Consider the following 55,975-nt stretch of genomic DNA (forward strand, 5'->3'; position numbering starts at 1 on the left):
GGGGTCGAACTTGGCAAGTTCGTAAGGCCCCGTCCCGACGGCGTCGGTGGCGAAGCGTTCCCCGAGTTCCAGCGCGGCTTTCTTGGAGACGATCGATGTGTTGTTGCTGAAGGCGATCGAGCCGAGAAACAGGGCGTCGGGACCCTTGAGCCTGATGACCACGCCATGGCGGCCGTCCGGCTGGACGTCTGCGATGTTCGACATCACGGTGGTGTTCGTGCCGCTGCTGATGGCGCGTTCATACGAGAACACCACGTCCTCGGAGGTCATCTCTCCGTAGCCCTTGTGGAACTGCACGCCCTCCCGAAGCTTGAACCGCCAGGTCAGCGCGTCGTCCGACTGTGTCCAGCTGACCGCCAGGGTCGGGATATTGTCTTCGGGCTTGACCGCGAAGCGGCCGTCGTCGGGCCGGACGAGCTGTTCGTACATCTGCTCGGTCGCCCAGTTGTCCGAGCCCTGCGTGGTCAGGTTGGGATCGGTATGCCGCGGACGTGCGGCCGCGATGCCGATGCGCAGCACGTCGGCTTCCTGAGCGTGGGACGAGGCGAGCCCGGCGATGCTTGCCGCGAAGGCGGCCGTCCCGAGCTTGAGCACTTCACGACGATCCATGGACTTTCCTCCGGTTGAGTGGCGGTTTGTCAGACGGTTTTGCGTCTGAGTTCGCCATCGTTGATGGAAATACCCAGCCCGGGCCCGTCCGGGATGGTGAAACGTCCGTTCTGAGGCTTCGGTAGATCGGGAAAGGCTGCATCCATACGGCCCGAACCGTCGGCGTACTCCGCGGGCTTGGTGAGATGCATGATCGCGCCCAGGACGTGCAGGTTGGCGACATGGCCGATCGTAGGCTGGGTCTGGTGCGGCACCAGTTCCACGCCATGGGCAAAACAGATCGCCGCGCACTGCATCAGGCCGGTGATGCCGCCCATCTTGACGATGTCGGGCTGAACCATCCGGACGCCCGCATTGATGATGTCGACAAGGGCCTGGAGCGTGTAGGTCTGCTCCGCGGCCGAGACGGTAATGTCGAGCCGCTGAGCGACCTCGCCCATATTGCGCACGTCATAGTGCTGGACGGGCTCCTCGAACCAGACATAGTCGAGGTCTTCGAGCGCCCGGCCAACCCGGATAGCGCCGCCGACCGAGTAGCCATTGTTGGCGTCGAACGCGAGGGGGAAGTCCTCGCCGACGAGATGGCGCACCGCCCTGGCCTTCGCGATGTCGCCGGGAATGTCCAGGTCCAGGCTGGAGCGGTCGCCGTCGCGGCGGACCTTGATGGCGGAGGGCTTCTCGCGCTGGAACCGGCCTTCGACGACTTTCAGCACCTCGTCGATCGGGCGCTTGGCATTGCCACCGATCGATGAATAGAAGGCGACATCCTTGCGCCATGCTCCGCCCAGCATCTTCGCGATGGGCAGGCCCAGCACCTTGCCCTTGATGTCCCACAGCGCGATATCGACGGCCGCCAGCGCGCCGGTCAGCGCGCCTTCGGGCCCGAGCTTGATGTTCTTGTGAAAGAAGCGGTCGTGCAGGACTGCCTGGTCGAAGGCGTCGGCTCCGATGAGACCCGGCGCGATATCGCGGCCGATGATGCCGAGCGAATGCAGCCCGCCCTGCATGGGGGACGCTTCGCCATACCCAACTACGCCGTCGCTGGTGGTGATCCGAACGAAGGCGCTGCGGCTGCCCGGAGGATCCTCCGGCGACCATGCCACCTGAAACGGCTCGACGCTTTTGATCGTCGCTGGCGCGTGCACGATATCGACCTCCCATTGCGGGAGGAGCCTTGAAGAACCGGCGAATGCTGTCTGTGCTGCTGCCCGGCGCGCGTCATGCCGCCAAAACAGGCCCAGCCCTAGGCATCATACCGCCATCGTTCCTCGCTCCTCACGTTTCCACCTGATTGCCTGCTTCTTTTTGGCGTTCCGTGCGTCACCCGCCGGCCCGCTGAAGATCGATCTGACCACATGTTCGTTCGAACGGGCAAAGCACGCATCACCCGGCTCTTTGCGAATAGAGCTGCGTGCGCCGGAACAGCGCGGCCGGCCGCCCGTCGGCCAGCATGAGTTCTTCTGTGACGACGTAATTCTTGCCGCGCCGCTCGAAGGTCTCGCTGATCACACTCGACGTCTCGAGACGCATGCCGGCGGCCACGGACGCGAAGTGCCGCGCCTCGCAGCCGGTGAGCACCACCGGCCCCGGCCAGCGAAAGCTCCCGTTCACCTCGAACATGGCGCGACGCATCAGGAGACCGGGATGGGCGAGGCCCTCCCTCTCGTAGACCGGGTGCCGTTCGTCGAACGCCGTCCGCGATATGGCGATGTCGGCCTGCGTCAGCACGGCTCCTGCCGTGGCGCCACGCAGGCCGACCATCTGCTGGTCGGCTGCGATCGGTGGACGGTTCTCGCTCACCGCGAGCACGGGCCATGCGGCGAGTGCAGGCGCGGGCGTTGCAGCGGGAGGAGCGATCCAGCCCTCGGCAACCAGTTGTCCGTCCAGACCGTGCATGGCGAGCGTAAGCCTTCCGCCGTCGCCGTCTGGAGCCGCGTCGATGCTGACGTCGTCGCCATTGTAGACAGGCCGGCGGAAGGTCGCTGCCATCGCCCCGGTCTCGATCCAGGATCGGCCCCACAGATCGACCGCGAGCCGGCTGAAATGGCCATAAAGGAAAGCGCCGGGCACGAGCGCGGCCCGATAGCCCATGCGCTTTGCCACCTCGTCATCGTGGACGCTGCCCCGGTAGCGCGGACTGTCGTCCAACCGGATGGTGAGCGTGACGGGTGCGGGACGGGTTATCGTCATGGCGCGCACCTCAGAAGCCGGCCAACGGCCGGGTCGCGGTCGCATTCGCGGCCCGGGCGCGGGCGATTTCATGAGGCGCCAGGCCGGCGATGCGAGCCAGCACGTCTTCCGTGTGCTCTCCGAAAGCGGGTGCTGCCCGGTGTTGGCTGCCGGGCGTGCCGCTGAGATGGAAGGGCAGTCCCGGATGGGGGTGTTCCCCCGCGTCGGGATGACGGAGCCGATGGAAGAAGCCGCGTTGGGACAGGTGTGCGTCTTCGGCCAAATCGCGCGGGGTCTGCACCGGCGCGGCGGGCACGCCCGCCTGCTGGAGGCGCTCCGCCAGCACGTGCCGGTCCTGCGCCGCAGTCCAGCCTGCGACCAGCGCCGTGAGGTCGTCCTCATGGCGTTTACGGTCCGCCATCGTCGCGAAGCGCGGGTCGCAGATGAACTCGGGACGGTCGACCACGCGGCACAGCGAGGCCCACTCCGTATCGTCGCGGACGGCGATCGCGATCCATGAGTCCGGCCCCTCGCAGGGGAAGGCATCGTGGGGTGCAACATGATCAACCCTGTTGCCGTTCCTGACCGGGTCGCGTCCGGTTTCGGTCGCGGCCAGGATCTCGCCGCCGATGAAGTGCATCGCGGCCTCGACCTGGGGCACCTCGACCTGCTGGCCTTCGCCCGTGCGCTGACGGTGCATGAGCGCGGTGAGAACAGCGGCTGCGGTATTGAACCCGCCGATCGGGTCCAGATAGGACGGTCCCGTCGTTTCCGGCTGCGCGTCGCGATAGCCTACGAGGCTCGACATTCCCGCGGCCATCTCCATGGTCGGGCCGAGCGCCGCATGGTTTGCCAGCGGTCCGCGAACGCCGAAGGCAGGCAGTTCCGCCACGATGATGTCCGGGCGCGCTTCCCGAAGGCTGTCATAGTCGAGCCCCAGCTTTGCCAGCGTGCCGGGGCGGAAATTACAGATCACCACATCGCAGGCCACGGCCAGCCGCTTGGCGATCTCGCGGCCTTCGCCGGTCTTGAGGTCGAGGATGCAGGACAGCTTGTTGACGTTCTGCGAGTTGAACAGAAAGGAGCGATCATAGGGACGCTCGCCCGGCTCACCTGCCGGGAAGTTGTCCGGGTTTGGCTTCTCCTTGTTGAGCCGCCAGGAGTTCACCCGATTGGGCGACTCGATGTGGATGCACTCGGCGCCGAGGAAGCCAAGCACGCGGCCCGCCATCGGCCCCGCCCAGGCCGTCGTCAACTCCAGCACGCGCAGGCCGGCAAGAGGCCCCGAACCGGTCACGGCCGCGTCCGTTTTCGAGGGCTGGGCGAGGGCCGGAGCCGGGCTCCGCGCCTGCTGGACCCGGCTTTGACCCAACGCCGGCGCCCCTCCCGTCACCTTGCGGGGCGTACGCGAGAGCCTGAAAGGCGGCCCCAGGATCGGCTGGCCATCGGGCAGTCGTTCCCAATAGCCGCGTTCCAGCAGGTGCTTCTGGCGCGGAAGTTCGGTCAGGCGATACGATTTGGCCGCGATGACGTCGGCGCGTTGGAGCTTGTCCACCAGCGCTTCGGCGTCTTCATCGGCAAGATGGATCTGGATGATCTCGAACAGCTGGATCCAGTTCTGACGCCGGATCGCGGGATCGGCGAAGCGCGCGTCCTCTATCAGATGATCGAGGCCGACCGTCTCGCAAAAGCGGGTCCAGCGATGGTTGTAGATCCAGATGCAGACCCAGCCGTCACGACACCGGACCTGACCGCAGGGGTTGGTGATATCTCCGCGACGGCGGAGCGCTCTGCTGTAGATGTGCTGGAAAGCGTAGGGAAAGCACATGGCGGCGGCTGTCTCGGCGGCCGAGATCTCGACATGCTGCCCGCGCCCGGACGTGCCGCGCGCCAGCAGGGCCGCGGCAGCGCCGATATGCGCCGCAAGGCCCGCCGCGTAGGAGGAGCGCTCGCCGCAACCATAAAGCGGCTCGCGCTCTTCCGCGCCATTATTGAACATCATGCCCGATAACGCCTGGATGACGATTTCGGGGCCCTGCCAGCCCGCGCGGGGGCCGTCATGCCCGAATGGCGTAATTTCGACCGTTACGGCGGATTGCGGCAAGGACAGGTCTGAACGGCTCACCGACGGGCCCAGAATGGCGACATCGGTGGAGCCGAAGAGCTCGTCCCGCTGCTCACGTGACAATGAATCGAGCACAATGGACGACTTGCCTGAATTGAGATGCAGAAATGTCAGCGACGCGTCGCCGGCCATGGACATCGGCGCCTGAGACCGGAGCACCGAACCGCCTGCGGGCTCGATCAGCGCGACATCCGCACCAAAATCCGCAAATAACCGCGAGCAATACTGTCCCGCGATCGATTCAGACATGTCCAGCACGCGGATGCCACGCAACGCAGGGTGCGGCATGTTTGCAGATCCTCCCGCTCGTGATCGGGGCATTCTGCGGCCCTCGAATTGGCAAGAGTCTAGCTCGCGTTGAATTATCATTCAAGATGCTTACGCTCGACTCTCACTCTTATCAGCGAAGATCCCGATTTGGCTTTATTTGTGATCAAAAACGACACGACAGCGCGTGGAATCGCGTCTTGATTCGGAAAAGGCCCAGAATTCTTGACGATACCGGCCAACAATCTTCTTGCATCAGTGATGCAAGCGTGTTTCAGAATGGCCATGAGCGAACGTACATTGACATCGCGTGACCTGGCGCAGCTGATCGGCGTCAGCCAGTCGGCCGTCTCGCGCGCCTTCACGCCCGGTGCGTCAATCTCGCCGCGATTGCGCGCCCGGGTGCTCTCGGCTGCTGAACGCCTCGGTTACAACCCGAGTCCCGACCGGACCCTGTCTGCCCAATCACGCGATGTCGTCGGACTGGTGATCTCCGATTTGAGGAATCCGTTCTATTCCGCGCTGCTTGAGCGAATGACCCAGGCTCTGCAGGAGGCAAAGCTCCAGACACTGCTGTTCAACATCACGCGCGGCGCCGACGTGAAGCAGCAGCTCGCGGCGCTGAAACTGCACAATGTCTCGTCGGTGATCGTGATCTCGGCAACGGTGCTGTCCGCCAGGGATCTGCTATGGGCAGCCGAGGGACGCCAGATGCTCCTGGTGAACCGGGTCGCCGCCGAGACGGATCTTCCGTCGGTCACCTGTGACAGCGTCGCAGGCGCGCGCGCCGTCGCCGACCATTTCCACGATCTCGGCGTCCGCAAGGTCGCCTATATCGGGGGGCTCGCGCATACGGTGATCGCCCGCGAAAGGCGCGATGCATTCATCACGCGGATCGCCGAGCATGGCATGACGCTGACTGACGCGCTGAGCGCCGGCGAATACAGCTACATGGCCGGATGGAAGGCGGCACATCACCTGTCATGCGCGAGCCGGCCCGAGGCCGTGTTCTTCGCCAACGACATCCTCGCGGTCGGTGGCATGGACGCCTTGCGCGACGAGCGCGGGTTGAACATTCCCCGAGACATCGCGGTGGCTGGCTTCGACGACATTGCGATGTCGTCCTGGCCCCATTACCAGCTCACGACAATCCAGCATCCGATCGACAGAATCGTGGAAGAGGCGATTGCGCGGGCGATGCCGAATTCCAAGCCGTGGGCTGGCCCTCTGGACCTGCGCTTCCCCGGCACACTGGTGAAGCGGTCGTCAACCCATTGGGGCTTTGACGAACCGCCGATGGCTCCACGAGACTGGAGCCGCAATCGCCCTGATGTTTAACAGTCGGCGTTGGTGAGCGTCGTTTCCCGATTTTCGCGGCTGAGCAGTTCGCTTCGGGAGTATCCGGCAGTGCCTGTGCAACGGCCGACATCGTCGCCGCCGCTATCGTTGGCGCCACCTAAAACGGGTGCTCGGTGCCCTTCATATTTGGAGATCTATCGCGGCTACGCCTGTCTTACGGCAGGTTGTCGCGCAAGAAAATGTCGATGCCGATGCGCTCCTGATCCGGATAGAGCGGATCGCCCGAACAATAGGCCAGCAGCACGCGCGCCGCCGAGCGCGCCTCATGGCCGGGATTCTGGCTGATGATCGCGTCGATCTCGCCGCGCAGCAGAAAGCGACGCGTATGGGCGGTGAGCTCATGGGCGATCCAGACGACATCGCCGCTGCGACCAACCTCGTTCAGCGCGGCGGCGATGCCGCGATTGCCGGCGCCGACATTGTAGAGACCGACGAGGTCGGGCTTCTCGCGCAGCAGGGACGCCGCGGCGCGATAGGTCAGCCCGTTGTCGTCCCGGCCCTCGATCGCCGGGAAGACCGTGAGCTGCGGATACTCGCTCGTCAGAACCTGATTGAAGCCGAACTGGCGCTCGGCATGGTCGCGCAAAGCCAGCGATCCGGCAATCACGCCGACGGCTCCGGAGCGGCCGTTGAGGAAGCGGCCCATCAGGGTCGCGGCCGTGCGCCCGGCTGAAGGATTATCGATGCCGACATAGTGCAGGCGCCTGGCGCTAGGTACGTCCGACACCAGCGTGACGACCGGAATGCGGCGATCTGCCAGGTCATCGATCGCGGCGCGTACGCGCGGATGGTCTAAAGCGATGGTGGCGACGCCGGCATAGCCGGGAAGGACGCTTTCCAGAGCCCGCGCCAGCGCGTCCGGCTCGAACACATCGACATGCTGCACGTCGATGACGGCGCGCTGGCTGGCAAGCCAGTCGGCCGTGCCAGCGATCTGTTCCGCCAGCAGGGTCATGAAGCTGTTGGCCCCGGTCGGCAGGATGAACAGGAAGCGAAAGCTCTGGTTGCGGGCAAGACGCGCGGCTGCGGGATCAGGCCGATAGCCGAGCCGGGAGACGGCCGCCTCGACACGCGCGATCGTCTTGCCGCGTACGCCGTCACGGCGGTTGACGACACGGTCGACGGTCGCGACGGAAACGCCGGCAGCGCGTGCGACATCCTCCAGCGTCGCCTTGCCGGGCAGCGTCTTAACGACCGGCGCGATGCCGCCATCCGCCATCAGCGCGCGGCCCAGAGCATCCCGCGCGTCAGCATCGTGCGGATTTCCGGCACGTCCAGCTCATAGGCGCGGTGGCCGAGCGAGCAGTAGAACACACGCCCCTCGCCATAGGGTTTCTTCCACGCCACGGGCATCACCGCGCCCGCGATCCAGGGCGAATGCTCGCCGCTGAAGGTCGTCGTCGCGAGCACCTCGTTGGCCGGGTCGACATGCATGTAATACTGCTCCGAACGGTGCTCGAAACTTTCGATGCCGGCCATGACCGGGTCGTCGGGCCGGGTGATGTCGACCGTGTAATCGATGATGTTGCCGGGATGGGCAACCCATTGGCCGCCGCACATGAACTGGTAGTCCACCGAGTCCCTGAAAGCATCGCACATGCCACCGTGATGGCCTGCGAGGCCGACGCCGCCGCGCACGGCAGCGCAGAGCGCCAGCGCATCCTCCTTCTCGATCTTCGACATGGTGTAGATCGGCACGATCAGGGAGAGATCGCGGATCGCCGGATCGGAAAACACCGATGTCGAGGTCTCGACGCGGACATCGAAGCCCTCCGCCCTGAGCCAGCCCCGCATCATCGAGGCGCAGAGATCGGGATCATGTCCCGCCCAGCCGCCCCATACGATCATCGCCTTGCGCATCGTCGTCATTCCCTCGCTCAATCGATCTGCCCGACATCGCGCCCGGCGGGCAGGGCCGCCGGCCGCTCGACGCGGCTGTCGATGGTGATCCTGCGGCCCTCATCGGCCGATCTCTGGAACGCCTCCATCACCTCCAGCACATGGAAGGCGAGTGCGCCGCTGGCGCGGTGGGGGCGGTCGGCGAGGATCGCGGCCGCCATGTCGGCGACGCCGATCGAGCGGAACTCGCCCTCGGCATGGCCATGGGTCAGCGCGACTGTCTCCCACGCGCCCCGCGGTTTGGCCAGCTTGACCTCGCCGCCGAACTTGTTGGGGTCCGGAACCGAGAGGCTCGCCTTGTCGCCATAGATCTCGATCGGCGCATGGGTGTGCTGGGGCACATCGAAGCTCATCGTGATCGAGACGACCGCGCCGTTCTCGAACTCGACCGTGCCGGCGACGTGGGTCGAAACCTCGACCGGGATCAGCGCGCCGTTCATCGGCTGGCTGGTGACGAGCCGCTCCAGGCGCGGTCGTGAAGTCGAGCCCATCACGCTGGCGACCGGCCCGAGCAATTGCACAAGATCGGTCAGGTAATACGGGCCCATGTCGAGCATCGGCCCACCGCCGCGCAGATAATAGAAGCCCGGCGCCGGGTGCCAGCTTTCATGGCCCGGGCAGCCGAAGAAAGCGCTGCCGCCGACCGGCCTGCCGATCGCGCCGTCGTCGATCAGCTTGCGCGCCGTCTGGTGGCCGCCCCCGAGAAAGGTGTCGGGCGCGCAGCCGACGCGCAGGTTTTTCTGCGCGGCGAGGTCCATCACCTTGCGTGCCTCGACGGTGTTGATCCCGAGCGGTTTTTCGGAATGGACATGCTTGCCGGCGTTGAGCACGGCGAGGCTGACATCAGTATGGGCCAGCGGCACGGTCAGATTGACGACGATCTCGACATCGTCGCGCTTCAGGAGCTGGTCGACGCGCAGGCCCGGCACGCCGAATTCGGCGCCGCGCTTTTCGGCTGCGGCGCTGCGCATGTCGGCGACGGCCTTCAGCTCCAGCATCGGGAAGCGACGCATCGCCTCGAGATATTTCGTGCTGATGTTGCCGCAGCCGACGACACCGATTCCGACCTTCCGCATTCCCGTTCTCCCGTTTCGATATGGCGGCGCTCGCGGCCTAGCCCTTGACCGCGCCGGCGGTCAGCCCGGCGACGATGTGCTTTTGCGCGAGGATGAAGAGCAGGAAGGTCGGCAGGATCGTCAGCGTGATGAACGCCAGGATCAGATGCCATTCCGACGAGAATTCGCCCTGATAGATCATGATGCCGAGCGGCCAGGGATACATCGCGTCCGAGTTCAGCATCACCAGTGGCAGCAGATAGCTGTTCCAGCTATGGACGAAGGTGATGGTGCCGACCGTGGCGAGGATCGGCCGCGACAGGGGCAGCGTCACATGCCGGAAGAAGTCGATATAGCTGCAACCGTCGACCAGCGCCGCCTCGAGCAGCTCATGCGGCAGATCCTTGAAGAAGCGGCGCAGCAGCAGGATGCTCATGGCGAGACTGAAGGCGACCTGCGGCAGCGCAACGCCGAGATAGCTGTCGAGCAGACCGAGATCGCGCACCTTGATGAACAGCGGCAGGATCGCCGTCGCGGCCGGAAATAGCAGCCCCATGGTCAGATAGCTCAGCAGCATCGCGCTGCCGAAAAAATGGATATGGGCGAAGACGAACGCCGCCATCGAGGCGACGATCAGCGTCAGCACCACCGTCAGGGTCGCGATCACCAGCGAGTTCCAGAGCAACTGCCAGTAGCGCTGCGAGAACAGGATCCCGGTGTAGTTCTCCCATTCCCAGGTCTGCGGCAGCCCGAACGGGTTGGTCCGTAACTCGCCGAGCGATTTGAAGCCGCCGAGCACCGTCGCCAGCAGCGGCACGATCACCACAAGCGCGACCAGACCCAGAAAGACGGCCTTGTAGAACGGCACGAGATCGAGCGGGCGGCGCGGGGTGTAGGCGTCACTCATTGCGCATGAACCAGCGCTTGTAGGTGATCGCGAAGGTGACGCAGATCACGAACAGGATGACGCCGATGGCGCTGCCATAGCCGACGCGCATGCGCGAGACACCGTGGTTGTAGAGGAAGCTGACCATGGTGTTGGAGGAATCGGCCGGGCCGCCGCGCGTCAGCGGCATTACCAGATCGAACAGTTGCAGCGAGCCGACGACGGCGAAGAACACCGAGAGCCGGATCGTCGGATAGAGCAGCGGGATCACGACATAGCGCAGCACCTGCCAGCGCGACGCGCCGTCGATCCGCGCCGCCTCGACAAGATTGCGGTCCATGCCTTGCAGCGCCGCGATGAACAGCATCATGTGGAAGCCGAAATATTTCCACACCACGACGATCAGGATCGCCAGCATCGAGGTCTGCGTCGAGGCCAGCAGATGCGGCGCTTCCGCCCCGAAGGCACGGTAGATCGAGGCCAGCAGGCCGTAATTGCCGTCATAAATGAAGCTGAAGATCAGGCCGGTCGCGATCTCGGCCAGCACATAGGGCAGGAAGAACAGCATCCGGAGCACCACCGCGCCGCGAAATTTCTCGGCGAGGATCAGTGCGAGCGCCATCGCGAGCGGCAGCTGGATCGTCAGGGAGACGACGATGATCAGCAGGTTGTTCTTGAAGGCCGTGCCGAAACCGCGCGAATCGAAAACGAAGCGGTAGTTGTCGAGGCCGATCCAGCGCGTCGGCTTGCCGAAGCCGTTCCAGTTGAAGCCGGAATACCAGGCTGCCTCGCCGATCGGCAGCACGACGAACAGCGTGAACAGCATCAGCGCTGGCGGCAGAAACAGGATCAGCGTGGCGAGACGCGAATCGATCGTCCCGCGCCTCGCCCTGGCCGCAGGCGCACGCGCCTCAGGCTGGATCGCAATCGTGCCGCCGCGCTGGGTCATATCCGATCCCGATCCCGGACCCGCGTTTGCCTCAATTGCCCTGCTTGAAGCCGTCCTGGATCGCCTTGGCGGCCTGCTTTGGCGTCATCGAACCGCCGGCGATCTCGGCGACCGCATCGTTCACCACCCGGCCGACCGAGGGGCCGAGGTCCTGATCGTAGAAGTTTTGATGGTAGTTCGAGGCGGCGATGTTCTTGGCCACGTTCTGCATGAAGGCGGCGCTGAGCGCGGCTTCCGAACCCTTGAAGGTCGGGATGATGAAGTTGCTCTTCGCGAGCTCGCGCTGGACCTCGTCGGAGACGAAGGCTTTCAGGAATTCGATCGCCTCCTTCGGCGCGCCCTTCGTGACGAGCCAGCCATTGACCCCGCCGAGCGTGTCGGTGGGCTGGCCCTTTCCGCCGGCCGGCATCGGGAAATCGATCCAGCCGAGCCTGTCTTCCGCGATGCCCTTCTTGTCGGCGGCGAGCGCGCGCTGCGTCGCGGAGTGATGCGAGATGGCGAGGTTCATCGCCGCCTTGCCGTCGCCGAAGAAGCCGAGCGCCTGCTGGTTCTTGAAGCCGAGGAAGCCGGTCTGGAACGGCTCCAGATCGACGAGCTGCTTCATCAGCTCGCCCGATTTCTGGAAGACCGCACCCTCGAAGCCGCCATCCTGACCCTTGATCGCCGCCTCGAAGGCGGGCTTGCCGCCGAGGCGGACGGCCAGATGCGTCCAGTAGAAATGCAACGGCCACTTGTCGGCGCCGCCGACCGCGATCGGCGTCACGCCGGCAGCCTTGAGCTTCTTCACCGCGTCGAGCAGATCATCCCAGCTCTTGACCTTGGTCCCGTCGACGCCGGCCTTGGCGAAGAGGTCCTTGTTGTACATGAAGCCGACCTGCGAGACGTTGTAGGGCAGGCCGTAGAGCTTGCCGTCGACGGTGAAGGCAGCCACGGCGCCTGCGGACAGGTTATCCTTGTAGGCGCCGACGCCAGAGGTCATGTCCTCGAGCACGCCGGCCTCGACCTGGGCTTTCAGGACGCCGCCGGCCCAGGAATAGAGGATGTGCGGCCGGTCGCGCGATTGCAGGATCGTCGGCAGCTTGGCCTTGTAGGCCTCGTTCTCGAGGAACTGCATCTCGACCTTGGTGCCGGGATTCTTCGCCTCGTATTTCCGCGCCATCTCCTCCCAGATCTTAACCTGGACGGGGTTCTGCTCGATATGAAGCCATTTGACCGTTGTCTGAGCCGCAGCCGAGACGGCAGCGAGCGTCAGCCCGCCGACGGCGAACGCCAGAGTCCTGAGAAATCCCATCGCAACCTCCCATTCCCGGATTTTTACCGGGTTGTCGGCAGATTATCTCAATTTCTGAGGTGCGCAACTCAAAATCTGCGCTATATGTTTGCAGGGCGGGCGCAGTGTCATGATGCGTTCGCCGATTTGGCCCTGCTGCAGGAGTTGCCGATGGCTGCCGTGTATTCCGACCTCGCCGGTAAGGTCGTTCTGGTTACAGGCGGTGCGTCGGGGATCGGGGCCGCGATCTCGCGTCATTTCGCCCGCCAGGGCTCGACTGTCGTCATGTTCGATCTGCTGCGCGAAGCGGGCGAGACGCTGGCGCGGGAGCTGACCGAGGCCGGTTCCCCGGCGCATTTCCAGCATGTCGACCTGACCGACATCCCAGCCTTGCGGGCCGGCATCGCGCAGGCGCAGGCGCGGCACGGCGCGATCGCGATCCTCGTCAACAACGCCGCCCATGACGAGCGCCACGCCACCGAAAGCGTTACGCCCGAGTATTGGGACGACCGGATCGCGGTCAATCTGAAGCACCAGTTCTTCGCGGCGCAGGCCGTCCTGCCGGGCATGAGGGCTGCCGGAGGCGGCGTCATCATCAATTTCGGCTCGACCTCGTGGATGGCGGGTCAGGGCGGCATGGTGGCCTACACCGCCAGCAAATCCGGCGTGATCGGCCTGACGCGTTCGCTGGCGCGCGACTACGGCCCCGACAACATCCGCGTCAACGCAATCGCGCCCGGCTGGATCATGACCGAGCGCCAGATCGAGAAATGGCTCACGCCAGACGGCGAAGAGGAGCTGATGCGCCGGCAATGCCTGAAGCGCCGGCTGCTACCCGACGAACTGGCGAAATTCACGGTCTTCCTCGCCTCCGATGAGGCCTCCGCCTGCACCGCGCAGCATTATGTCGTCGATGGCGGCTGGGTTTAGGTGGCCTTGAAGCTCGCCTGGATCCAGGTGCCGCGGGTTGCAGACCTGTCGGGTCCATGCCGATCCCAGCCTGACTGCGGACGGCCGCCTGTTCTCGCGCAGGACATGTCTCGCCAAGCGTTAGATCTCATGGCAGCGAAGGTAACGACAGAAGGCTGGGCGCGGCGCGTGCCAAAGACCAAAGGTGTCGATGGCTTCATCTGCCTATGCCCAAGGAAAGGCCGGTGCCGGATAGGCGGAAAGGCCCTTCACCCATCCGCAGTAATGCGCAGACCACCATCGATCACGCAGGCCTGACATTGTACGGATAGGGAGCTATCCCCTGCAGAACACCAGTGATTGATTTGCGGTACGCCGTTTTGATGAAGAAGCGCCCGACAGGGATCGTTGTGCAATCTTCCATTGCAAGCGCTCCTATCGCCTCAGCGATACGCGTGCGGTTCGCTTCATCCTTGGCATCGAGCCAATCCTGTATCATGGCCTCCGCTTTGGGGTTCTCCGGCCAGCCGAACCAACCAGATGCTCCCTGTTCGCGAACCAGCGAGGAGACCGCAGGGTTGGAGTAGTTTGGTGCGCTGCCAAAGCTGTGAAAGACGCTCCAACCTCCCTTGTCGACGCTCTCGCGGCTCGCCCTTTTCTGCACGACCGTACCCCAGTCGCTTTCGCGGAGATCGACGTTAAAACCGACGCGTTTCAGGATGTCGGCGGTGACCTGCCCGAGTGGACCGATCGCTGGAAAATCCGTCGGGTTGATGACGACAGTCTGCTCGCCCTTGTAGCCTGACTCCGCGAGAAGCTTCTTTGCAGCGTCGATATCGCCTCTCATCAAGGTCGAGCCATAATCCTTCTCGTACGACGTCCCGCACGGATAGGGGCTTCGGCAGGTCGACCAGAGCGATTTGTCATCGCCCTGCACCGCCTGCATGTAGCTTTCCTGGCTCACCGCCATCATGAAAGCCTGGCGCACCTTCCTGTTGTTGAACGGCGCCTGAAGATGATTGACGCGTGCGAAGGCGTGGCGTCCGCCGGGCTGGTCGATCTGTAGGGTAATCCCTGCTTTCGCCAGAACAGGCAGCAGATCGGGGAGTGGCTGTTCCCACCAGTCGATTTCGCCGTTCTGAATGGCGGCCGCAGCGGTTGCGGGATCTGGCATGATCGTCCATTCGATGCGCGGAAAATGCGCGATCTTGGCCCCTGAGCCCCATTCGACGGGCTCTGATCGCGGCACATATGCGCTGAATTTCTCATAGGCGCAGCGGCTACCCGAGACGTATTCGCCGGGAAGGAACCGGTACGGACCGGAGCCGATCGCCTCGGTGAAGGCCTTGTAAGGATCGGTCTGGGCAAACCGAGCCGGCATGATCCAGGCGATACTGGAATCAGGTTTTGCCAGCGCATCGAGGAGAAGCGGGAAGGGACGCGTAAGCTTGATAACAAGCGTTTTGTCATCAGGGGTTTCGTAGCGGTCGACCGTCTTTCCCATGATCTGACCGAACGTGTCTCGCTTGCTCCAGCGCTCGATGCTCGCCGCGCAATCGCTGCTGCGCACCGGAGACATGTCGTGGAACATGAGGCCATCGCGCAACTTGATCGTCCATGTGAGACCGTCGTCAGAGACCTGATGCCCCTGCGCCATCTGCGGGCGGGGCTTCATATCCGCCCCACAAGCGTATAGAACGTCGTAGACGTAATAGGAGTGGTTGTTGGTCACTGTCGCGGTCGTCCAGATCGGATCGAGCGACGTCAGATTCGCTTGTGGGACGAAGCGCAGGGTCGCTACCTTCTGCGCGATCGCGGGCGAAGCGATAAGCGTGGCAGCAGTTCCCGCCAGAAATGTACGGCGTCGCATTGCAGTCCCCCCAATGTTATTTTGATGGAAGGTATCCTTTTGCCGCGAGGTAAGCGATGCCTTTCTCAGCCCTGTTCTCACCGTATTTTAGCAATTGAAGCAGTAGCCAAAGTGAACGGACATGGCCTCCCACTTCCGTAAGAGGTAGGAGAAATGCCGTGATAAGCCGCGCAGACGAGCGTCTGGTTTCTGACAAGCGCCGAATGTCAGCAAGCGGCGCATTTCTTCGGGAAGCGGTGAGGGCCAAATCGGCCTCTGCTGAACCCTCCGACCCCTTCGACCCAGTCGCCTTGTCCAACGATGCCGTCGGCCTCGGTCATTGATCAATTTCCCTGCAATCCAGCACCTGCCATCGCATTGGAGCAGTCCGGCGGCTTGACCTGTTTGCGACGGCAACGCCTGATCACGGCATTTGACTGTCGATCGCCAGATGGGCTCATTGGATTGGCTGATGCTTTGCCTGCTCAATGCTCGCCGCGCCGAGCATCGCCTCAAGCTTGGCTAAAAGCTCAGCGCTAAACCGGAGTTGCGTGCTGGCTTGGCCGTAGACTTGGACAGAAAAAGCCGCCCCAGAACGGAGCGGCTTTTCGAAGCAAAAACAATCGGCTAGACCGATTGGTGTTACTTGATCTTGGTTTCCTTGAACTCGACGTGCTTGCGCGCGACCGGGTCGTACTTCTTCTTGGACATCTTCTCGGTCATCGTGCGCGAGTTCTTCTTGGTGACATAGAAGAAGCCCGTATCGGCGGTCGAGAGCAGCTTGATCTTGATGGTCACGGCCTTGGCCATGGGGATATTCCTCGAGCCTTGCGGGCCAGCGAGGCCCTCAGAAAAGAAAATGGCCGGGCGGACCCGGCAAACCGTCGGTTGGGGGAATGCCGCAACAGCCCGGCGAAGTCAAGAAAGAATGGTCGGGCTCCCTGGCATTTCGGCGATCCGGGCAGGGCGAACCGTCTCGACCCTGCCCGCAACGCCAAACGGCGCGCCGGGGCTCAGCCGCTGGGCGGGGTGTTCTTGAAACTCCCGAGCGACTGGATTTTCGTCCACCAGTCGTTGAAGCCTGCGACATCGGAGACGGCCGCGAGGTCGGGAGTGAGCGAGACGTAGAACACGATCGGCGCGAGATAGAGATCGGCAAGACTGAGATCGCCGGCGATGAAAGGCGACGACCCCTTGGTCTTCATCGCGAGTTCGATGACCTTGCGGCCGTTGGCAATGCCCTTCTGCCGGGCATCTTCGTTCTGGCCGCCGACGAAATCAGGAAAGAGATGGAACGCGGCGACGCCGCCGAGCAGCGCGCCATAGCCGTAGGAATCGATCAGGCCGACGACCATATCCATGCGGGCGCGGTCCTTTGGCGCTGCGGGAACCAGAGATTTGCCGGGCAGCACGTCGTTGAGATAACGCGCGATCGCCGATGTCTCGAGGATCGTCATGCCATCATGTTCGATGACCGGCACCTTGCCGAAGGGGTGGCGTGCGAGATGCTCTGGCGTGTGCGGATCGCCCGCCAGCACGTTCAGGGGGACCTGCCTGACGTCGGCTGCGGCTTTCTCGGCGAGCAGCATCTTGATCGTGCGGACATAGGTGGAGCCGTTGAAGCCCCAGAGCGTGATGGTCGACATGCATTCATCCTCTTCACGTCTGTGCAAGACGAAGTGCTACGCCGCGAATATTACAGTTCTTCCCGGACGAAGACGCCCTTCTTCTCCCAGAAATAGGGTACCGGCAGAAAAGGTCCAAAGCCAGCGCTCAGCCGCGCCTCGACCTCCCGGAGAATCACCTGCGTGATCGTCGGCAGGTCGAGCTTCTGGGCCTCGGCGAAGGTGACCCAGACCAACTCGATCAATTCCGAGTTCTCGCCGGTGACGCCTTCGACCTTACCCGCGAGTGCGCTGTAGTCGAGCGCGAAGAAGCGCGTGTCGAAGCGCTTGGGCCGGCGTGGCGGCGTCACGGCGCGGGCGACGAAGCTCAGCGCTCCCAGATCTGGAAAAATGCCATGGCTGGCGAAGTCGGTCCATGTGCCGGCAGGCGGGTTTGCGGGTGCGCCAAGATCGGTTGCGCCGAAGAGAAGGCCGGTCTCCTCGAAGGTCTCGCGAATGGCGGCCAGCGCCAGTGCGCGAGCCTTCATCGGGCTTGGTCGTACCACGCGCTTCATCAGCCGCTCTTCGCAAACCTGCCCGAGCGCGCCTGTAGCCGTCATGCGGCGATCCTCTGGGTCGATCCGGCCGCCCGGGAAGACGAACTTGCCAGGCATGAACTTGTGGCCGGGATGACGCTTGCCCATCAGCACGCGCGGCGTCTTGCCGGACCTGTCGAGGATCATCACGGTCGCGGCGTCTTTCGGACGCAGATTGAAGGTGACGCGCGCCCGCTCGGCCTGCGTCAGAAAGACCGCGTTTTCGTTCACGAGTTGGCCACCGCGGCACCAGGTTGACGTTCCGGCCGGTCGGGCTCGCCGCCAAAGCCGTGCATGCGCAGCGCCCATTGCAGGCCGACCACGCCGCCCTTGACCGGCTGCATCATCGGCACGGCGAGCAGAACGGTCAGCGCCGGCCAGATCGTCATGTGAAGCCACATCGGCCATTCGGCGTATTTCTCCGCCATCAGCAGGCCGCCGACGACGATATGGCCGACGATGGTGATCACCACATAAGGCGGCAGGTCGTCGGCGCGCTGGTGGTGCAACACCTCGCCACAGGCCTCGCAGGCATCGACCGGCTTCAGGAAGGCGCGGAAGAGCTTGCCTTCCCCGCAATGGGGACAGCGCCCCATCAGGCCGCGGCCGATCGCCAGACGCCAGTCGCGCTCGGCGGGCCGACCTTGAGATATGTGAACCTGCACCGACATCAGCGCCTCTTGCCGGGCTTCTTTCCGCCCGCCTTGACGAAGGACGATTTCGCCCTTCCACGCCCTGGAAGTGGTGGTCGTGAGGCCTTCGTTCCAGAGCGTCCTGGTGTCACACGCCGCCCTTCCGAGAGCAACTCGAAACGCAGCGCGCCAGCCACAGGCGCAGCCTCGACCAGCTTGACATGGACACGGTCGCCCAGCCGCCAGCTTTCGCCGCTGCGCTCGCCGGTCAGCGCATGCGCCGCCTCGTCATAGCGATAATAGTCCGCTCCCAGCGTCGAGGCGGGGACGAAGCCGTCGGCCCCGGTGCCGTCGAGCTTGATGAACAGCCCGGCGCGGTTGACCCCGCCGACGCGGCCGTCGAAGGACGAGCCGATCTGGTCGGCGAGGAAATGCGCGATCAGCCGGTCCGTGGTCTCGCGTTCGGCCGCCATCGCGCGTCTTTCGGCTGCCGATATCCTGGTCGAGATTTCGCGCAACTCGGCGAGCGTCGCGTTCTTCGGCAGGCCGTCATCGCCGAAACGCTGCGCCGTGATCAGCGCGCGATGCACGATCAAGTCGGCATAACGCCGGATCGGCGAGGTGAAATGGGCGTAGCGGCGCAGGTTCAACCCGAAATGCCCGTAATTCTCGGCGACATATTCGGCCTGCGCCTGCGTCCGCAGAACGACCTCGTTCATCAGGAGTTCGTTCTCGGAGCCCTTGATCATGCCTAAGATGCGGTTGAACAGCACTGGCCGCAGCGCGCCGTCCCGGGGCAGCTTGATCCCGATCGAGGCCAGCACCTCGCCGAGCGCGCGCATCTTTTCCAGCGAAGGCTCGTCATGGCAGCGATAGATCAGGATGCTGCCGGCCTTCTCCAGCGTCTCGGCGGCCGCGACGTTGGCGAGGATCATGAACTCCTCGATCAGCCGGTGCGCCGCCAGCCGTTCGGGCACGATGACGCGGTCGACCGCGCCGTCGGGCTTCAGGACCAGCTTGCGCTCCGGCAGGTCTAGGTCGAGCGGCTGGCGCAGATCGCGCGCCCGCGAGGCGATGCCGTAGGCCGCCCAGAGCGGCATCAGGATGGAATCGCGGATCGGCGCTGTCGTATCGTCGGGCTTGCCGTCGATGGCGGCCTGCGCCTGCTGGTACGAAAGCTTCGCCGCCGAGCGCATCAGGATACGATGGAAGGAGTGGCTCTTCTTTTCGCCATCGGCCTTGAGCACGAGCCGCACCGCCAGCGCCGGCCTGTCTTCGCCGCCGCGCAGCGAGCAAAGGTCGTTGGAGATGCGTTCGGGCAGCATCGGCACGACGCGATCGGGAAAGTACACCGAATTGCCGCGCTCCAGCGCCTCGCGGTCGAGGCTGGAGCCGGGCCGGACATAGGCCGCGACATCGGCGATCGCGACCGTGACGACGTAGCCGCCGGCGTTGTCGGGGTCGCTGTCGGGGGCGGCATGGACCGCATCGTCATGATCCTTGGCGTCGGCCGGATCGATCGTGATCAGCGGCAGGTCGCGCCAGTCCTCGCGCCCGGCGGTGCCGGCTGGCCGCACCGAATCGGCTTCGGCGATCGTCGCCGGCTTGAATTCGTTGGGAATGCCATGGGCGTGGATTGCGATCAGGCTGACCGCGCGCTCCGACTTGATCGAGCCCAGCCGCTCGCGCACATGCGCCTCGGACGGGCCGAAGCGCGTTTCGTTGCGCAGCGAAACCGAGACGAGATCACCGTCCTGCGCGTCCGCCGTGCGCCCTTTCGGAATCAGCGCCTCGCGGCCCTGCGCCTTCTTGTCGATCGGGATCAGCCGTCCCGATCCGTCGGGCAGGGCGCGGAAGATGCCGAGCACCTGCGCCTTGCCCTTGCCCATGATCTTCAGCACGCGGCCAGAATAGAGAAAGCCGTCGACACCCTTCAACCGCGTCAGCTTCAGCAGGACATGGTCGCCGACGCCGGCCGCGGGCGCGGCATGGCGCTTGGCCCTGAACTCGCGCACGCGTTCGATCAGAATGCGCGGGGCCGTGCCCTGATCGGCCTCGTTCCACTCCAGCGGCGCGGCGAAGAGGTCGCCGTCGCGATCCTTGCCCTTGATCTCCGAGAGAAGCACCGGGGGCAGCGCGCCGCGCGGATGGGACGCAGCCCCGCTGCCGGGAGCATCGGTCGCCTCGTCTTCCTGGATCTCCTTGAGCAACCGCTTCAGCCAGATCTTGCCGCCCCCATCCATGCCGAAGGCGCGCGCGATCTCGCGGCGGCCGGCCTCGCGGCCAGCGGCGCGTTCTGCCTCGATGAAATCGAGGATTGCCTCGCGGCTGGGCTCAGGCGCCGACGATGACACGATACGGACTCACGGGGTGGGGGCAGTAGGAGATGGACACGGCCTCTGTCTGCCATGCGCGTCGCCGCGACGCCAGAAGGAGCGGTGCCGCCCCAACCTGCAACGAAAGAAGGGCTGTCCTTTCGGACAGCCCTTCCATTGTCGAACCGCGGCCCGGCGAACCGGACCCAAAGGCGCGAAAACTCACGCGGAACAAGACCCCCACTGGGAATGAGTCCAGGTCCGCCCGCTTTGCTCCAGCGGTTGATGACAATGAGACACTGGATCACCTCCTTTCAGTTGTTACCGACAGACACAGGCTAGGGCGATTCTTCGCAGCTCGTAAATGCCAAAAAACGCGCTGTCTCAGCCTCGTGAAAAGCAGGAAAAGCCGGCAAAATAGCTGCAGCTTGCATACATGCTCAATCGCGGGGCAGTTAAATCGCCTTATAATTAGGCAGCATTAGCCGTATTGCATCATCGTTGCGTCCGGGTTGGGCTTTATCGCAGGAAATGCCGCCAGCTTTCGCTCTGCGACAGAGATTTGCGGCAGGTCGCGGGCCCATTGCACCGTTGGCACGTCGCTTGCGAGCCCTGCCGCACGGGCCGGGGAGGCCTGTCGGCTCTCTCGTGAAGAGCGCCGTTCAACAGGGATCGTTCGGGGGACATGTCCGTGAACAACACTCGTCGCGTCATTTTGGGCGCCGCGCTGGCTGGAGCCACAATGCTGGGCTCCTTCCTGCCGGCTGCGGCCCAGGAAACCATCAAGGTCGGCATCCTCCATTCGCTCTCGGGCACGATGGCGATTTCGGAGACCACGCTGAAAGACGTCATGCTCATGCTCATCGACGAGCAGAACAAGAAGGGCGGCGTGCTCGGCAAGAAGCTTGAGGCCGTCGTGGTCGATCCGGCCTCGAACTGGCCGCTCTTCGCCGAGAAGGCGCGCGAGCTCATCGCCAAGGACAAGGTCTCGGCCGTGTTCGGCTGCTGGACCTCGGTCTCGCGCAAGTCGGTTCTGCCGGTGTTCAAGGAGCTGAACTCGGTCCTGTTCTACCCCGTCCAGTACGAGGGCGAGGAGAGCGAGCGCAACGTGTTCTACACCGGCGCCGCCCCCAACCAGCAGGCGATTCCCGCCGTCGATTATCTCGCCAAGGAAGAGAAGGTTCAGCGCTGGGTGCTCGCCGGCACCGACTACGTCTACCCGCGCACGACCAACAAGATCCTTGAGGCCTATCTCAAGTCGAAAGGCGTGAAGCAGGAGGACATCCTGATCAACTACACCCCGTTCGGCCATTCCGACTGGCAGACGATCGTCTCCGACATCAAGAAGTTCGGCACCGCCGGCAAGAAGACCGCCGTGGTCTCGACCATCAACGGCGACGCCAACGTGCCGTTCTACAAGGAGCTCGGCAACCAGGGCATCAAGGCGACCGACATTCCGGTCGTGGCCTTCTCGGTCGGCGAGGAAGAACTCGCCGGCATCGACACCAAGCCGCTGCTCGGCCATCTCGCCGCCTGGAACTACTTCCAGTCGGTCAAGACGCCCGAGAACGAGGCCTTCATCAAGCAGTGGAAGGCCTACAAGAAGTCCGAGAAGGCCGTCACCAACGACCCGATGGAAGCCCATGTCATCGGCTTCGCCATGTGGGTGAAGGCGGTCGAGAAGGCCAAGTCCACGGATCCGGACAAGGTCATCGACGCGCTGCCCGGCATCGAAGCGCCGAACCTGACCGGCGGCATCTCCAAGATGCTCCCGAACCACCACATCACCAAGCCGGTGCTGATCGGCGAGATCAAGGCCGACGGCCAGTTCGACGTGGTCTCGAAGACCGGTCTCGTCGCCGGCGACGCCTGGTCGAAAGAGCTCGATGGCTCCAAGGACCTGATCGGCGACTGGGTCGAGAAGAAGTGCGGCAACTTCAACGTCAAGACCGGCAAGTGCGGCGGCGCTTGATCTGATCAATGAGGGACGGCAGGCCACTGCCTGCCGTCCCTTCCTCATCGTCCCCAGCCCTCATCCTGAAGAGCGCTCAGCAGGATGAAGGTTGAGGTTCGTGACAATCCGGCAGACGAAAAGCGATCGATGACCCGCCTGTTCCGCATGATTGCCGTTGCCCTCGTCATGGTTTTTTCAGCCGGTTCGGCCTCGGCCCAGAATGCCGACGAAGCCTTTACGAGGCTTGGCGCCGACAGCTTCTCGGATACCGCCCGGGCGATCGACATCCTGATCGCCACCGCCCATCCTCAGGCCGCCGTGATCATCGAGGCGCTTGCCGAGGGTCGTCTGCTCGCCGGCGGTGGCGTTGTGGTCGTGAAAGCAAAGGACGGTAAACTGACGGACGGCAAGACGGGGCTGCCGCTCTCGGCCGAGCCCGCCGGCGTCGCGACGGTCCGCCTCAACAACAATCTGCGCCGGGTCGTGCAGGGCGCTCTCGGCGGCCTCGGCCTGCTCAGCCCCGACACGGCCAAGCGCATTGCCTCGGCCGAAGCCGTCTTCAAGTCGCGTGACATCTCCGTCCTGCCCGTGCTTGAAGCCGCGATCGCCAAGGAGACCGACGCCAGGGCCAAGGCTGCCCTGCGCCAGGCCCAGGCCGCGATCCTGATCGTCAAGCCCGATGCGCCGCCCTTCGACCGGCTCGCCGCCGTGGACCTGCTGCGCGAACGCGGCGACCAGGATGCGCTGGCGACGCTGCGCTCGCTGCCCGGCGATGCGTCACCCGCGCTCAAGGATGCGCAGGCCAAGGCGATCACGGCGATCGAGGGCAAGCTCGCGATCTGGCGGGCCGGCCAGAACCTCTGGTACGGCCTCTCGCTTGGCTCCGTCCTGCTGCTGGCGGCTATCGGGCTCGCCATTACCTTCGGCGTCATGGGCGTCATCAACATGGCCCATGGCGAGATGGTGATGCTGGGGGCCTACACCACCTTCATCGTGCAGGAGATTATCCGCACCCGCTTTCCCGGCCTGTTCGACTATTCGCTGCTGATCGCCGTGCCGCTCGCCTTCTTGGTTGCGGGCCTCGTCGGCATCGCGATCGAACGCGGCGTCATCCGCTTTTTGTACGGGCGGCCGCTGGAGACGCTGCTGGCGACCTGGGGCATCAGCCTGATCCTGCAGCAGGCGGTACGGACGGCGTTTGGACCCACCAACCGCGAGGTCGGCGCGCCCAACTTCATGTCGGGCGCCTTCGAGATCGGTCAGCTCGCCATCACCTGGAACCGGCTCTGGATCATCGTTTTCGCCGGCCTCGTCTTCGCCGCGCTGCTGGCGATCCTGAAGCTGACGCCGATCGGCCTGCAGATGCGCGCCGTCACCCAAAACCGCCGCATGGCCTCGGCCATGGGCATTCGCACCGGCCGCGTCGATGCGCTGACTTTCGGACTAGGCTCGGGTGTCGCGGGGCTCGCCGGCGTCGCGCTCTCGCAGATCGACAACGTCAGCCCCAATCTCGGCCAGAGCTACATCATCGACAGTTTTATGGTCGTGGTCTTCGGTGGCGTCGGCAATCTCTGGGGCACGCTTGTCGGAGCTCTTACGCTCGGCATCGCCAACAAGGTCCTCGAGCCCTATGCGGGCGCGGTGCTGGGCAAGATTGCGCTGCTCGTTTTCATCATCCTGTTTATCCAGAAGCGCCCGCGCGGCCTGTTCGCGCTCAAGGGCAGGGCGGTGGAAGCATGATCACGCGCTTCCTCATCCAGGGCATGGACAAGCGCGGGCTCGTCTTCCTGTGCCTCGTCGCGGCGATCGCCGTTCTGGTGCCGCTGTCGAACCTGCTGCTGCCGACGGGCTCGTTCCTGCATGTCCCGACAGCGACGATGTCGCTCTGGGGCAAATATCTCTGCTACGCCTTGCTTGCGATCTCGCTAGACCTCGTCTGGGGTTATTGCGGCATTCTTTCGCTCGGCCACGGCGCGTTCTTCGCGCTCGGCGGCTATGCGATGGGGATGTATCTGATGCGCCAGATCGGTTCGCGCGGCACCTATGGCAACCCGATCCTGCCCGACTTCATGGTCTTCCTGAACTGGGGCGAGCTGCCCTGGTACTGGTATGGCTTCGGCTCGTTTCCCTTCGCCATGCTGATGGTACTGTTGGCGCCGGGGCTGCTCGCCTTTATCTTCGGCTGGTTCGCGTTCCGCTCGCGCGTCACCGGCGTCTACCTTTCGATCATCACCCAGGCGCTGACCTACGCCCTGCTGCTCGCGTTCTTCCGCAACGACATGGGTTTCGGCGGCAATAACGGCCTGACCGATTTCAAGGACATCGTCGGTTTCAACGTGCAGGCGCAGACGACGCGCGCCGCGCTCTTCGCCATGACCTGCGTCATGCTGATCGCCGGCTTCCTGATCGCGCGCGGCATTGTCACCTCCAAGCTCGGCAAGGTGGTGATCGCGATCCGGGACGCCGAATCGCGCACCCGCTTCCTCGGCTACCGGGTCGATCGCTTCAAGCTCTTCGTCTTTACCGTTTCGGCCTGCATGGCGGGTGTGGCGGGCGCGCTCTACGTGCCGCAGGTCGGCATCATCAACCCGAGCGAGTTCAATCCCGGCAACTCGATCGAGACCGTGATCTGGGTCGCGGTCGGCGGGCGCGGCACGCTGGTGGGCGCGGCGCTCGGGGCGGTCGTGGTCAACTACGCCAAGACCGTCTTCACCTCCGGCTTCATGGCGCCGTATTGTCTGTTTGCGCTCGGCGCGCTCTTCGTCTTCGTCACGATCTTCATGCCCAAGGGCATTCTGGGAACGGCGCAGCAGTTCTGGGAGAAGCGCCGCAAGCCCGAGCCTGCCGCTGCTCCCGCAGCAGCCCCGGCGGAGTGACGGTCATGAACGCTTCCAACTCCGGCGCGCTGACCTCTTCGCTGCTCTATCTCGACGGCGTCAGCGTCTCTTTCGACGGCTTCAAGGCGATCCGCGGTCTGTCGCTGGTGATTGCGCCTGGCGAGATGCGCGCCATCATCGGCCCCAACGGCGCCGGCAAGACGACCATGATGGATATCATTACCGGCAAGACCAAACCCGATGTCGGCACGGTGATGTTCGGCGGTTCTGTCGACCTGACCAAGATGGACGAGGCCTCGATCGCCAATCTCGGCATCGGCCGAAAATTTCAGAAGCCGACGGTGTTCGATTTCCACACCATCGAGGACAACATCCTGCTGGCGCTGAAGGCGCCGCGCAGCGTCGGCAAGACGCTGTTCTGGCACACCGCCGCAGCCCAGCAGAAGCGCATCGACGACATTCTCGGCGTCATCAAGCTCGGCGATGCGCGCGACCGGCTCGCCGGCTCGCTTTCGCACGGCCAGAAGCAGTGGCTCGAGATCGGCATGCTGCTGGCGCAGGATCCCAAACTCCTGCTCGTCGACGAACCAGCCGCCGGCATGACCGATGGCGAGACCGCCGAGACCGCCGTGCTGCTGAAGGAAATCGCCAGGGACCATTCGGTCATCGTGGTCGAGCACGACATGGGCTTCATCCGCGAACTCGGGGTGAAGGTCACGGTGCTGCACGAGGGCTCGGTGTTGGCCGAAGGCCCCCTCGATGTCGTCAGCGCCAATGAGCGCGTCGTCGAAGTGTATCTGGGGCGGTGAGAGTCATGGCTTCACTTCCCTCCGCCAGTTCTCCCACCCTTGCCGTCATTCCGGACCAGCCGCGTAGCGGCGCCGATCCGGAATCCATCACAGGGCACGACGGTGCCTTACGATGGATTCCGGGTCTTCGCTCCGCTGCGCCCGGAATGATGGTGTGTAATTTTTCAGGGCCTTGGCTGGCAATGGACATGGCCTCATGCTGACCGTCGACGCCATCGATCTCCATTACGGCGCGGCCCAGGCGCTGCGACGTGTGTCCGTTACCGCGCAGATCGGCAAGGTCACCTGCGTGATGGGCCGCAATGGCGTCGGCAAGACCACGCTGATGCGCGCCATCGTCGGCCAGCAAGCGATCAGCGCCGGCAAGATCAGTTTCGCCGGCGAGGATATCTCGACCATGCGCACGGAGGATCGCGCCCGCGCCGGCATCGGCTTCGTGCCGCAGGGCCGCGAGGTCTTCCCGCTGCTGACGGTGAAGGAAAACCTCGAAACCGGTTTTGCGCCCTTGCCACGCAAGGAGCGCTACGTTCCCAACGAACTGTTCGACCTGTTCCCAGTGCTCAAGTCCATGCTGGGCCGACGAGGCGGAGACCTCTCGGGTGGCCAGCAACAGCAACTCGCCATTGCGCGAGCGCTGGTCACCCGGCCCAAATTGCTGGTGCTCGACGAGCCGACCGAAGGCATCCAACCCTCGATCATCAAGGATATCGGCCGTGCGATCGATTTCCTGCGCTCGCGGGGCGACATGGCGATCGTGCTGGTCGAGCAGTATTTCGACTTCGCCCGCGATCTCGCCGACACGATGTTCGTGATGGACCGCGGCGAAGTCGTGCTGTCGGGCCCGATGAAGGATCTCGACGCCAATCAGGTCCAGCGCCTGATCCAGGTGTGAAGGCCGGCGCCGCTCAGATATCGAGCGGCGCGTTGTCGACCACTTCTTTCATCACGAAGAAAGTCCGGGTCTGGCGGACGCCCGGCAGCGCGATCAGCTTGTCGGCATGGAGCTTGTTGAAATCCGCCATGTCCTTGACCCTGATCTTGAGAAAATAGTCGAAGTCGCCGGCGACGATGTGGCAGTCGAGGATCACCGGCATCTTGCGGATAGCGGCCTCGAAATCGCCAAAACTCTCTGGCGTCGAACGGTCGAGGACCACGCCGACGAAGGCGAGCGTGCCCATCTCGACATGTCGCGGCGACACCTGCGCCCGCACGGAGGTGACATAGCCTTCGGCGAACAGGCGCTGGATGCGTCGGTGACAGGTCGCGGCGCTGGTGTTCACCCGCTTCGCGATCTCGGCATTGCCCAGCCGCCCGTCCGACTGCAGCAGTCGCAGGATTTTGATGTCGGTCCGATCGAGATTCGCCGTCATGAAAGAATCTTCCAGATTAGCTAGAAAAACGTCCAATCAACGACAAGAATGGACATAAGCGAGCTTTATAGCTTCAGAAATATGCCTCACTTCGGAAGGACGTTCCAGCCCTGTTTCGGTAGGTTTCCGGCCATCGAACCTGATGGAAAGCGACCCGCCATGTTGAGCAAATTCGAGCGTTATCCCCTGACTTTCGGCCCGACGCCGATCGAAAAACTGGAGCGGCTTTCTGCCCATCTCGGCGGGCAGGTCGAGCTCTTCGCCAAGCGCGAGGATTGCAACTCAGGTTTGGCATTCGGCGGCAACAAGCTGAGAAAGCTCGAATATATCGTCCCCGATGCAATCGCGAGCGGAGCCGACACGCTGGTCTCGATCGGCGGCGTGCAGTCGAACCACACCCGCATGGTCGCAGCGACTGCCGCCAAGATCGGGATGAAATGCCGGCTGATCCAGGAGAGCTGGGTGCCCCATGAGGATGCGGTCTATGACCGCGTCGGCAACATCCTGATGTCGCGCGTCATGGGCGCCGACGTTCAACTCGTCGACGAGGGTTTCGACATCGGTATCCGCGCGAGCTGGGAAAAAGCGCTGGAGGACGTCAAGGCGAAGGGCGGCAAACCCTATGCGATCCCCGCCGGCGCATCGGTCCACAAATATGGTGGTCTCGGCTATGTCGGTTTCGCAGAAGAGGTGAGGGCGCAGGAGGCCGAACTCGGCTTTGCGTTCGACTACATCGTCGTCTGCACGGTCACGGGCTCGACCCATGCCGGCATGGTCGTGGGGTYTGCGAAAGACGGTCGCCAGCGCCACGTCATCGGCATCGACGCCTCCTGCACCCCGTTCCAGACAAAGGCGCAGGTGCTCGACATCGCGCGGAAGACTTCTTCGCTGGTCGGCGGCAACGACATCACCGTAGACGATATCGTGCTCAACGAGGACTACGCCTATCCCGTCTATGGCGTGCCTTCGCAGGAGACGATCGAAGCGATCCGCCTCTCGGCCCGGTTAGAGGGCATGATGACCGACCCCGTCTATGAGGGGAAATCGATGCAGGGCATGATCGACCTCGTGAAGAAGGGCTTCTTCCCGTCCGGATCGAAGGTGCTTTACGCTCATCTCGGCGGCGTGCCGGCGATCAACGGCTACAGCTACACCTTCCGCAACGGCTGATGGCGATGGACGCCGTCATCCTGTGCGAGTTCGCGCCTGGCGATGCGGGCGTGCGTGCGGACCTTCTCGGCCGCATCGCGCCGCTCGCGCTGTCCGGCGAAGGACGCCTCAGCTTCGTCGCAACCGGGCGCGAAGTGCCGGGCGGGACCGCAATCGAGATCGTCGCAATCGCCTTCGCGAAGGAGCTGGCGGCGGAAACGGCGCTGCGGCGCTGGCGCGACGATGCGACCTTTCCGGCGGCAGCCAGTCTCAGGCTGCTGCGGATCGAGCCGATCTGGTCGATCGAGCCGCTGGCGCTGATGTTTCCGTGAACACCCGGGGCTGTAGCGTTGGCTCAGCTGTGCAGCGCCAGCCCCTTGACGATCTTGTCGATCTCCTTGCGCTCGCCATGCAGCGCCAGCCCGACGAGGTCGAGCGCGTCGGTCGCAACAGCGGTGACGGCAGCGCGATTGTCGGCGTCGTTGCCGGTCGAGAACAGCTCGCGCGTGTAGATCGAGGGCCTGACGCCGCGATCCTGCGCGCGCTTCAGGACCTGCTTCAGCTGCTCCGGGGTCGCCTGAAAGATCAGGATCGGCTGGCGGATCAGCGGCCCATAGAAGCGCCCCGACGCATCGGCGTAGTTTTCGCCACCGAGTTCGGGATAGGTTGAAACGAGCCCGCCGGCGAGGAAGCTGGCGGCGTTGAGTTTCTGCCAGGTCGCGAGATTCTCAGCGACCACGATGGCGATCTTGGTGTCGTAACGCATGGCGCAATCGCTAGCCGCTCCGGGGCGAGCCCGTCTTGAACGATCGTGCGGCCCTTCTGCGGGCGACTGGATGCGCGACGGGCAAGGCGCGCCCGGCATCGAGCGGATCGAGGCCTTCTTCACCGGCCACGCCTATGATCCGCACCGGCATGACAGCTACGCGCTCGGCCTGACGCTAAGCGGCCTGCAGCGCTTCGACTATCGCGGTGCGCGCCGGGACAGCGTCGCGGGCAACGCCATCGTCCTGCATCCGGACGAAGTCCATAACGGCCGCTCCGGCGTCGAGAGCGGCTTTCGCTACCGCATGCTCTATCTCGAACCCAGGCTGGTGCGCGACGCGCTGGGTGAACGCGCGAGAACGCTGCCCTTCGTTCCTGCCGCCGTCTCGTCCGATCCGGCGCTCGTCAGGGCCATCGGCCGCTCCTTGTCGGATCTCGACCGTCCGCTCGCGCCGATCGAGGCCGACGATCGCGTGCTCGACCTCGCCGACGCGATGCTGGCGCTCGACCCCGCCATTGCGCGCGACACCGGCAGCACGCCGGCGCTTGCCGCTTGCGAGCGCGTCCGGCAGTTCCTCGACGCCCATCTCGACCGGAACGTCGCGTCCAGCGAACTGGAAGCGGTCTCGGGACTGGACCGTTTCGCCATGGCGCGGCATTTCCGCTTAAGCTTCGGCACCAGCCCCTATCATTATCTGGTGATGCGCCGGCTCGACCGCGCGCGGGCTTTGCTGTGCGCGGGAGATACGCTGGCCGAGATCGCCTTCGCCTGCGGTTTTGCCGACCAGAGCCATTTGACCCGGCACTTCCGCAAGGCGTTCGGCGTCACGCCCGGCCGCTGGCGCGCCTTGCAGCGCGCCCGGTGACGGCCGAGACCGCGTTCACTTGCCTTCGTTGACGGTGATCTTCGGCAGGGCGCTGCTCGGCAGCCCGTATTTCGCGAAAATCGCCGTATAGCTGCCCTTGGCGACCATCCGGTCGAGCGCACCCTTGACCGCGTCGCGCAGCTGGTTGCCCTCTGGCGTCTTGGAGAATGGGATGCCGGCGCGGACATCGGTGAAGGGTGTGCCGAGCGGTACATAGGTATTGGGCTCGAGCTTGAGGAAATAGGGCATCGTCTCGCTGCCCTGCACGGCGGCCTGCAACCGCTGCGTCTTCAGCTGCGTGCGGGCGTCGACCGAGCCTTCGGTGCCGACGACGGTGATCGGCGGCTTGCCCTTGGCGACGCAGTTATCCTTGCTCCAGGCTTCCATCTCGGCAGGCCAGGTCGTCGAGCGGCTGGCGCCGACCGACTTGCCGCAGAGGTCGTCTGCCGTCTTGATGCCGCCGGCTGCCAGCGCCGTGATCGTGTAGAACTGTGCGCCCGAGGCGAAGTAGTCGACGAAGTCGACGGTTTCGCGCCGCGCCGGCTTGTCCGACATGCCGGCCATGACCATGTCGACGCGGCCGGTCTGGAGCGAGGGCAGCATCTGCGCGAAGGCGGTCTCCTGCCATTCCATCTTGACGCCGAGTTCGGCGGCGATTGCCTCGCCGATTTCGATGTCGAGGCCGGTCAGCGTGTTCGTCGCCGGATCCTTGAAGATGATCGGCGGATAGTTCGGCTGCGTCGCGGCGATGATTTTGCCGGCAGTCTTGATGCGGGCCGGCAGTTCCTGCGCGACGGCCGCCATGGGGAGGCAAATCGCGATGGCAGTGAGCAGGCGTCGTGAGATCGGGGTCATGGGTCGTTCTCCAGCGGGCTTTCAGGTCAGGACGGCGGCAATGAAATCGCGGGTGCGTTGATGCTCGGGCGCGCCCAGCACCTGCGCGGGCGGACCCTGCTCGACGAGACGGCCCTGATCCATGAAGACGACGCGGTCGGCGACCTCGCGGGCAAAACCCAGCTCATGCGTCACCACGATCATGGTCATGCCGCTCCTGGCGAGATCGCGCATCACGGCGAGCACCTCGCCGACGAGTTCGGGATCGAGCGCCGAGGTCGGCTCGTCGAACAGCATCAGGCGCGGCTTCATCGCGAGCGCGCGGGCGATGGCGACGCGCTGCTGCTGCCCGCCCGAAAGTTCGGCCGGATAGGCGCCGAGCTTGTCGGCCAGCCCGACGCGGGCCAGCAGGCTTTCTGCTTGAGCGATGGCGGCGGCGCGCGGCTGCTTCAGCACCGTGACCGGCCCTTCGATGACGTTCTGCAGCGCCGTCATATGCGCGAACAGATTGAAGCGCTGGAACACCATGCCGCTCGCCAGCCGCTGGCGCGCGATCTCGGCGTCGGGGAGTTCGACCAGGCGCTCGCCGGCACGGCGGAAGCCGGCCAGTTCGCCATCGACCCAGATCGCGCCGCCATCGATGCGTTCGAGCTGGTTGATGCAGCGCAGCAGCGTCGACTTGCCCGAGCCGGACGGGCCGATGATGCAGACGACCTCGCCGGCCGCGACATCCAGCGACACGGAGTCGAGTGCAGCCAGCGTGCCGAAGCGCTTGGTCACCGACAGCGCGCAGACCATCGGGCGCATGGGAGCCGTCTCAGCCATGACGGGCTCCCGCGCCGGCGCGCCCCTTGGCGAAATGCCGTTCCAGCACGATCTGGCCGAGCGACAGGATCGAGACCACGATCAGGTACCAGCCCGCCGCCACGATCAGCAGCTCGATGACGCGGGCGTTGGCATAGTAGATCGTCTGGGCGTTGCGCAGGATCTCGGAGAACTGGATCACGCTGGCGATCGAGGTCAGCTTGACCATGCTGACGACCTCGTTGCCGACCGGCGGGATGATCACGCGCATCGCCTGCGGCAGCACGATGCGGCGGAGCGTCGTCAGCCGCGTCATGCCGATCGCCTTGGCCGCTTCGGTCTGGCCATGGTCGACCGAGAGAATGCCGGAGCGCACGACTTCGGCCGTATACGCGCCCTGGTTGATCCCGAGCCCGAGCAGCGTCGCCACGAACGGCCCGATCACGTCGATGGTCCGGGCTGAGAACACGCCGGGAATGCCCAGCGTCGGGAAGACCAGCGCCAGGTTGAACCAGATCAGCAATTGCAGGATCAGCGGCGTGCCGCGAAAGAACCAGATGTAGAACGCCGCGCATCCCCGCATCACGGCGTTGGGCGACATCGCCATGATCGCGAAGAGCACGCCGAGCGCGATCCCCAGCGCCATGGCGCAGGCCGTCATGATGACGGTGTTCAGCAGACCGCCGAGGATCGCAGGTGCGGTGAAGAACTGGCCGACCACCTTCCAGGCGATGTCGCCCTCGGCGAAAGCCTTGATCACCAGCGCCAGCGCCAGCAGCACCAGAGCGGCCGAGAGCCAGCGCCCGAGATGCGGCCGGCCGACGCGCGGCAGCGCCAGCACGCTGTGGTCGATCGTTGGTGCAGGCATGCCGCTCGCGCTCATGGCATCGATCCCCGATAGGCGGCGGCCCAGGCGCGCTGCTGGTCGAGCCGCACGACGAGCCGCTCGATCTGTTCGCCGACCCGTGCAGGCGCCGTGCCACCGCGACCCATGCGGGCGTCGAGCGCGGCCTCCAGCGTCAGGTGTTCGCGGATATCGGGTGTCAGCCTCGGATCGAGTGCGCTTAAAGCCGCATCGTCGATCTCGTGCAGTTCGCAGTCCTTCTCCTCACAGAGCTTGACCAGCGCACCGGTGATCTCATGGGCCTCGCTGAAAGGCACGCCCTTGCGCGCCAGGAAATCCGCGACCTCGGTCGCCAGCGTAAAGCCCTGCGACGCCGCGAGGCGCAAGGTTCCGACATTGACGGTCATGGTCGCGACCATGCCGGCCATCGCCGGCAGTACGAGCGACAGCCCGTCCACCGCGTCGAAAGCGGCCTTCTTGTCCTCGGCGAGATCGCGGTTGTAGGACAGCGGCAGGCTTTTCAGCGCCGCCAGCATCGTCGTCAGCCCGCCGATCAGCCTGGCCGAGCGCCCGCGCGTCAACTCGGCGATGTCGGGGTTCTTCTTCTGCGGCATGATCGAGGAGCCGGTCGCAAACGAATCGTGCAGCGAAATCCAGCGATAGGGCTGGGTGCACCAGATGATGATCTCCTCGGCCAGCCGCGACAGGTTGACCGCCAGCATCGCCGCGACGAACAGGAACTCGGCGACATGGTCGCGCGAGCCGACCGCGTCGACCGAATTTTCGCATGACCCGTCATAGCCGAGCTCCTCTGCCGAGAGCTCGGGATTGAGCGCGATCGCCGAGCCGGCGAGCGCGGCAGCGCCCAGCGGCGACAGGGCGTTGCGCCGGTCCCAGTCGACCAGCCGCTGCGCATCGCGGGCGAAGGCCTGCGCATGCGCCATCAGATGGTGCCCGAAGGTGATCGGCTGCGCCGCCTGCAGATGCGTGACGCCTGGAACCGGCGTGCGCAGATGCCGCGTGGATTGTGCGACGATGGCATCCTGCAGGCCGACCAGTTCCGTCATCAGCGTGCGGGCGCGGTGACGGAGGAACAGCTTGAGATCGTTGGCAGCCTGGTCGTTGCGCGAGCGTCCGGCGCGTATCTTGCCGCCGAGCGGCCCAAGCCTTTGCGTCAGCACGCGTTCCAGGAAGGTGTGGACATCCTCGTCCTCCGGCCAGGGCTCGATCTGCCCGGCGGCGTATTGCTTGCCCACGCTGTCGATCTCGGCCAGCACGGTCGCGACCTCGCTCTCGTCGAGCAGGCCGGCGCGACCGAGTTCGCGGATATGGGCGCGCGAGCCGGCGAGGTCGTAGGGCGCAAGGCGGAAATAGCTCGGCTCCGAGCGGGAAAGCCGGGTCAGCGCGGGATCGGGTTCGGCGGTGAAACGGCCGCCCCAAAGGCGCAAGGGCTGGTTCACGATGGATCTCCGCTGTGATGTCGCTACGGCAACCTAGGACCGTAACCATGGCGTCGGCAAAGGAGATGATTTCCGGTCGGCATTCCATTCTGGAATAGCACTTTGCCTCCCGGCCTGTTCGCTTCTAGAATTGGTTATGAACGGCATTTTGCCTGCGCGCGACACGGGCTCTTCGCAGCCACTGCCATCGACCACCGGCCTGCGCGTGGTCGAGGCCGTGGCGCGCCACGCCTCCTGTTCGGGCGCGGCCGTCGAGCTTCACATGACGCAAAGCGCCGTCAGCAAGCAGCTCAAGGCTCTGGAACGGATCGTTGGCGCCCCGCTGTTTGCGCGCAATCGTCGCGGGCTGGAGCCGACCGAGGCCGGTCTTGCCTTCATCGGCCCGGCGCGCGAGGTGCTGGCAGGGCTGGTGCAGGCCGTCGAGGGTCTTGCGCCGTTCCGCCCGGCGCAGCATCGGGTCCGCCTGCATGTCCTGCCGATCCTCGGCGATCGTTGGCTGGTGCCGCGCTTCTCGCGTTTCGCCGCGCTTCACCCTGAGATCGATGTCCAGTTCACCACCTTCGTGACGCAGGATACCAGCGGGACCGCCGATGCGGTGTTCCGCTTCGGCGAGGGAGAGTGGCCCGGACAGGTCGCCGATTACCTTTTCGGCCGCGATGTGGCGCTGGTCGGCGCGCCGGATCTGATCGAGCGGCTGGGCGGCATTGCGACCGCCGCCGATGTTGCGCGCTTTGCCGTGCTCGACCATTTCCAGACGCCGTTGCGCTGGAGCGAATTCGGCGCGGCCAATGGCCACCCCGAACTCGCGCCGCAGCGCGTCGTCCGCTTCGGCTTCTACGCGCTGGTGATTCGCGCCGCCATCGCCGGCCAGGGACTGGCGCTGGTGCCGCGCACGCTCGTCGGTGACGAACTGGCGGCGGGGCAACTGGTCAACCCGGCCGCCCTGGGTTTCCGTAGCAGTTATGGCTATTGGCTGACGCGTCCGGCCGACAGGATTCCAGGGCCGGCGCTGACCCTGCTGCGTGACTGGCTTGTCGCCGAGGCGGCGGGGATGCAAGAACCGCAGTGACGAAGCCGGCAGGGCTCGCCATGTCGCCGGCGCGGAAGGGTTTTGACGATGCAGCTAGGAATGATCGGCCTCGGCCGGATGGGCGGCAATATCGTCCGGCGCCTGATGAAGGCCGGGCATGATTGCGTGGTTTATGACCGCGATCCCAAGCCCGGAGCGGCGCTGGCCAAGGACGGCGCGGTCATTGCTGCCGATCTCAAGGATATGGTCGCGAAGCTAAAGGCGCCGCGGACCATCTGGGTGATGTTGCCGGCGGGCGCGATCACCGAGGCGACGCTGACGGAGTTGTCCGGCTTGCTCTCGAAGGGTGACACGCTGATCGACGGCGGCAACGCCTTCTGGAAGGACGACGTCCGACGCGGCCGGGAGCTTTCAGCCAAGGGCCTGCACTATCTCGACATCGGCACGTCGGGCGGCATCCACGGCCTCGAACGCGGCTATTGCCTCATGATCGGCGGTGATGCCGAGACCGTGAAGCGCCTCGATCCCATCCTGAAGACGATCGCGCCGGGCAAGGGCGAGATCGAGCCGACCAAACACCGCGAGGGCCGCAATCCGACGAGCGAACAGGGCTATCTCCATTGCGGCCCGGTCGGCGCGGGTCATTTCGTCAAGATGGTCCATAACGGCATCGAATACGGCATGATGCAGGCCTTCGCCGAAGGCTTCGACCTGATGCGCAATGCCTCGGCCAAGGAAGGGCTGCCGCCCGAATACGGCTTCGATTTCGACGTGGCCGAAATTTCCGAGGTCTGGCGGCGCGGCTCGGTCGTCACCTCCTGGCTGCTCGACCTCACGGCCGAGGCGCTGGCCGCCGACGATGAGCTGTCCTCCTATTCCGGCAATGTCTCGGATTCGGGCGAGGGGCGCTGGACGGTCGATGCCGCCGTGGAGACCGCAACGCCGGCCGAGGTCTTGACTTCGGCGCTGTTTGCCCGCTTCCGCTCGCGCACCGACCACACCTTCRGAGAAAAGGTGCTCTCGGCGATGCGCGCTGGCTTCGGCGGCCATGTCGAGCCCAGGAATGCGTCAAAGACCAAGCAGGGCTGACGCGCGATGGTGTTTTCGCATGAGGCCGGGAATCCCGCCGTCATCATCGTCATGGGCGTCGCAAGTTCGGGCAAGACCTCGCTCGGTGAAAGGCTGGCCGAGCGTCTCGGCTGGCCGTTCCGTGACGCCGATTCGTTTCACCCGCCCGACAACGTCGCCAAGATGGCCGGCGGCACGCCGTTGAACGATGACGACCGCAAGCCCTGGCTTGCCGCCATCGCGGCCTGGATCGACGATCTCAGGAATTCGGGCGGGAACGGCATCGTGACCTGCTCGGCGCTGAAGCGGCGCTATCGGGATGTCATCATCGGCGATCGGCCCGATGTCGCACTTGTTTACCTCAAGGGCTCGCGCGAACTGATCGGCCAGCGTATGGCGGCTCGTCAGCATCATTTCATGCCGCCCGCGCTGCTCGACAGCCAGTTCGCGGCGCTGGAGGAGCCCTCGACGGACGAGCGGCCTTTGGTGATGCCGGTGGAACTGGCCAGGGACGAGATCGAACGCAGGGTGCTGGCGGAACTGCGGCTCGGCTGAACCTTAGCCCTGCTGTCGCCGAAACGGCCAGTCGAGCAAGCCCGAGCAGAACAGCGCCCACCAGATCAACACAGGCTGCAGCGCCAGACGCGGTGCATGATACCACCAGCCTGTCGGAAGGCCCGGAATCACAATCTCTTCGACCGCGTGCTTGATGTTGGCTGGAAAGACGCAGAGCGCGTAGAGCGCGAGCCCGATGCCCGCCGCCTTGCGCAGGCGCGGCGTCAGCAGGCCGATCGCGCCGAGAAGCTCGGCGACGCCGGTGACCAGCACGACTTCGCGCGGAAACGGCACCCAGCCCGGCATGATCGGCATGAAAGCGTCGGGCGTCCGAAGGTGCACCACGCCTGCAGCGGCATAGAACGCCGCCATCAGCCAGCACATGACGATTCGGGTGGTCACGTTACCTCGAACCAGGTCCACAGGCCGCGATCGAAGCGCTCCAGCACGGTTGACGAGATCAGCCAGCGCCCGGGATTCTCGGCGATGAAGGCGATGTGCAGCCGCTTGCCCTCGGGGATCTGGACCGTGTCGAGAAAATAGGGCTCCCAGCCGTCGTCGAGCGGGTGCAGCAGCCGGAAACAGTGGCCGTGGACGTGGATCGGCTGGAAGAAAGCCGTCTTGTTTTCGATCGCCAGCACGACCGGCGTGCCACGCTTGACGCTGAACAGCGGTTTGGAATCAGCTTGCCCGATCCCGCCATTGACCCGCCATGGCCGCGCGAGGTCGAGACCGGCGAGGTCGAGCTTGAAGTCGGGGGTGATCTTCGCGCCGCCTTCGATCACGATCTCGGGCCGCCTTGCGTCCTGAAGCCGCACCGCTGCCGGCAGCGTCGGGTTTGGCTTGAGCGCGGCCGGCGCGGTGGAGGCGGGCTTCTTCGCTCCCTCCGTCACCAGCCGGACCAGCGGCACCCCGGAGCCGATCAGCGCGGTCACGATCGCGGTCGCCCCGACATCCTCCGGCATGTCGACGATCAGGTCGTAGCGGCTGCCGGGCGCGAAGGGCAGTTGGGCGCGCACCGGTTCGAAGGTGTCGGTCGGTTGCCCGTCGATGGCGACGACCGAGGCTTTCACGCCGTCGAAGCGCAGGCGCATGATGCGTGCATTGCAGGCATTGGCGATGCGTAGCCTGACCCGGGCGCCCGGCACGACCGGGATGCGCTGCGGCGGCGGGCCGCCATTGACGGTGAGCCAGCTGCCGAGCCGTCCTGCCGCCGCGCCCTCGGGGCTCGCGGCCGCAAAGGGTTGCACGACGTGGTCGTCGCCGAGCAGCCAGTCCGTGACCACGACCGGAAGGTCGAGGTCGACAACAGGCGGCTCCTGTTCCTCGACCATCAGAATGCCGGCCAGACCGCGTCCGGCGGGCTCGGAGGAGCCGCCGATCACTAGCGGCCGGTAGAGGATCGTGCCGGGTTCCGTCGGCGTCAGCCGGTATTCGAAGCTCTCGCCGGGCGCGATCGACGGCTGGTTGAAGCCACCGACGCCATCCATGGCGTCGCTTCCGCGCAGGCCCTGCCAGTGCAGCGACAGCGGCAGGGCGGTCTTGTTCTCCAGCTTCAGCCGCAGCGTCTGCCCCTGCCTGATTCGCAGCGGCGGGCCGGGATTACGCCCGTCCAGCATCAGGATTTCGGTTTCGCCGGCAGGCGGCGGCCGCAGCTTCGCCTTGCCCGGCGCGGCGACCAGCGTGCGCGACAGAGGTTCTGTCGTGGCCGGCGTCGCCGACGTTCGCGGTTCCGCCCGGGTATCGCCGCTCCATGCGAGCGCGGCTGTCGCGCCAAGCCCCGTCAGCGCCGTGCGACGCGTCGGATCGGACAGGGTCGGGGCAGGGCGGGGGAGATGCGGCTTCGTCATGACGACGGGCTTAATCGCTGCGGCGCGATCTGGCGAGAGCCGCCTTCGCGCCGCCTGCCGCTCCGGCCTTCGCAGAAACGTCGTATTTTTTTGCTGCATGGGCTGTCCGAAATGCGTATAGCCCCACGGCCCAATGATGGCGGCGCCGCGTTTGTTCGTGCGCGGCGCATTCGGGTCGGCGGGCGTGGCGGAACTGGTAGACGCACTGGTTTTAGGTACCAGCGGCGAAAGTCGTGGGGGTTCGAGTCCCTCCGCCCGCACCAGTTGACGTGCGATCGCATCCTGGCTCTGCGCCCTGATGCGTGACGCGTTCGCTGAGGAGATATGGATTTCGCGAGCGCGGCCGCCGGGACCCGGCGTCGCGCTTTGGACATTTGAAGTAACGAGCTTTTGACGGATCGAAAACGATGAACGTGACCGAAACCCTCTCGCAGGGCCTCAAGCGCGAATTTCAGGTGGTGCTGAACGCCGCCGACCTCAAAACCCGGCTCGATGACGGCCTTCAGGGGCTGCAGGGCAAGGCCAAGATCAACGGCTTCCGTCCCGGCAAGGTGCCGGTCGGCCATCTGCGCCGGCTTTATGGCCGCTCCGTCATGGCCGACGTGCTGCAGAACGCGGTCAACGAGGCCAACCAGAAGATCGTCGCCGATAACGGCCTGAAGCTCGCTTTCGAGCCGCAGATCAAGTTCCCCGAGAACAAGGACGAGATCGAGGCCGCGATGGAGGCCAAGGGCGATCTCGCCTTCACGGTCGCGCTCGAGGTGCTGCCCAAGATCGAGCTCGCCGATCTCTCCGACGTGTCGCTGGTGAAGCCCGTCGCCGAAGTGCCCGACGCTGATGTCGACGCCGCGCTGGAGCGCATGGCCGGCCAGAATCGCACCTATGCCGACAAGGGCGCGAAGGCCAAGGCCGCGACCGGCGACCGCCTGATGATCTCGTTCGTCGGCACGCTCGATGGCACGCCCTTCGAGGGCGGCACCGGCGAGGGCGTCCCGCTTGATCTCGGCGCGGGCCAGTTCATTCCCGGTTTCGAGGAGCAGCTCGAAGGCGCCAAGGCCGGCGAGGCCCGCACCGTCAAGGTGACCTTCCCCGAGAACTACAACGCGGCCAACCTCGCCGGGAAGGCAGCCGAGTTCGCGGTCACCGTGACCGAGGTCCAGGCCCCGGAGGCCGTGAAGATCGATGACGAGCTGGCCAAGGCCTTCGGCATGGAATCGCTGGATGCGCTGAAGACCGCCATCCGCGAACAGATCGGACGCGATTTCGGCCAGCAGTCACGACGCAAGCTCAAGAAGAGCCTGCTCGACGCGCTCGACGCCAAATACACCTTCGAACTGCCCCCGACCCTGGTCGAGCAGGAGTTCGCCTCGGTCTGGAGCCATGTCGAAGTCGATATGAAGGACGCCAAGAAGTCCTTCGAGGACGAGGGCACGACCGAGGAGGCCGCCAAGGCCGACTATCGCAAGATCGCCGAGCGCCGCGTCCGTCTCGGCCTCGTGCTGGCCGAGATCGGCGAGCAGGCCAAGGTCCAGATCTCGGAGGACGAGGTCACGCAGGCTCTTGTCGAGCGCGCCCGCCAGTTCCCGGGCCAGGAGAAGGAAGTCTGGGAGTTCTACCGCAAGAACCCGCAGGCTCTCGCCGAAATCCGCGCCCCGATCTTCGAGGAGAAGGTCGTCGACCACCTGCTGGAGCAGGTCAAGGTCGAGGACGAGAGCGTCTCGCGCGAAGCACTTTACGCCGATGAGGAGTCCGACGAGGCCACGGCCGAGGCCAAGCCGAAGAAGGCCGCCAAGAAGGTCAAGAAGGCTGATGCCAAGGCCGAGGACGCGTCCGCCTGAGCGCTCCGGCAACCTTAATCGCAACATTAGCGCCGCCTGGCTCCGTGCCGGGCGGCGTTTCTCTTTTCAGCCGCGATTGCCGTGCTTATGTGGGTGTCTTCAAAGACAGCCGCTGATTCTCATTCCGCTGAATCCGGCGCACGCCATCCAAGGACATTTTCCATGCTGCGCGATCCGATCGAGACCTACAACAATCTCGTCCCGATGGTGGTCGAGCAGTCCAGCCGCGGCGAGCGCGCCTTCGACATCTATTCGCGCCTGCTGCGTGAGCGCATCATCTTCCTGACCGGCCCGGTCGAGGACTATTCCGCCTCGCTGATCGTGGCGCAGCTCCTGTTCCTCGAGGCCGAGAACCCCAAGAAGGAGATTTCCTTCTACATCAACTCGCCCGGCGGCGTGGTGACCTCGGGCATGTCGATCTACGACACGATGCAGTTCATCCGTTGCCCGGTGACGACGCTCTGCGTCGGCCAGGCCGCCTCGATGGGGTCGCTGCTGCTGACTGCCGGCGCCAAGGACATGCGCTTCGCGCTGCCCAACGCCCGCATCATGGTCCACCAGCCCTCGGGCGGCTTCCAGGGCCAGGTCACCGACATCCTGATCCACGCCCGCGAGGTCGAGAGCCTGAAGCGCCGGCTGAACGAGATCTACGTCAAGCACACCGGCCGCTCCTATGAGGACATCGAGGCGGCGCTTGAGCGCGACAATTTCATGACCGCAGAGGCCGCGCGCGACTTCGGCCTGATCGACAAGGTCATCGACAAGCGGGCGGAAGAAGCGGTCGCCTGATCGCGCGATGGGCCTGCGACCAGCCGCCCCGTTGCCTGTGGGTTGGCGCGGCGGCTGCAAGCGCCCATATTGCAAGGGGACCGGCCCCATGTTTGCATGGGGAATCGGGTGAGCGGACTGGCGCTCCAATTCGGTCCGGTTTTGGATCAGCTTCGATATTCGGTTGTGTCGAGACGGAGCGTTAACCCAAAACTCGTGATCTCGGCGCCTAATATGACGGAGAGACGACGGTTGCATCCGCTCTGGCTGGTGTGGTCGACGGGCTCCGAGAATGGAGATGGACGATGAGTAAGGTCAGCGGCGGCGGCGATTCCAAGAGCACGCTCTACTGCTCTTTCTGCGGCAAGAGCCAGCACGAGGTCCGCAAGCTGATTGCGGGACCGACCGTGTTCATCTGCGACGAATGCGTCGAGCTCTGCATGGACATCATTCGCGAGGAATCCAAATCCGCGCTGGTGAAGTCGAAGGACGGCGTCCCCACACCGCGCGAAATCCGCAAGGTGCTGGACGATTACGTCATCGGCCAGGACCACGCCAAGAAGGTGCTCTCGGTCGCGGTCCACAACCACTACAAGCGGCTTTCGCATGCCAGCAAGCACAACGACGTCGAGCTGGCGAAGTCCAACATCCTGCTGATCGGGCCGACCGGATCGGGCAAGACGCTGCTCGCGCAGACGCTCGCCCGCATCCTCGACGTGCCCTTCACCATGGCCGACGCCACGACGCTGACCGAAGCCGGCTATGTCGGCGAGGATGTCGAGAACATCATCCTGAAGCTGCTCCAGGCCTCCGACTACAACGTCGAGCGGGCGCAGCGCGGCATCGTCTACATCGACGAGATCGACAAGATCAGCCGCAAATCCGACAACCCGTCGATCACCCGGGACGTTTCGGGCGAGGGCGTCCAGCAGGCGCTGCTCAAGATCATGGAGGGCACCGTCGCCTCGGTGCCGCCCCAGGGCGGGCGCAAGCACCCCCAGCAGGAATTCCTGCAGGTCGACACCACCAACATCCTGTTCATCTGCGGCGGCGCCTTTGCCGGCCTCGACAAGATTATCTCGGGCCGTGGCAAGGGCACCTCGATCGGCTTCGGCGCGACCGTGAAGGGGCCCGACGACCGTCGCGCCGGCGCGATCTTCCGCGAGGTCGAGCCCGAGGACCTGCTGAAGTTCGGCCTGATCCCGGAATTCGTCGGGCGTCTCCCGGTCTTGGCGACGCTGGAAGATCTCGACGAGGCTGCGCTCAAGACGATCCTGACCGAGCCGAAGAACGCGCTGGTGAAGCAGTATCAGCGCCTGTTCGAGATGGAGGACACCGAGCTTACCTTCACCGACGAAGCCGTGGCGCTGATTGCCCGCAAGGCGATCGACCGCAAGACCGGCGCTCGTGGCCTGCGCTCGATCATGGAGGGCATCCTGCTGGAGACGATGTACGAGCTGCCGGGGCTGGAAGGCGTCGAGCAGGTCGTGATCGGTCCGGAGGCCGTCGAATCGAAGTCGCGGCCGTTGTTCATCTACTCGGAGCGCGAGGACGAGGCTAAGTCGGCATCCGCCTGATTCGCGTCATCCACCGCTATGAATCGTCGAACGCGCGCCTTCTGGCGCGCGTTTTGCGTCTGTAGGAGCGGTCCGTGACCATATCTTTACCCCGCGACCATCCTGCGCAGGGCGCAGGCCCAAGGCTCGCTTGAAAGCCGGCGCGGAAGTCTCCACTTTAACTGCACTCGCGAGAGTCGCACGCCTGTCGAGGGTGCGATGCGCGAGGGCGGACAGGGTGAATGGTCGCCCTGGTCGCGTACGTCAGGTGGCTCCGCCCATTCGGGGGTAAGCCTGGCGCAACCATAAAGGACAAGTCATGACTGGCTCGGCGCCCCGCGCTCCTTTCGTTCCCGGTGAGACCGGCCTCTACCCGGTCCTCCCCCTGCGCGACATCGTCGTTTTCCCCCATATGATCGTGCCGCTCTTCGTCGGCCGCGAGAAGTCGATCCGTGCGCTCGAGGAGGTCGTCAAGACCGACGGGCTGATCCTGCTCGCCACCCAGAAGAATGCCGGAGACGATGATCCGGAGATCAAGGATATCTATGAGATCGGCACGCTCGCCCGCGTGCTGCAGTTGCTGAAGCTGCCGGACTCGACCGTGAAGGTGCTGGTCGAGGGCGTCGGCCGCGCCAAGGCGACCTCCTACGTCGCCGACGAGGCGTTCTATCAGGCCGAAGCCGTCGGCGTTGCCGAGGAAGAGGGCAAGAAGGTCGAGGTCGAGGCGCTGGGCCGCTCGGTCGTCAGCGAGTTCGAGAGCTATGTGAAGCTCAACAAGAAGATCTCGCCCGAGATCGTCGCCGCGGTCTCGCAGATCGACGAGCCTTCCAAGCTCGCCGACACCGTCGCCTCGCATCTGGCCGTCAAGATCGCCGACCGTCAGGCCGTGCTCGAAGTCACCAATGTCGCCCACCGGCTGGAGAAGGTTCTCTCGCTGATGGAAAGCGAGATGTCGGTGCTGCAGGTCGAGAAGCGCATCCGCTCGCGCGTCAAGCGCCAGATGGAGAAGACCCAGCGCGAGTACTATCTCAACGAGCAGATGAAGGCGATCCAGAAGGAACTCGGCGACGGCGAGGAAGGCCGCGACGAACTGGCCGAGCTGGAAGAGCGCATCGCCCGCACCAAGCTCTCCAAGGAGGCCCGCGACAAGGCCGTCGCGGAGATGAAGAAGCTGCGCCAGATGTCGCCAATGTCGGCGGAAGCGACCGTCGTGCGCAACTATCTCGACTGGATGCTCGGCATTCCGTGGAACAAGAAGTCCAAGATCAAGAAGGATCTGAACGCGGCCCAGGCCGTGCTCGACGACGATCATTTCGGTCTGGACAAGGTCAAGGACCGCATCGTCGAGTACCTGGCGGTGCAGCAGCGCGCCAACAAGCTGGCGGGCCCGATCCTGTGCCTCGTCGGTCCTCCCGGCGTCGGCAAGACCTCTCTCGGCAAGTCGATCGCCAAGGCGACCGGCCGTGAGTTCGTGCGCATGTCGCTGGGCGGCGTCCGTGACGAGGCCGAGATCCGCGGCCACCGGCGCACCTATATCGGCTCGATGCCCGGCAAGATCATCCAGTCGATGAAGAAGGCCAAGACCTCCAACCCGCTCATCCTGCTCGACGAGATCGACAAGATGGGCCAGGACTTCCGCGGCGATCCCTCGGCCGCCCTGCTGGAGGTGCTCGATCCCGAGCAGAACGCGACCTTCAACGACCACTATCTCGAGGTCGATTACGACCTGTCGAACGTCATGTTCGTCACCACGGCCAACACGCTGAACATCCCGCCGGCCCTGCTGGACCGGATGGAGGTGATCCGCATCGCCGGTTACACCGAGGACGAGAAGACCGAGATCGCGCGCCGCCATCTGATCCCCAATACGATCAAGAAGCACGGTCTCGAATCGAAGGAATGGTCGATCGACGACGAGGCGCTGATGACGCTGGTGCGCCGCTACACACGGGAAGCCGGCGTCCGCAATCTCGAGCGCGAGCTCTCCAACACCGTCCGCAAGGCGGTGAAGGACATCGTGCTCAAGAAGGCGACCAAGGTCGCGGTCACCACACCGGTGCTGGAAGAGTATCTCGGGCCGCCGCGCTATCGCTATGGCATGGCCGAGACCGAGGATCAGGTCGGCGTCGTCACGGGCCTCGCCTGGACCGAGGTCGGCGGGGAACTCCTGACGATCGAAGGCGTGATGATGCCCGGCAAGGGCAAGATGACCGTCACCGGCAACCTCAAGGACGTGATGAAGGAATCGATCTCGGCGGCGGCGTCCTACGTCCGCTCGCGCGCCATCGATTTCGGCATCGAACCGCCCTTGTTCGACCGGCGCGACATCCACGTTCACGTTCCCGAGGGCGCGACGCCCAAGGACGGTCCGTCGGCAGGCATCGCGATGGCGACCACCATCGTCTCGATCCTGACCGGCATCCCAACGCGCCGCGATCTCGCCATGACAGGCGAAGTCACGCTGCGGGGCAGGGTGCTGCCGATCGGCGGTCTCAAGGAGAAGCTTCTGGCGGCGCTTCGCGGCGGCATCAAGAAGGTGCTGATCCCCGAGGACAACGCCAAGGATCTGATCGATCTGCCGAAGTCGGTGAAGGAGGGCATGGAAATCGTGCCCGTCGCGCGGATGGAGCAGGTGTTGCAGCATGCGCTGATGCGCCAGCCCGTTCCGATCGTCTGGGAGGAGAACCTCAAGGCTCTGCCGCCCAAGGTCGGCGACGAGGATGTGGCAGGCGTCATCGCCCACTGAGGCGACATCGTCGACAATCCAGAATGAACGCCGCCGGGACCATGGTCCCGGCGGCTTTTTCATGGGCTGCGTCACGCTCGCATTTCGCTCGCGCGACCTCACCATGGCGCGAGTGCGAGCTTTCGACGTTGCTGTCGTCTTGCGACGCGGCAACGGTTGCGACTCGACAACGGAGGAGCATGCCCATGTTGGCTACGAGAACCTGCCTCGCGCTTTCCCTCGGTATTCTGGCGGTGGGAGCTTCGCTGCAGCCGAGCGCCGCCGCCGAGGGCTTCAACACGGTCCAGAGCGCGTCGGATTTCAGGACGACGACCACGAAGCTCGCCGCCGCGATAAAAGCGCGCAACCTGATCGCATTCACCGACATCGATCACGGTGCGGGCGCCGCGTCGGTTGGGCTGCAGCTGCGTCCGACTTATCTCTTCGTCTTCGGCAATCCGCGGGGCGGCACGCCGGCGATGATCTGCGCGCAGACGGTCGGGCTTGATCTTCCCCTGAAGGCGTTGGTGTTCGAGGACGCCGCCGGAAAGGTCCAGATCGTCACGCCCGATCCCGCTGAGATGGCAAAACGTCACGCTCTCGGCGATTGCGCCAAACCCGCTATCGAAGCGATGAGCAAGGCGCTGGCGGGAATCGCAGCCGACGCCGCTGCTCCTTGAGCGAACTCGGACTGGCATCGCGCGCCCGCATTTGCTAGCGAGAACGCGGCAGGGCGGTTAGCTCAGTTGGTAGAGCGTCTCCTTTACACGGAGAGGGTCGGCGGTTCGAGCCCGTCACCGCCCACCAGCCTTCGCCCTGCGGGCGTTATGGCCCGGCAAGCCGGAAGCGTGTTCTACCGAGAGCCGAAGGACGAAGGCTGCCGCGCCGGAGTTGGGCAGCTATCGCGGCGGGCCGGCTCAAATAGCGCCCATCTCACGGATCGACTGTCGCACTATCCCGTCCAAATCCGCCGACACATCGATTTGCCGGCGCTGCGCGCTTGACACTTCCGGCCTCGCGCCATAATCCGAACGCCGCTGGGGGCGAGGCCCTCACTGCCCTGCGCGGGCGTAGCTCAGTTGGTTAGAGTGCCGGCCTGTCACGCCGGAGGTCGCGGGTTCGAGCCCCGTCGCCCGCGCCATTTTCTCCTCCACATCACAGTTCGGTGAACAAGGGTTTTGCCGTCGTTTTTGACGCGGCAACCTTGCTGCTTCATGCGACAGGCCTAATCTCCCGCCATGTCGATCCAGTCTGGATCGTTTCGCCCGGAGATGCTCATGCGCCGCCTGTTTGCCGCCAGCCTGATGCTCGGAAGCCTTTTCCTGCCCGGCGCAGTCGCCGCCGCTGAGATCAAGGTCCTGACGGCCGGCGCCTTCAAGCCGATCGTGCTGGCGGTGGCCGCCGAATTCGAGAAGGGCAGCGGCCACAAGCTCGTCATCGACAACGACACCGCCGGCGGCCTTCTGCGGCGGATCGGCGGTGGCGAATCGTTTGATCTCGCGGTGCTGACCCCGGCCGCGCTGAAGGAACTCGTCGCAAGCGGCAAGATCGCGGCTGGCACACCGGCCAATCTCGCCCGCACCGCGGTTGGCGTCGCAGTCAAGGACGGTGCGCCCAAGCCCGACATCGCCAGTGTGGCGGCCTTCAAGGCCGCGCTGCTGGCGGCAAACAAGGTCGCCTATATCGACCCGGCCGCCGGTGGTTCGAGCGGCATCTATTTCTCGAAGCTGCTGGAGACGATGGGTATTGCCGATACGGTACGGGCCAAGGCCGTGCTGGTGCCGGGCGGTCTCGTCGCGCAGAAGCTGGTCACCGGCGAGGCTGATCTCGCCATCCACCAGATCAGCGAGATCCTGGCGGTGAAGGGCGCGACGTTGGTCGGCCCGCTGCCGGCGGAGATCCAGAACTACACCGTCTATGCCGGCGGCCTTGCCGTCGCGACGGCCCAGCCGGAGGCGGCGAAGGCCTTCCTGGCCTTTTTGGGCAGCGATGTCGCAAGGCGCATTCTCGGCGAGAAGGGCATGGAGCGCGCGCCGGAGTAGTGCCGGCTGCGTCTGTCGTTCACCACGGCCGGCGCGGTCCGGTGTCGATATGGATCAGCCCGTTCCAGTAGACCTTGTTGCCGCCGACCTCGGGCAGGGCGCGGGCGTAGTCCAGCACCACGCGCGGACGCACGCCCGGCACGCGGAAATCCATCGCCTCGCAGCGCTTGTGATAGGAGCCGCGCCGCGCCCGCCAGGGCGGCCTCCAGGTCGAGGTCACCTTCACCGCGCCGAACCTGTCGACGATCTTGCCGAGGATCAGCTTGAGCTGTTGCGGCAGGCAGACGATCGAGGTGCCCGGATCGGTCGAGATGCCCGGGCGATCCGGCTTCTCGTTCGGATCGAACTGCGGTTCCGCCCCGGCCTTCTGGCCCGGCGCGAGTTTCGGCCATTCCGGCCCCTCATCCTCTTCCGGCTCGGTCGTGGTGGGCGAGGTCGCGGAGGGCGGCTGCGCGGCCGGAGGCGGGACCACGATCGGCGGCAGCGGTTGCGACGGCAGATCGAGATCGAACGGGCGTTGCGGCGGCAACGGTGCGCGGATGCTCTGGCCTGCCTGCTGCGCGATCGCCGCGCCGCCATGAAACGCACAGGCGAGCACCAGCATTGGCAGGACCATTCGCGACGGCGTCACGCTCAGGGCGCCGCAGGGGGCATGAAGACCGCTCGCGTCTCGGGGCCGATCAGCGGCGTTTGCGGCGCCTTCGTGCAGACCGCCTGAAGTTCGGCGGGCGCGGCCGCAATCTTGGCGATATCGATCAGCGCCCGCTGCGCGCCGCCGGCATAGTAGCCGGCAAGCCAGAGCGAGAGCTGGCTCTGATCGTTGCCGCTCATAGCCATGAAATCGGCGCAGGTCGCCCGCATCAGATCGAGCGCCTCCGCCTTCGCGCCGTGGCCGGCGGACAGGACCATCACGGAGAGGGCGACGGGAATCGAAAGGAGTGGCCTGCGCGGCGCCATGGCGGCGTCTTTCCTGAGACGGGCGGCGCTCTGCCGCAGGGAACCGATTCGCCCCCAGTGTGTCGCGGCAGCAAGCGTCCGGCCAGTCAGAAAGCCTTGATATGCGGCAAAAAGTCAGCCTCGGCGCTCCCGTGCCTCCCGGCAAAGGCGACGCTTGCGGATTTGCGGTTCAATCTGCGCTGAATTCAACCCAGTTGGGCGATTGTGCGGCGCGGCAGAGTCTTGCTTCATTCTAATGCAAGGTCTAATCGACGGAGCAAGGCGCGCCAGAGTCCGGCCGCCTGAAGTGGGGTCGTCATGCAAACTCTCCCGGTTCCGTCCCTGCTGAACGATTACCTGCCGCTGGTGATCTTCATCGGCGTTGCCGCGTTCATCGGGCTGGCCCTGCTGATCGCGCCTTTCGCGATCGCCTATTCCAAGCCCGACCCCGAGAAGCTCTCGGCCTATGAGTGCGGCTTCAACGCCTTCGACGATGCCCGCATGAAGTTCGACGTGCGATTCTATCTGGTCGCGATCCTGTTCATCATCTTCGACCTTGAGGTCGCCTTCCTGTTCCCTTGGGCCGTCGCGTTCGGCGGGCTCGGCTGGTATGGTTTCTGCTCGATGATGGTCTTTCTGGGCGTGCTCACTGTTGGCTTCGTCTATGAGTGGCGTAAGGGCGCGCTGGAGTGGGACTGACCGGCGGATCGCAGGCGGATTTCGCAGCTGATCTGACGGTTTAGAGTTCACGAGGGTTTGAGAGAATGGCAACCACAGCGATCGACCGCGGCGACCCGATTGCCGCGCCCGCTCCCAAGGGCCTGCTCGGCCCCGACGGCCAGCCCGTCGGCCATCGCGATCCCTTCTTCACCTCGATCAACGCCGAACTCGCCGATAAGGGTTTTCTCGTCACCGCGACCGACGACCTGATCAACTGGTCGCGCACCGGCTCGCTGATGTGGATGACCTTCGGGCTTGCCTGTTGCGCCGTCGAGATGATGCAGCTTTCGATGCCGCGCTACGATGTCGAGCGCTTCGGTTTCGCGCCGCGCGCGAGCCCGCGCCAGTCCGATGTGATGATCGTGGCCGGCACGCTGACCAACAAGATGGCCCCGGCTCTGCGCAAGGTCTACGACCAGATGCCCGAGCCGCGCTACGTCATCTCGATGGGCTCCTGCGCCAATGGCGGCGGCTACTACCACTACAGCTACTCGGTGGTGCGCGGCTGCGACCGCATCGTGCCGATCGACATCTATGTGCCCGGCTGCCCGCCGACGGCGGAAGCGCTGCTCTATGGCGTGTTGCTGCTGCAGAAGAAGATCCGGCGGACGGGGACGATTGAACGGTGATGTCCCGGGACGCCAGCGTCATTCGGCAGTGGAAGGCGCGCGCTACGCCTGAGGGTGCGCTGTCGTATGGCGCGCATCTCAAGCATGCGGTGGTGCCGCAGCTGCGCGATCTGCCCGGATTCAAGGGTGTCTCGCTGCTGAACCGCGCCGACGCTGGTGAGGTCGAGATCACCGTGCTCACCCATTGGGCTTCGATGGACGCGATTTCGGCTTTTGCCTCCCCCGATCTCGACGTCGCCGTGGTCGAGCCCGCGGCCGCCGCGGTTCTGGTGAGTTATGACGACAAGGTCACGCATCACACTGTGATGCTCGAAGGATGATGTGATGAGCGAGATGCTCGTAGCCCTCGGCGAAGAGATCAAGGCGGCGCTGCCCGGCGCAGTCACGGACGTGGTCGTCGCTTTCGACGAGCTGACGATTCATGTCGAAGCCGCCGCGATCGTCCAGGTTCTCAAGACCCTGCGCGAAGAGCCGCGCTTCCGCTTCGTGAACTTTACCGACATCGCCGGCGCCGACTATCCCGGCCGCGAAAAGCGCTTCGACGTGGTCTACCACCTGCTTGCGCCATACTCGAACACCCGCATCCGCGTGAAGGTTCAGACCGACGAGGCGACGCCGGTTCCCTCCGTGATCGAGGTCTTCCCCGCTGCGAACTGGTACGAGCGGGAGGCTTATGATTTCTACGGCATCCTGTTCTCGGGCCACCCCGATCTGCGCCGCATCCTCACCGATTACGGCTTCGAGGGCTACCCGCTGCGCAAGGACTTCCCGCTGACCGGCTTCGTCGAGGTCCGCTACGACGACGAGCAGAAGCGCGTCGTCTACGAGCCGGTGAAGCTGAACCAGGAGTTCCGCAATTTCGACTTTCTGAGCCCCTGGGAGGGCACCGACTACGTGCTCCCGGGCGACGAAAAAGCGAAGACGGCGTGAGCGGGGCCTGACATGACCGAACACAACATCCGCAACTTCTCGATCAATTTCGGCCCGCAGCATCCCGCTGCCCACGGCGTGCTGCGCCTCGTGCTGGAACTGGACGGCGAGATCGTCGAGCGCGTCGATCCCCATATCGGCCTGCTCCATCGCGGCACAGAAAAGCTGATCGAGGCCAAGACCTATCTGCAGGCGCTGCCCTATTTCGACCGGCTCGACTATGTCGCGCCGATGAACCAGGAGCACGCCTATTGCCTGGCGATCGAGAAACTGATGGGCGTGACGGTTCCGCGCCGGGGCCAGCTCATCCGGGTGCTCTATTCCGAGATTGGCCGCATCCTCTCGCATATCCTCAACGTCACCACGCAGGCCATGGACGTCGGCGCGCTGACGCCCCCACTCTGGGGTTTCGAGGAACGCGAAAAACTGATGATCTTCTATGAGCGCGCCAGTGGCTCGCGCATGCATGCAGCCTTCGTTAGGCCCGGCGGCGTCCACCAGGACCTGCCGACCTCGCTGATCCACGACATCGCCGAATGGTGCGACCCGTTCCTGAAGGTCTGCGACGATCTTGAGACATTGCTGACCGACAACCGCATCTTCAAGCAGCGCAACGTCGATATCGGCGTCGTCGATCTCGACACCTGCTGGAAATGGGGCTTTTCGGGCGTGATGGTGCGCGGCTCCGGCGCGGCCTGGGACCTGCGCAAGTCGCAGCCCTATGAGTGCTACGAGGAGATGGAATTCGACATCCCCGTCGGCAAGAACGGCGACTGCTACGACCGCTATCACATCCGCATGGAAGAGATGCGCCAGTCCGCCGCGATCATGAAGCAGTGCTGCGAAAAGCTGCTCGCGACCGACGGCGGTGGTCCGGTCACCTCGCTCGACGGCAAGATGGTGCCGCCCAAGCGCGGGGAGATGAAGCGCTCGATGGAAGCGATCATCCATCATTTCAAGCTCTACACCGAAGGCTTCAAGGTGCCTGCCGGCGAGGTCTATGCGGCGGTCGAGGCGCCCAAGGGCGAATTCGGCGTCTACCTCGTCTCCGACGGCACCAACAAGCCCTATCGCTGCAAGATCAAGGCGCCGGGCTTCGCCCATCTCCAGGCCATGGATTTCATGTGCCGCAAGCACATGCTGGCGGATGTCAGCGCGATCCTGGGCTCGCTGGATATCGTCTTTGGTGAGGTGGACCGGTGAAGCTGATCGCTCCCTATCCGCGATTCATCAGAGCGTTCGCTTTCGCTCTGATGTTGTCATTAGGCCCCATAGTTGGGCTCCTCTTGTCGGAGTTCTCCGGCTACCCCGTTGTTTGGGGCAGCGTGTTTTGGTTTGCGGCGTTTTCGCTGATCGGATTGACGGCGCTATCTTTCGTATTTCCCAACTTGGTGTCCGATGGAATGCCTGCGTGGTTCCTGCGCGCGCTGTCAAAGCTCTCGGGGGAAAGCACACGATGAGCGCGACTATCCCCGTCATGGTCGGCCTTGTGCCGGCCATCCACGTCTTGAACGTGGCAGATATTGCGAAGACGTGGATGCTCGGGACAAGCCCGAGCATGACGCGTGGAGTGATTTGAGATGTCCGTCCGTCGTCTAGCCCCTGATCAGGTCCAGCCCGCCTCCTTCGCCTTCGACGCGGCGAACGAGAACTGGGCCGACCAGCAGATCGCCAAATACCCGGCCGGCCGTCAGGCCTCCGCCGTAATCCCGCTGCTGTGGAAGGCGCAGGAGCAGCATCATGGCTGGGTCCCGCGCGCCGCGATCGAAGCTGTCGCGCGGAAGCTCGACATGGCGCCGATGCGCGTCATGGAGATCGCGACCTTCTACACCATGTTCAACCTGCAGCCGGTCGGCGAGCACTTCATCCAGCTTTGCGGCACCACCCCCTGCGCGCTGCGCGGCGCGGAAGCGATCCGGAAGGTCTGCGAGGACGTCATCGGCCCGCAATCGACCGTCTCGGCGGATGGCAAGCTGTCCTGGCTCGAGGTCGAGTGCCTGGGAGCTTGCTGCAACGCCCCGATGGCGCAGATCAATTTCGATTATTACGAAGACCTGACGCCCGACAATTTCCGCGCGCTGCTCGACGATCTCCGCCATGGACGCCCGACGAAACCCGGCCCGCAGGTCGACCGCTCCTGCTCGGAGCCGCTCGGCGGTGGCGAGACCCTGAAGGACCCGGCTCTCTATGACGGCACGGTGATCGGGGCTGGCGACTGGCAAAAGCGCATCGGCGAACAGCGCAAGGCTGCAGCCGAGGCCGCTGCCGCGAAAGCCGCCGCCGAAGCTGCCGCCAAGGCGGCCGAAGCCAAGGCTGCCGAAGCCACGCCCGCCGCCGTCGAGGCCAAGCCGGCAAGCGAGACGGCCGCCGCGAGCCGGCCCAAGCCGTCGGCTCCGGCCCAGCCTTCGGGCGCGGCAAACGACACGCCGGCCGCCCATGGCAAGGTCGATGAGAAATCGGTCGCGGAATCCGCGAAGCCGGCGGCTACAGCCGAGACCAAGCCCGAGTTGCTGACCGCCGCGCGCAACAATGCGCCCGACGATCTCTCGTTGATCTGGGGCGTTGGTCCCAAGCTTGCAAAGATGCTCAACGAGATGGGCGTCTGGCATTTCGACCAGATCGCGGTCTGGAAGGCGGAGGAACTCGCCTGGGTCGATGCACGACTGACCGGCTTCAAGGGCCGCGCCACCCGCGACGACTGGATTTCGCAGGCAAAGAAGCTCTCGACAGGCTGGCGGCCGGATTCGGCCCTCGGCGACAAGCCGGTGAAGTGAGGCGATAACGATGCTTGCTGATCGCGACCGGATCTTCACCAACCTCTACGGGCGTCACGACCTGTCGCTGAAGGGCGCGATGGCGCGCGGCGCGTGGGACGGTACGAAATTCCTGCTGGAGCAGGGCCAGGACTGGATCATCGACGAGATGAAGAAGTCCGGGCTGCGTGGACGCGGCGGCGCCGGCTTCCCGACCGGGCTGAAATGGTCGTTCATGCCCAAGAAGAGCGACGGCCGGCCGAGCTATCTCGTCGTCAACGCCGACGAGTCGGAGCCCGGCACCTGCAAGGATCGCGAGATCATGCGCAACGACCCGCATACGCTGGTCGAGGGCTGCCTGATCGCCTCCTTCGCGATGAATGCGAACGCGGCCTACATCTACATCCGCGGCGAATACATCCTCGAACGCGAGGCGCTGCAGCGCGCCGTCGACGAGGCCTATGAGGCGGGCCTCATCGGCAAGAACAACAAGCACGGCTATCCCTTTGATCTCTATGTGCATCATGGGGCAGGGGCCTATATCTGCGGCGAGGAAACGGCGCTGCTCGAAAGCCTCGAGGGCAAGAAGGGCATGCCGCGCCTGAAGCCGCCATTTCCGGCCAATGTCGGCCTTTACGGCTGCCCCACCACGGTGAACAACGTCGAGTCGATCGCTGTCGCACCGACGATCCTGCGCCGTGGCGCGGCGTGGTTCTCCTCGCTCGGCAACCCCAATAATGTCGGCACGAAACTGTTCTGCGTTTCCGGGCATGTGAACAAGCCCTGCAACGTCGAAGAGGTGATGGGCATTCCGTTCCGCGAGCTGATCGACCGCCATTGCGGCGGCATGCGCGGCGGCTGGGACAATCTGCTTGCGGTCATCCCCGGCGGTTCGTCGGTGAGGATGGTGCCGGCCGAGCAGATCATCGACACGCCGATGGATTTCGACTCGCTGTCCAAGCTGAAATCGGGCCTCGGCACGGCAGCCGTCATCGTCATGGACAAGTCGACCGACATCGTCCGGGCGATCGCGCGCATCAGCTATTTCTACAAGCATGAGAGCTGCGGCCAGTGCACGCCCTGCCGCGAGGGCACGGGCTGGATGTGGCGCGTGCTCAACCGCATGGCCGAGGGCAGGGCGCAGAAGCGCGAGATCGACATGCTGCTCGACGTCACCAAGCAGATCGAGGGTCATACCATCTGCGCGCTCGGCGACGCTGCCGCCTGGCCGATCCAGGGCCTGATCGCGCATTTCCGCCCCGAGATCGAGAAGCGCATCGACGACTATGCCGCCAACCCGCATAGCGAGCCGGCGCGGCTTATGGCGGCGGAGTGAGACCATGACCAAACTCCTCATCGACGGCATCGAGGTCGACGTCCCGGCCGACTACACGGTCCTGCAGGCCTGCGAGGCGGCAGGCGCCGAGGTGCCGCGCTTCTGCTTCCATGAGCGGCTCTCGATCGCCGGCAACTGCCGCATGTGCCTCGTCGAAGTGAAGGGCGGCCCGCCCAAGCCGCAGGCCTCCTGCGCCATCGGCGTGCGCGATCTGCGCCCCGGCCCCAATGGCGAGCCGCCGGTGGTGTCGACCAAGTCGCCCATGGTCAAGAAGGCGCGCGAGGGGGTGATGGAGTTCCTCCTGATCAACCACCCGCTGGATTGCCCGATCTGCGACCAGGGCGGTGAATGCGACCTGCAGGACCAGGCCATGGCCTATGGCGTGGACAATTCCCGCTATGCCGAAAACAAGCGCGCGGTCGAGGACAAGTATATCGGCCCGCTGGTGAAAACCTCGATGACGCGTTGCATCCAATGCACGCGTTGCGTCCGCTTCACCACGGAAGTCGCAGGCGGCCAGGATCTCGGCGCGATCGGTCGCGGCGAGGACATGGAGATCACGACCTATCTCGAACAGGCGATGACCTCGGAGCTGCAGGGCAACGTTGTCGATCTCTGCCCGGTCGGCGCGCTGACCTCGAAGCCCTATCAGAACAAGGCGCGGCCCTGGGAACTGACCAAGACCGAATCGATCGACGTGATGGACGCGGTCGGCTCGGCGATCCGGATCGATTCGCGCGGCCGCGAGGTCATGCGCATCCTGCCTCGCCTCAACGAGGCAGTGAACGAGGAGTGGATCTCCGACAAGACGCGCCACATCGTCGATGGCCTGCGCACCCAGCGGCTCGACCGGCCCTATATCCGGCAGGACGGGGCGCTGCGACCTGCGACATGGGCGGAAGCCTTTGCGCTGATCGCCGGAAAACTGAAGGCGACCACGCCTGCCAGGATCGGCGCCATCGCCGGCGATCTCGCCGCCGTCGAAGAGATGTTCGCGCTGAAGAACCTGATGGCTTCGCTCGGCAGCGCCAACCTCGACTGCCGTCAGGACGGC

General features: G+C 64.8%; 53 protein-coding genes and 3 tRNA genes (2 of these 56 running past the window's edge). 30 read left to right on the forward strand and 26 right to left on the reverse strand.

Annotated features, from left to right (window positions below):
• The 4 genes from AC1DZY_RS20425 to AC1DZY_RS20440 form a co-directional block, all read right to left on the reverse strand.
• Window positions 1-609, reverse strand: partial view of an ABC transporter substrate-binding protein gene (locus AC1DZY_RS20425; RefSeq protein ID WP_476821986.1) — the 5' end (the start) only. Its footprint begins 978 nt before the window's first position; 609 of the gene's 1,587 nt are visible here — the first part of the coding sequence; the start codon lies at window positions 607-609; its stop codon lies beyond the left edge, outside the window.
• A gap of 29 nt (window positions 610-638) precedes the next feature.
• Window positions 639-1,754, reverse strand: coding sequence for a mandelate racemase/muconate lactonizing enzyme family protein (locus AC1DZY_RS20430; protein ID WP_476821987.1), 1,116 nt, complete (start codon window positions 1,752-1,754; stop codon window positions 639-641).
• 238 nt (window positions 1,755-1,992) lie between these two features.
• Window positions 1,993-2,808: a hypothetical protein gene (locus tag AC1DZY_RS20435; RefSeq protein WP_476821988.1), complete on the reverse strand. Its 816-nt coding sequence runs from the start codon at window positions 2,806-2,808 to the stop codon at window positions 1,993-1,995.
• A 1-nt stretch (window position 2,809) separates the two neighbouring features.
• Complete coding sequence (locus tag AC1DZY_RS20440) at window positions 2,810-5,191, reverse strand: CaiB/BaiF CoA-transferase family protein (RefSeq protein ID WP_476821989.1); 2,382 nt, start codon at window positions 5,189-5,191, stop codon at window positions 2,810-2,812.
• 258 nt (window positions 5,192-5,449) lie between these two features.
• Here AC1DZY_RS20440 and AC1DZY_RS20445 point away from each other — a divergent pair, with 258 nt between their 5' ends.
• Window positions 5,450-6,508: a LacI family DNA-binding transcriptional regulator gene (locus AC1DZY_RS20445; RefSeq protein ID WP_476821990.1), complete on the forward strand. Its 1,059-nt coding sequence runs from the start codon at window positions 5,450-5,452 to the stop codon at window positions 6,506-6,508.
• A 175-nt stretch (window positions 6,509-6,683) separates the two neighbouring features.
• On the opposite strand, the gene AC1DZY_RS20450 is transcribed toward AC1DZY_RS20445, so the two are convergent.
• From AC1DZY_RS20450 to AC1DZY_RS20475, 6 genes are read right to left on the reverse strand one after another with little or no spacing between them, the layout of a single operon-like run.
• Window positions 6,684-7,748, reverse strand: coding sequence for a LacI family DNA-binding transcriptional regulator (locus AC1DZY_RS20450; protein WP_476821991.1), 1,065 nt, complete (start codon window positions 7,746-7,748; stop codon window positions 6,684-6,686).
• Window positions 7,748-8,389, reverse strand: coding sequence for a ThuA domain-containing protein (locus tag AC1DZY_RS20455; protein ID WP_476822056.1), 642 nt, complete (start codon window positions 8,387-8,389; stop codon window positions 7,748-7,750). The genes AC1DZY_RS20450 and AC1DZY_RS20455 overlap by 1 nt, the downstream gene beginning before the upstream one ends.
• A gap of 17 nt (window positions 8,390-8,406) precedes the next feature.
• Window positions 8,407-9,504, reverse strand: a complete 1,098-nt coding sequence (locus AC1DZY_RS20460; protein ID WP_476821992.1) for a Gfo/Idh/MocA family protein — start codon at window positions 9,502-9,504, stop codon at window positions 8,407-8,409.
• A gap of 37 nt (window positions 9,505-9,541) precedes the next feature.
• Window positions 9,542-10,390 (reverse strand): carbohydrate ABC transporter permease, encoded by an 849-nt coding sequence (locus tag AC1DZY_RS20465; RefSeq protein WP_476821993.1) that lies wholly within the window; start codon window positions 10,388-10,390, stop codon window positions 9,542-9,544.
• Window positions 10,383-11,318, reverse strand: coding sequence for a carbohydrate ABC transporter permease (locus AC1DZY_RS20470; RefSeq protein ID WP_476821994.1), 936 nt, complete (start codon window positions 11,316-11,318; stop codon window positions 10,383-10,385). Before AC1DZY_RS20470 ends, AC1DZY_RS20465 begins: the two co-directional genes overlap by 8 nt.
• A 31-nt stretch (window positions 11,319-11,349) precedes the next feature.
• Window positions 11,350-12,609 (reverse strand): extracellular solute-binding protein, encoded by a 1,260-nt coding sequence (locus tag AC1DZY_RS20475; protein ID WP_476821995.1) that lies wholly within the window; start codon window positions 12,607-12,609, stop codon window positions 11,350-11,352.
• A 150-nt stretch (window positions 12,610-12,759) separates the two neighbouring features.
• Between AC1DZY_RS20475 and AC1DZY_RS20480 the strand changes: the two genes are divergently transcribed.
• Window positions 12,760-13,518 (forward strand): SDR family NAD(P)-dependent oxidoreductase, encoded by a 759-nt coding sequence (locus AC1DZY_RS20480; protein ID WP_476821996.1) that lies wholly within the window; start codon window positions 12,760-12,762, stop codon window positions 13,516-13,518.
• Window positions 13,519-13,801: 283 nt separating this feature from the next.
• On the opposite strand, the gene AC1DZY_RS20485 is transcribed toward AC1DZY_RS20480, so the two are convergent.
• From AC1DZY_RS20485 to rnr, 6 genes are all read right to left on the reverse strand, one after another.
• A complete protein-coding gene (locus AC1DZY_RS20485; protein WP_476821997.1) occupies window positions 13,802-15,367 on the reverse strand; it encodes an ABC transporter substrate-binding protein in 1,566 nt (521 codons plus the stop codon).
• A 621-nt stretch (window positions 15,368-15,988) separates the two neighbouring features.
• Complete coding sequence (gene rpmG, locus AC1DZY_RS20490) at window positions 15,989-16,156, reverse strand: 50S ribosomal protein L33 (protein ID WP_038367996.1); 168 nt, start codon at window positions 16,154-16,156, stop codon at window positions 15,989-15,991.
• Window positions 16,157-16,359: 203 nt separating this feature from the next.
• On the reverse strand, window positions 16,360-16,992 hold the full coding sequence (locus AC1DZY_RS20495) for a glutathione S-transferase family protein (protein ID WP_476821998.1): 633 nt from the start codon (window positions 16,990-16,992) through the stop codon (window positions 16,360-16,362).
• A 50-nt stretch (window positions 16,993-17,042) separates the two neighbouring features.
• The gene (locus tag AC1DZY_RS20500; RefSeq protein ID WP_476821999.1) at window positions 17,043-17,777 is read right to left on the reverse strand and encodes an NUDIX hydrolase; all 735 of its coding nucleotides are present in this window, start codon (window positions 17,775-17,777) and stop codon (window positions 17,043-17,045) included.
• Entirely contained in the window at window positions 17,774-18,217 is a 444-nt protein-coding gene (locus AC1DZY_RS20505) for a DUF983 domain-containing protein (RefSeq protein ID WP_476822000.1), read from the reverse strand. The genes AC1DZY_RS20500 and AC1DZY_RS20505 overlap by 4 nt, the downstream gene beginning before the upstream one ends.
• Window positions 18,217-20,532, reverse strand: coding sequence for a ribonuclease R (gene rnr, locus AC1DZY_RS20510; protein WP_476822001.1), 2,316 nt, complete (start codon window positions 20,530-20,532; stop codon window positions 18,217-18,219). Before rnr ends, AC1DZY_RS20505 begins: the two co-directional genes overlap by 1 nt.
• Before the next feature lie 703 nt (window positions 20,533-21,235).
• Between rnr and urtA the strand changes: the two genes are divergently transcribed.
• From urtA to urtE, 5 genes are all read left to right on the forward strand, one after another.
• Complete coding sequence (gene urtA, locus AC1DZY_RS20515) at window positions 21,236-22,465, forward strand: urea ABC transporter substrate-binding protein (protein WP_476822057.1); 1,230 nt, start codon at window positions 21,236-21,238, stop codon at window positions 22,463-22,465.
• A 129-nt stretch (window positions 22,466-22,594) separates the two neighbouring features.
• Window positions 22,595-24,187 (forward strand): urea ABC transporter permease subunit UrtB, encoded by a 1,593-nt coding sequence (gene urtB, locus AC1DZY_RS20520; protein ID WP_476822002.1) that lies wholly within the window; start codon window positions 22,595-22,597, stop codon window positions 24,185-24,187.
• A complete protein-coding gene (gene urtC, locus AC1DZY_RS20525; protein ID WP_476822003.1) occupies window positions 24,184-25,323 on the forward strand; it encodes an urea ABC transporter permease subunit UrtC in 1,140 nt (379 codons plus the stop codon). The genes urtB and urtC overlap by 4 nt, the downstream gene beginning before the upstream one ends.
• Before the next feature lie 5 nt (window positions 25,324-25,328).
• On the forward strand, window positions 25,329-26,093 hold the full coding sequence (gene urtD, locus AC1DZY_RS20530; protein WP_476822004.1) for an urea ABC transporter ATP-binding protein UrtD: 765 nt from the start codon (window positions 25,329-25,331) through the stop codon (window positions 26,091-26,093).
• 196 nt (window positions 26,094-26,289) lie between these two features.
• On the forward strand, window positions 26,290-26,985 hold the full coding sequence (gene urtE / locus AC1DZY_RS20535; RefSeq protein ID WP_476822005.1) for an urea ABC transporter ATP-binding subunit UrtE: 696 nt from the start codon (window positions 26,290-26,292) through the stop codon (window positions 26,983-26,985).
• Window positions 26,986-26,998: 13 nt separating this feature from the next.
• Here urtE and AC1DZY_RS20540 read toward each other — a convergent pair whose 3' ends face one another.
• On the reverse strand, window positions 26,999-27,463 hold the full coding sequence (locus tag AC1DZY_RS20540; RefSeq protein WP_476822006.1) for an Lrp/AsnC family transcriptional regulator: 465 nt from the start codon (window positions 27,461-27,463) through the stop codon (window positions 26,999-27,001).
• 159 nt (window positions 27,464-27,622) lie between these two features.
• Between AC1DZY_RS20540 and AC1DZY_RS20545 the strand changes: the two genes are divergently transcribed.
• Both AC1DZY_RS20545 and AC1DZY_RS20550 read left to right on the forward strand, forming a co-directional pair.
• The gene (locus tag AC1DZY_RS20545; RefSeq protein ID WP_476822007.1) at window positions 27,623-28,633 is read left to right on the forward strand and encodes a 1-aminocyclopropane-1-carboxylate deaminase; all 1,011 of its coding nucleotides are present in this window, start codon (window positions 27,623-27,625) and stop codon (window positions 28,631-28,633) included.
• A complete protein-coding gene (locus AC1DZY_RS20550) occupies window positions 28,633-28,944 on the forward strand; it encodes a hypothetical protein (protein ID WP_476822008.1) in 312 nt (103 codons plus the stop codon). The genes AC1DZY_RS20545 and AC1DZY_RS20550 overlap by 1 nt, the downstream gene beginning before the upstream one ends.
• A 23-nt stretch (window positions 28,945-28,967) precedes the next feature.
• Here AC1DZY_RS20550 and AC1DZY_RS20555 read toward each other — a convergent pair whose 3' ends face one another.
• Window positions 28,968-29,378, reverse strand: a complete 411-nt coding sequence (locus AC1DZY_RS20555; protein ID WP_476822009.1) for a DUF2000 family protein — start codon at window positions 29,376-29,378, stop codon at window positions 28,968-28,970.
• Between the two features lie 70 nt (window positions 29,379-29,448).
• Here AC1DZY_RS20555 and AC1DZY_RS20560 point away from each other — a divergent pair, with 70 nt between their 5' ends.
• Entirely contained in the window at window positions 29,449-30,243 is a 795-nt protein-coding gene (locus tag AC1DZY_RS20560) for an AraC family ligand binding domain-containing protein (protein WP_476822010.1), read from the forward strand.
• A 15-nt stretch (window positions 30,244-30,258) separates the two neighbouring features.
• Here AC1DZY_RS20560 and AC1DZY_RS20565 read toward each other — a convergent pair whose 3' ends face one another.
• Genes AC1DZY_RS20565 through argH form a run of 4 tightly spaced genes read right to left on the reverse strand, consistent with a single transcriptional unit; the run spans window position 30,259 to window position 34,185 of the window.
• Complete coding sequence (locus AC1DZY_RS20565) at window positions 30,259-31,098, reverse strand: ABC transporter substrate-binding protein (protein WP_476822011.1); 840 nt, start codon at window positions 31,096-31,098, stop codon at window positions 30,259-30,261.
• 21 nt (window positions 31,099-31,119) lie between these two features.
• The gene (locus tag AC1DZY_RS20570) at window positions 31,120-31,884 is read right to left on the reverse strand and encodes an amino acid ABC transporter ATP-binding protein (protein WP_476822058.1); all 765 of its coding nucleotides are present in this window, start codon (window positions 31,882-31,884) and stop codon (window positions 31,120-31,122) included.
• 10 nt (window positions 31,885-31,894) lie between these two features.
• A complete protein-coding gene (locus AC1DZY_RS20575; RefSeq protein WP_476822012.1) occupies window positions 31,895-32,749 on the reverse strand; it encodes an amino acid ABC transporter permease in 855 nt (284 codons plus the stop codon).
• 11 nt (window positions 32,750-32,760) lie between these two features.
• Window positions 32,761-34,185, reverse strand: a complete 1,425-nt coding sequence (gene argH / locus AC1DZY_RS20580; protein ID WP_476822013.1) for an argininosuccinate lyase — start codon at window positions 34,183-34,185, stop codon at window positions 32,761-32,763.
• A gap of 136 nt (window positions 34,186-34,321) precedes the next feature.
• Here argH and AC1DZY_RS20585 point away from each other — a divergent pair, with 136 nt between their 5' ends.
• From AC1DZY_RS20585 to AC1DZY_RS20595, 3 genes are read left to right on the forward strand one after another with little or no spacing between them, the layout of a single operon-like run.
• Window positions 34,322-35,254: a LysR substrate-binding domain-containing protein gene (locus AC1DZY_RS20585; protein ID WP_476822014.1), complete on the forward strand. Its 933-nt coding sequence runs from the start codon at window positions 34,322-34,324 to the stop codon at window positions 35,252-35,254.
• 48 nt (window positions 35,255-35,302) lie between these two features.
• Window positions 35,303-36,304, forward strand: coding sequence for a phosphogluconate dehydrogenase (NAD(+)-dependent, decarboxylating) (gene gnd / locus AC1DZY_RS20590; protein WP_476822015.1), 1,002 nt, complete (start codon window positions 35,303-35,305; stop codon window positions 36,302-36,304).
• 6 nt (window positions 36,305-36,310) lie between these two features.
• Entirely contained in the window at window positions 36,311-36,838 is a 528-nt protein-coding gene (locus tag AC1DZY_RS20595) for a gluconokinase (RefSeq protein ID WP_476822016.1), read from the forward strand.
• A gap of 3 nt (window positions 36,839-36,841) precedes the next feature.
• On the opposite strand, the gene AC1DZY_RS20600 is transcribed toward AC1DZY_RS20595, so the two are convergent.
• Together AC1DZY_RS20600 and AC1DZY_RS20605 are read right to left on the reverse strand one after the other, a co-directional pair.
• Window positions 36,842-37,240, reverse strand: coding sequence for a DoxX family protein (locus AC1DZY_RS20600; protein WP_476822017.1), 399 nt, complete (start codon window positions 37,238-37,240; stop codon window positions 36,842-36,844).
• Window positions 37,237-38,688, reverse strand: a complete 1,452-nt coding sequence (locus AC1DZY_RS20605; protein ID WP_476822018.1) for a multicopper oxidase family protein — start codon at window positions 38,686-38,688, stop codon at window positions 37,237-37,239. Before AC1DZY_RS20605 ends, AC1DZY_RS20600 begins: the two co-directional genes overlap by 4 nt.
• Window positions 38,689-38,866: 178 nt before the next feature.
• Between AC1DZY_RS20605 and AC1DZY_RS20610 the strand changes: the two genes are divergently transcribed.
• From AC1DZY_RS20610 to AC1DZY_RS20650, 9 genes are all read left to right on the forward strand, one after another.
• Window positions 38,867-38,951, forward strand: a tRNA-Leu gene (locus AC1DZY_RS20610).
• A gap of 144 nt (window positions 38,952-39,095) precedes the next feature.
• Complete coding sequence (tig, locus tag AC1DZY_RS20615; RefSeq protein ID WP_476822019.1) at window positions 39,096-40,526, forward strand: trigger factor; 1,431 nt, start codon at window positions 39,096-39,098, stop codon at window positions 40,524-40,526.
• Between the two features lie 162 nt (window positions 40,527-40,688).
• Window positions 40,689-41,315, forward strand: a complete 627-nt coding sequence (locus tag AC1DZY_RS20620) for an ATP-dependent Clp protease proteolytic subunit (RefSeq protein WP_476822020.1) — start codon at window positions 40,689-40,691, stop codon at window positions 41,313-41,315.
• A gap of 284 nt (window positions 41,316-41,599) precedes the next feature.
• Window positions 41,600-42,871 (forward strand): ATP-dependent Clp protease ATP-binding subunit ClpX, encoded by a 1,272-nt coding sequence (clpX, locus tag AC1DZY_RS20625; protein WP_476822021.1) that lies wholly within the window; start codon window positions 41,600-41,602, stop codon window positions 42,869-42,871.
• 298 nt (window positions 42,872-43,169) lie between these two features.
• Window positions 43,170-45,596, forward strand: coding sequence for an endopeptidase La (gene lon / locus AC1DZY_RS20630; protein ID WP_476822022.1), 2,427 nt, complete (start codon window positions 43,170-43,172; stop codon window positions 45,594-45,596).
• A 185-nt stretch (window positions 45,597-45,781) separates the two neighbouring features.
• Window positions 45,782-46,255: a DUF302 domain-containing protein gene (locus AC1DZY_RS20635; RefSeq protein WP_476822023.1), complete on the forward strand. Its 474-nt coding sequence runs from the start codon at window positions 45,782-45,784 to the stop codon at window positions 46,253-46,255.
• 51 nt (window positions 46,256-46,306) lie between these two features.
• Window positions 46,307-46,382: transfer RNA gene (locus tag AC1DZY_RS20640), tRNA-Val, on the forward strand.
• A gap of 257 nt (window positions 46,383-46,639) precedes the next feature.
• Window positions 46,640-46,716 (forward strand) — tRNA-Asp (locus AC1DZY_RS20645).
• A gap of 136 nt (window positions 46,717-46,852) precedes the next feature.
• Window positions 46,853-47,617 (forward strand): molybdate ABC transporter substrate-binding protein, encoded by a 765-nt coding sequence (locus AC1DZY_RS20650; protein ID WP_476822024.1) that lies wholly within the window; start codon window positions 46,853-46,855, stop codon window positions 47,615-47,617.
• Window positions 47,618-47,636: 19 nt separating this feature from the next.
• On the opposite strand, the gene AC1DZY_RS20655 is transcribed toward AC1DZY_RS20650, so the two are convergent.
• Window positions 47,637-48,233, reverse strand: coding sequence for a YcbK family protein (locus AC1DZY_RS20655; protein WP_476822025.1), 597 nt, complete (start codon window positions 48,231-48,233; stop codon window positions 47,637-47,639).
• A 17-nt stretch (window positions 48,234-48,250) separates the two neighbouring features.
• On the reverse strand, window positions 48,251-48,574 hold the full coding sequence (locus AC1DZY_RS20660; protein ID WP_476822026.1) for an HdeA/HdeB family chaperone: 324 nt from the start codon (window positions 48,572-48,574) through the stop codon (window positions 48,251-48,253).
• Between the two features lie 297 nt (window positions 48,575-48,871).
• Here AC1DZY_RS20660 and AC1DZY_RS20665 point away from each other — a divergent pair, with 297 nt between their 5' ends.
• From AC1DZY_RS20665 to nuoG, 8 genes are all read left to right on the forward strand, one after another.
• Entirely contained in the window at window positions 48,872-49,252 is a 381-nt protein-coding gene (locus AC1DZY_RS20665) for an NADH-quinone oxidoreductase subunit A (protein ID WP_476822027.1), read from the forward strand.
• A 65-nt stretch (window positions 49,253-49,317) separates the two neighbouring features.
• Window positions 49,318-49,902 (forward strand): NuoB/complex I 20 kDa subunit family protein, encoded by a 585-nt coding sequence (locus AC1DZY_RS20670; RefSeq protein WP_476822028.1) that lies wholly within the window; start codon window positions 49,318-49,320, stop codon window positions 49,900-49,902.
• Window positions 49,902-50,222 carry an antibiotic biosynthesis monooxygenase gene (locus AC1DZY_RS20675; protein WP_476822029.1) on the forward strand — a complete coding sequence of 107 codons (321 nt, stop codon included), beginning with the start codon at window positions 49,902-49,904 and terminating at the stop codon, window positions 50,220-50,222. Before AC1DZY_RS20670 ends, AC1DZY_RS20675 begins: the two co-directional genes overlap by 1 nt.
• 4 nt (window positions 50,223-50,226) lie before the next feature.
• On the forward strand, window positions 50,227-50,832 hold the full coding sequence (locus tag AC1DZY_RS20680) for an NADH-quinone oxidoreductase subunit C (RefSeq protein WP_476822030.1): 606 nt from the start codon (window positions 50,227-50,229) through the stop codon (window positions 50,830-50,832).
• 12 nt (window positions 50,833-50,844) lie between these two features.
• Window positions 50,845-52,035, forward strand: a complete 1,191-nt coding sequence (locus tag AC1DZY_RS20685) for an NADH-quinone oxidoreductase subunit D (RefSeq protein WP_476822031.1) — start codon at window positions 50,845-50,847, stop codon at window positions 52,033-52,035.
• A gap of 377 nt (window positions 52,036-52,412) precedes the next feature.
• Window positions 52,413-53,606 carry an NADH-quinone oxidoreductase subunit NuoE gene (gene nuoE / locus AC1DZY_RS20690; RefSeq protein WP_476822032.1) on the forward strand — a complete coding sequence of 398 codons (1,194 nt, stop codon included), beginning with the start codon at window positions 52,413-52,415 and terminating at the stop codon, window positions 53,604-53,606.
• Between the two features lie 10 nt (window positions 53,607-53,616).
• Window positions 53,617-54,921 carry an NADH-quinone oxidoreductase subunit NuoF gene (gene nuoF, locus AC1DZY_RS20695; RefSeq protein WP_476822033.1) on the forward strand — a complete coding sequence of 435 codons (1,305 nt, stop codon included), beginning with the start codon at window positions 53,617-53,619 and terminating at the stop codon, window positions 54,919-54,921.
• A 4-nt stretch (window positions 54,922-54,925) separates the two neighbouring features.
• Window positions 54,926-55,975: the 5' portion of an NADH-quinone oxidoreductase subunit NuoG gene (gene nuoG / locus AC1DZY_RS20700; protein WP_476822034.1), read on the forward strand. The gene runs 1,014 nt beyond the window's last position; only the first 1,050 of its 2,064 coding nucleotides appear in the window; its start codon is at window positions 54,926-54,928; its stop codon lies off the right edge, out of view.

It is taken from the genome of Allobosea sp. P2_A10, from assembly GCF_056405115.1.

What these genes read in the sequence shown, in the direction of transcription:
- AC1DZY_RS20440 (WP_476821989.1), bottom strand. Translation starts at nt 5,191, where the DNA reads ATGCCGCACCCTGCGTTGCGTGGCATCCGCGTGCTGGACATGTCTGAA.
- AC1DZY_RS20445 (WP_476821990.1), top strand. Translation starts at nt 5,450, where the DNA reads ATGGCCATGAGCGAACGTACATTGACATCGCGTGACCTGGCGCAGCTG.
- AC1DZY_RS20450 (WP_476821991.1), bottom strand. Translation starts at nt 7,748, where the DNA reads ATGGCGGATGGCGGCATCGCGCCGGTCGTTAAGACGCTGCCCGGCAAG.
- AC1DZY_RS20455 (WP_476822056.1), bottom strand. Translation starts at nt 8,389, where the DNA reads ATGCGCAAGGCGATGATCGTATGGGGCGGCTGGGCGGGACATGATCCC.
- AC1DZY_RS20460 (WP_476821992.1), bottom strand. Translation starts at nt 9,504, where the DNA reads ATGCGGAAGGTCGGAATCGGTGTCGTCGGCTGCGGCAACATCAGCACG.
- AC1DZY_RS20465 (WP_476821993.1), bottom strand. Translation starts at nt 10,390, where the DNA reads ATGAGTGACGCCTACACCCCGCGCCGCCCGCTCGATCTCGTGCCGTTC.
- AC1DZY_RS20470 (WP_476821994.1), bottom strand. Translation starts at nt 11,318, where the DNA reads ATGACCCAGCGCGGCGGCACGATTGCGATCCAGCCTGAGGCGCGTGCG.
- AC1DZY_RS20475 (WP_476821995.1), bottom strand. Translation starts at nt 12,609, where the DNA reads ATGGGATTTCTCAGGACTCTGGCGTTCGCCGTCGGCGGGCTGACGCTC.
- AC1DZY_RS20480 (WP_476821996.1), top strand. Translation starts at nt 12,760, where the DNA reads ATGGCTGCCGTGTATTCCGACCTCGCCGGTAAGGTCGTTCTGGTTACA.
- AC1DZY_RS20485 (WP_476821997.1), bottom strand. Translation starts at nt 15,367, where the DNA reads ATGCGACGCCGTACATTTCTGGCGGGAACTGCTGCCACGCTTATCGCT.
- rpmG (WP_038367996.1), bottom strand. Translation starts at nt 16,156, where the DNA reads ATGGCCAAGGCCGTGACCATCAAGATCAAGCTGCTCTCGACCGCCGAT.
- AC1DZY_RS20495 (WP_476821998.1), bottom strand. Translation starts at nt 16,992, where the DNA reads ATGTCGACCATCACGCTCTGGGGCTTCAACGGCTCCACCTATGTCCGC.
- AC1DZY_RS20505 (WP_476822000.1), bottom strand. Translation starts at nt 18,217, where the DNA reads ATGTCGGTGCAGGTTCACATATCTCAAGGTCGGCCCGCCGAGCGCGAC.
- urtA (WP_476822057.1), top strand. Translation starts at nt 21,236, where the DNA reads ATGCTGGGCTCCTTCCTGCCGGCTGCGGCCCAGGAAACCATCAAGGTC.
- urtB (WP_476822002.1), top strand. Translation starts at nt 22,595, where the DNA reads ATGACCCGCCTGTTCCGCATGATTGCCGTTGCCCTCGTCATGGTTTTT.
- urtC (WP_476822003.1), top strand. Translation starts at nt 24,184, where the DNA reads ATGATCACGCGCTTCCTCATCCAGGGCATGGACAAGCGCGGGCTCGTC.
- urtD (WP_476822004.1), top strand. Translation starts at nt 25,329, where the DNA reads ATGAACGCTTCCAACTCCGGCGCGCTGACCTCTTCGCTGCTCTATCTC.
- urtE (WP_476822005.1), top strand. Translation starts at nt 26,290, where the DNA reads ATGCTGACCGTCGACGCCATCGATCTCCATTACGGCGCGGCCCAGGCG.
- AC1DZY_RS20540 (WP_476822006.1), bottom strand. Translation starts at nt 27,463, where the DNA reads ATGACGGCGAATCTCGATCGGACCGACATCAAAATCCTGCGACTGCTG.
- AC1DZY_RS20550 (WP_476822008.1), top strand. Translation starts at nt 28,633, where the DNA reads ATGGCGATGGACGCCGTCATCCTGTGCGAGTTCGCGCCTGGCGATGCG.
- AC1DZY_RS20555 (WP_476822009.1), bottom strand. Translation starts at nt 29,378, where the DNA reads ATGCGTTACGACACCAAGATCGCCATCGTGGTCGCTGAGAATCTCGCG.
- AC1DZY_RS20560 (WP_476822010.1), top strand. Translation starts at nt 29,449, where the DNA reads ATGCGCGACGGGCAAGGCGCGCCCGGCATCGAGCGGATCGAGGCCTTC.
- AC1DZY_RS20565 (WP_476822011.1), bottom strand. Translation starts at nt 31,098, where the DNA reads ATGACCCCGATCTCACGACGCCTGCTCACTGCCATCGCGATTTGCCTC.
- AC1DZY_RS20570 (WP_476822058.1), bottom strand. Translation starts at nt 31,884, where the DNA reads ATGCGCCCGATGGTCTGCGCGCTGTCGGTGACCAAGCGCTTCGGCACG.
- AC1DZY_RS20575 (WP_476822012.1), bottom strand. Translation starts at nt 32,749, where the DNA reads ATGCCTGCACCAACGATCGACCACAGCGTGCTGGCGCTGCCGCGCGTC.
- AC1DZY_RS20585 (WP_476822014.1), top strand. Translation starts at nt 34,322, where the DNA reads ATGAACGGCATTTTGCCTGCGCGCGACACGGGCTCTTCGCAGCCACTG.
- AC1DZY_RS20595 (WP_476822016.1), top strand. Translation starts at nt 36,311, where the DNA reads ATGGTGTTTTCGCATGAGGCCGGGAATCCCGCCGTCATCATCGTCATG.
- AC1DZY_RS20605 (WP_476822018.1), bottom strand. Translation starts at nt 38,688, where the DNA reads ATGACGAAGCCGCATCTCCCCCGCCCTGCCCCGACCCTGTCCGATCCG.
- tig (WP_476822019.1), top strand. Translation starts at nt 39,096, where the DNA reads ATGAACGTGACCGAAACCCTCTCGCAGGGCCTCAAGCGCGAATTTCAG.
- AC1DZY_RS20620 (WP_476822020.1), top strand. Translation starts at nt 40,689, where the DNA reads ATGCTGCGCGATCCGATCGAGACCTACAACAATCTCGTCCCGATGGTG.
- clpX (WP_476822021.1), top strand. Translation starts at nt 41,600, where the DNA reads ATGAGTAAGGTCAGCGGCGGCGGCGATTCCAAGAGCACGCTCTACTGC.
- lon (WP_476822022.1), top strand. Translation starts at nt 43,170, where the DNA reads ATGACTGGCTCGGCGCCCCGCGCTCCTTTCGTTCCCGGTGAGACCGGC.
- AC1DZY_RS20635 (WP_476822023.1), top strand. Translation starts at nt 45,782, where the DNA reads ATGTTGGCTACGAGAACCTGCCTCGCGCTTTCCCTCGGTATTCTGGCG.
- AC1DZY_RS20650 (WP_476822024.1), top strand. Translation starts at nt 46,853, where the DNA reads ATGCGCCGCCTGTTTGCCGCCAGCCTGATGCTCGGAAGCCTTTTCCTG.
- AC1DZY_RS20655 (WP_476822025.1), bottom strand. Translation starts at nt 48,233, where the DNA reads ATGGTCCTGCCAATGCTGGTGCTCGCCTGTGCGTTTCATGGCGGCGCG.
- AC1DZY_RS20660 (WP_476822026.1), bottom strand. Translation starts at nt 48,574, where the DNA reads ATGGCGCCGCGCAGGCCACTCCTTTCGATTCCCGTCGCCCTCTCCGTG.
- AC1DZY_RS20665 (WP_476822027.1), top strand. Translation starts at nt 48,872, where the DNA reads ATGCAAACTCTCCCGGTTCCGTCCCTGCTGAACGATTACCTGCCGCTG.
- AC1DZY_RS20670 (WP_476822028.1), top strand. Translation starts at nt 49,318, where the DNA reads ATGGCAACCACAGCGATCGACCGCGGCGACCCGATTGCCGCGCCCGCT.
- AC1DZY_RS20675 (WP_476822029.1), top strand. Translation starts at nt 49,902, where the DNA reads ATGTCCCGGGACGCCAGCGTCATTCGGCAGTGGAAGGCGCGCGCTACG.
- AC1DZY_RS20680 (WP_476822030.1), top strand. Translation starts at nt 50,227, where the DNA reads ATGAGCGAGATGCTCGTAGCCCTCGGCGAAGAGATCAAGGCGGCGCTG.
- AC1DZY_RS20685 (WP_476822031.1), top strand. Translation starts at nt 50,845, where the DNA reads ATGACCGAACACAACATCCGCAACTTCTCGATCAATTTCGGCCCGCAG.
- nuoE (WP_476822032.1), top strand. Translation starts at nt 52,413, where the DNA reads ATGTCCGTCCGTCGTCTAGCCCCTGATCAGGTCCAGCCCGCCTCCTTC.
- nuoF (WP_476822033.1), top strand. Translation starts at nt 53,617, where the DNA reads ATGCTTGCTGATCGCGACCGGATCTTCACCAACCTCTACGGGCGTCAC.